The 57141-nt window shown below is 65.0% G+C and carries 57 protein-coding genes and 2 tRNA genes (2 of these 59 running past the window's edge); 17 read left to right on the forward strand and 42 right to left on the reverse strand.

Annotation, left to right across the window (positions count from 1 at the left end):
- Both U1707_RS02160 and U1707_RS02165 read left to right on the forward strand, forming a co-directional pair.
- A protein-coding gene (locus U1707_RS02160) for a citrate synthase (RefSeq protein WP_332798499.1) crosses the window boundary here: on the forward strand, positions 1-594 show its 3' portion. The gene continues 690 nt to the left of window position 1, outside the view; 594 of the gene's 1284 nt are visible here — the last part of the coding sequence; its start codon lies beyond the left edge, outside the window; it ends in the stop codon at positions 592-594.
- On the forward strand, positions 594-797 hold the full coding sequence (locus U1707_RS02165) for a hypothetical protein (protein ID WP_056058354.1): 204 nt from the start codon (positions 594-596) through the stop codon (positions 795-797). The genes U1707_RS02160 and U1707_RS02165 overlap by 1 nt, the downstream gene beginning before the upstream one ends.
- Here U1707_RS02165 and U1707_RS02170 read toward each other — a convergent pair.
- The 4 genes from U1707_RS02170 to U1707_RS02185 all read right to left on the reverse strand — a co-directional run bounded on the left by U1707_RS02170 (position 759) and on the right by U1707_RS02185 (position 4859).
- The gene (locus tag U1707_RS02170) at positions 759-2147 is read right to left on the reverse strand and encodes a sensor histidine kinase (RefSeq protein WP_332798500.1); all 1389 of its coding nucleotides are present in this window, start codon (positions 2145-2147) and stop codon (positions 759-761) included. The genes U1707_RS02165 and U1707_RS02170 overlap by 39 nt on opposite strands.
- The gene (locus U1707_RS02175) at positions 2144-3244 is read right to left on the reverse strand and encodes a DUF2336 domain-containing protein (RefSeq protein WP_332798501.1); all 1101 of its coding nucleotides are present in this window, start codon (positions 3242-3244) and stop codon (positions 2144-2146) included. Before U1707_RS02175 ends, U1707_RS02170 begins: the two co-directional genes overlap by 4 nt.
- Before the next feature lie 35 nt (positions 3245-3279).
- Entirely contained in the window at positions 3280-4407 is a 1128-nt protein-coding gene (locus U1707_RS02180; protein WP_332798502.1) for a hypothetical protein, read from the reverse strand.
- A gap of 158 nt (positions 4408-4565) precedes the next feature.
- Positions 4566-4859 (reverse strand): Hpt domain-containing protein, encoded by a 294-nt coding sequence (locus tag U1707_RS02185; protein WP_332798503.1) that lies wholly within the window; start codon positions 4857-4859, stop codon positions 4566-4568.
- 103 nt (positions 4860-4962) lie between these two features.
- On the opposite strand from U1707_RS02185, the gene U1707_RS02190 reads away from it, so the two are divergent.
- Both U1707_RS02190 and U1707_RS02195 read left to right on the forward strand, forming a co-directional pair.
- The gene (locus U1707_RS02190) at positions 4963-7251 is read left to right on the forward strand and encodes a coiled-coil domain-containing protein (protein ID WP_332798504.1); all 2289 of its coding nucleotides are present in this window, start codon (positions 4963-4965) and stop codon (positions 7249-7251) included.
- A gap of 101 nt (positions 7252-7352) precedes the next feature.
- Complete coding sequence (locus U1707_RS02195; RefSeq protein WP_332798505.1) at positions 7353-8132, forward strand: SDR family oxidoreductase; 780 nt, start codon at positions 7353-7355, stop codon at positions 8130-8132.
- 274 nt (positions 8133-8406) lie between these two features.
- On the opposite strand, the gene U1707_RS02200 is transcribed toward U1707_RS02195, so the two are convergent.
- The 26 genes from U1707_RS02200 to relB all read right to left on the reverse strand — a co-directional run bounded on the left by U1707_RS02200 (position 8407) and on the right by relB (position 32705).
- Positions 8407-8688 carry a DUF1467 family protein gene (locus tag U1707_RS02200; RefSeq protein WP_277983475.1) on the reverse strand — a complete coding sequence of 94 codons (282 nt, stop codon included), beginning with the start codon at positions 8686-8688 and terminating at the stop codon, positions 8407-8409.
- Between the two features lie 4 nt (positions 8689-8692).
- On the reverse strand, positions 8693-10330 hold the full coding sequence (locus U1707_RS02205) for a ribonuclease J (RefSeq protein ID WP_332798506.1): 1638 nt from the start codon (positions 10328-10330) through the stop codon (positions 8693-8695).
- A gap of 63 nt (positions 10331-10393) precedes the next feature.
- Complete coding sequence (locus tag U1707_RS02210; RefSeq protein WP_332798507.1) at positions 10394-11170, reverse strand: type III pantothenate kinase; 777 nt, start codon at positions 11168-11170, stop codon at positions 10394-10396.
- Between the two features lie 10 nt (positions 11171-11180).
- Positions 11181-11912 carry a biotin--[acetyl-CoA-carboxylase] ligase gene (locus U1707_RS02215; protein WP_332799034.1) on the reverse strand — a complete coding sequence of 244 codons (732 nt, stop codon included), beginning with the start codon at positions 11910-11912 and terminating at the stop codon, positions 11181-11183.
- 2 nt (positions 11913-11914) lie between these two features.
- The gene (gene nuoN / locus U1707_RS02220) at positions 11915-13360 is read right to left on the reverse strand and encodes an NADH-quinone oxidoreductase subunit NuoN (protein WP_332798508.1); all 1446 of its coding nucleotides are present in this window, start codon (positions 13358-13360) and stop codon (positions 11915-11917) included.
- On the reverse strand, positions 13360-14919 hold the full coding sequence (locus tag U1707_RS02225) for an NADH-quinone oxidoreductase subunit M (protein ID WP_332798509.1): 1560 nt from the start codon (positions 14917-14919) through the stop codon (positions 13360-13362). Before U1707_RS02225 ends, nuoN begins: the two co-directional genes overlap by 1 nt.
- Complete coding sequence (gene nuoL / locus U1707_RS02230) at positions 14919-17018, reverse strand: NADH-quinone oxidoreductase subunit L (RefSeq protein ID WP_332798510.1); 2100 nt, start codon at positions 17016-17018, stop codon at positions 14919-14921. Before nuoL ends, U1707_RS02225 begins: the two co-directional genes overlap by 1 nt.
- Positions 17019-17023: 5 nt before the next feature.
- A complete protein-coding gene (nuoK, locus tag U1707_RS02235) occupies positions 17024-17332 on the reverse strand; it encodes an NADH-quinone oxidoreductase subunit NuoK (RefSeq protein WP_082441002.1) in 309 nt (102 codons plus the stop codon).
- Positions 17329-17940 carry an NADH-quinone oxidoreductase subunit J gene (locus U1707_RS02240; protein WP_332798511.1) on the reverse strand — a complete coding sequence of 204 codons (612 nt, stop codon included), beginning with the start codon at positions 17938-17940 and terminating at the stop codon, positions 17329-17331. Before U1707_RS02240 ends, nuoK begins: the two co-directional genes overlap by 4 nt.
- 116 nt (positions 17941-18056) lie before the next feature.
- Complete coding sequence (nuoI, locus tag U1707_RS02245) at positions 18057-18542, reverse strand: NADH-quinone oxidoreductase subunit NuoI (protein ID WP_055877898.1); 486 nt, start codon at positions 18540-18542, stop codon at positions 18057-18059.
- Complete coding sequence (gene nuoH, locus U1707_RS02250) at positions 18539-19585, reverse strand: NADH-quinone oxidoreductase subunit NuoH (protein WP_332798512.1); 1047 nt, start codon at positions 19583-19585, stop codon at positions 18539-18541. The genes nuoI and nuoH overlap by 4 nt, the downstream gene beginning before the upstream one ends.
- Entirely contained in the window at positions 19582-21576 is a 1995-nt protein-coding gene (gene nuoG / locus U1707_RS02255; RefSeq protein ID WP_332798513.1) for an NADH-quinone oxidoreductase subunit NuoG, read from the reverse strand. The genes nuoH and nuoG overlap by 4 nt, the downstream gene beginning before the upstream one ends.
- Positions 21576-22877: an NADH-quinone oxidoreductase subunit NuoF gene (nuoF, locus tag U1707_RS02260; RefSeq protein WP_332798514.1), complete on the reverse strand. Its 1302-nt coding sequence runs from the start codon at positions 22875-22877 to the stop codon at positions 21576-21578. Before nuoF ends, nuoG begins: the two co-directional genes overlap by 1 nt.
- On the reverse strand, positions 22877-23545 hold the full coding sequence (locus U1707_RS02265) for a complex I 24 kDa subunit family protein (RefSeq protein ID WP_056048529.1): 669 nt from the start codon (positions 23543-23545) through the stop codon (positions 22877-22879). The genes nuoF and U1707_RS02265 overlap by 1 nt, the downstream gene beginning before the upstream one ends.
- On the reverse strand, positions 23545-24780 hold the full coding sequence (locus U1707_RS02270) for an NADH-quinone oxidoreductase subunit D (RefSeq protein WP_332798515.1): 1236 nt from the start codon (positions 24778-24780) through the stop codon (positions 23545-23547). Before U1707_RS02270 ends, U1707_RS02265 begins: the two co-directional genes overlap by 1 nt.
- The gene (locus tag U1707_RS02275) at positions 24777-25625 is read right to left on the reverse strand and encodes an NADH-quinone oxidoreductase subunit C (RefSeq protein ID WP_332798516.1); all 849 of its coding nucleotides are present in this window, start codon (positions 25623-25625) and stop codon (positions 24777-24779) included. The genes U1707_RS02270 and U1707_RS02275 overlap by 4 nt, the downstream gene beginning before the upstream one ends.
- Positions 25622-26170, reverse strand: coding sequence for a NuoB/complex I 20 kDa subunit family protein (locus U1707_RS02280; RefSeq protein ID WP_056058310.1), 549 nt, complete (start codon positions 26168-26170; stop codon positions 25622-25624). The genes U1707_RS02275 and U1707_RS02280 overlap by 4 nt, the downstream gene beginning before the upstream one ends.
- Positions 26161-26535: an NADH-quinone oxidoreductase subunit A gene (locus tag U1707_RS02285; protein ID WP_056048518.1), complete on the reverse strand. Its 375-nt coding sequence runs from the start codon at positions 26533-26535 to the stop codon at positions 26161-26163. The genes U1707_RS02280 and U1707_RS02285 overlap by 10 nt, the downstream gene beginning before the upstream one ends.
- Before the next feature lie 612 nt (positions 26536-27147).
- Positions 27148-27960: an inositol monophosphatase family protein gene (locus U1707_RS02290; RefSeq protein ID WP_133031328.1), complete on the reverse strand. Its 813-nt coding sequence runs from the start codon at positions 27958-27960 to the stop codon at positions 27148-27150.
- A 163-nt stretch (positions 27961-28123) separates the two neighbouring features.
- Positions 28124-28687 (reverse strand): elongation factor P, encoded by a 564-nt coding sequence (gene efp, locus U1707_RS02295; protein ID WP_056482276.1) that lies wholly within the window; start codon positions 28685-28687, stop codon positions 28124-28126.
- 87 nt (positions 28688-28774) lie between these two features.
- Positions 28775-29371, reverse strand: coding sequence for a M23 family metallopeptidase (locus U1707_RS02300; RefSeq protein ID WP_332798517.1), 597 nt, complete (start codon positions 29369-29371; stop codon positions 28775-28777).
- A gap of 4 nt (positions 29372-29375) precedes the next feature.
- Positions 29376-30386 carry a L,D-transpeptidase family protein gene (locus U1707_RS02305; RefSeq protein ID WP_332798518.1) on the reverse strand — a complete coding sequence of 337 codons (1011 nt, stop codon included), beginning with the start codon at positions 30384-30386 and terminating at the stop codon, positions 29376-29378.
- Positions 30387-30450: 64 nt separating this feature from the next.
- Positions 30451-31140 carry a thiamine phosphate synthase gene (thiE, locus tag U1707_RS02310; protein ID WP_332798519.1) on the reverse strand — a complete coding sequence of 230 codons (690 nt, stop codon included), beginning with the start codon at positions 31138-31140 and terminating at the stop codon, positions 30451-30453.
- A gap of 75 nt (positions 31141-31215) precedes the next feature.
- Complete coding sequence (locus tag U1707_RS02315; protein ID WP_332798520.1) at positions 31216-32136, reverse strand: class I fructose-bisphosphate aldolase; 921 nt, start codon at positions 32134-32136, stop codon at positions 31216-31218.
- A gap of 12 nt (positions 32137-32148) precedes the next feature.
- On the reverse strand, positions 32149-32478 hold the full coding sequence (locus U1707_RS02320) for a type II toxin-antitoxin system PemK/MazF family toxin (RefSeq protein WP_332798521.1): 330 nt from the start codon (positions 32476-32478) through the stop codon (positions 32149-32151).
- A complete protein-coding gene (gene relB / locus U1707_RS02325; protein WP_332798522.1) occupies positions 32475-32705 on the reverse strand; it encodes a type II toxin-antitoxin system RelB family antitoxin in 231 nt (76 codons plus the stop codon). Before relB ends, U1707_RS02320 begins: the two co-directional genes overlap by 4 nt.
- A 131-nt stretch (positions 32706-32836) precedes the next feature.
- Between relB and U1707_RS02330 the strand changes: the two genes are divergently transcribed.
- Positions 32837-33334, forward strand: a complete 498-nt coding sequence (locus tag U1707_RS02330; protein WP_443025637.1) for a TlpA family protein disulfide reductase — start codon at positions 32837-32839, stop codon at positions 33332-33334.
- Here the strand turns inward: U1707_RS02330 and U1707_RS02335 are convergent.
- The 3 genes from U1707_RS02335 to gap all read right to left on the reverse strand — a co-directional run bounded on the left by U1707_RS02335 (position 33331) and on the right by gap (position 36117).
- A complete protein-coding gene (locus tag U1707_RS02335) occupies positions 33331-34521 on the reverse strand; it encodes a phosphoglycerate kinase (RefSeq protein WP_332798523.1) in 1191 nt (396 codons plus the stop codon). The two genes, U1707_RS02330 and U1707_RS02335, sit on opposite strands and share 4 nt — an antisense overlap.
- On the reverse strand, positions 34518-35045 hold the full coding sequence (locus U1707_RS02340) for an MOSC domain-containing protein (RefSeq protein WP_443025638.1): 528 nt from the start codon (positions 35043-35045) through the stop codon (positions 34518-34520). The genes U1707_RS02335 and U1707_RS02340 overlap by 4 nt, the downstream gene beginning before the upstream one ends.
- A 61-nt stretch (positions 35046-35106) precedes the next feature.
- Positions 35107-36117 (reverse strand): type I glyceraldehyde-3-phosphate dehydrogenase, encoded by a 1011-nt coding sequence (gene gap / locus U1707_RS02345; RefSeq protein WP_332798524.1) that lies wholly within the window; start codon positions 36115-36117, stop codon positions 35107-35109.
- 144 nt (positions 36118-36261) lie between these two features.
- On the opposite strand from gap, the gene U1707_RS02350 reads away from it, so the two are divergent.
- From U1707_RS02350 to U1707_RS02365, 4 genes are all read left to right on the forward strand, one after another.
- Positions 36262-36483 (forward strand): hypothetical protein, encoded by a 222-nt coding sequence (locus tag U1707_RS02350; protein ID WP_332798525.1) that lies wholly within the window; start codon positions 36262-36264, stop codon positions 36481-36483.
- Positions 36483-36791 carry a cell division protein ZapA gene (locus U1707_RS02355; protein WP_056482297.1) on the forward strand — a complete coding sequence of 103 codons (309 nt, stop codon included), beginning with the start codon at positions 36483-36485 and terminating at the stop codon, positions 36789-36791. Before U1707_RS02350 ends, U1707_RS02355 begins: the two co-directional genes overlap by 1 nt.
- 195 nt (positions 36792-36986) lie before the next feature.
- Positions 36987-37541, forward strand: coding sequence for a 5-formyltetrahydrofolate cyclo-ligase (locus tag U1707_RS02360; protein WP_332798526.1), 555 nt, complete (start codon positions 36987-36989; stop codon positions 37539-37541).
- Positions 37538-37738, forward strand: a complete 201-nt coding sequence (locus tag U1707_RS02365) for a DUF2842 domain-containing protein (RefSeq protein WP_332798527.1) — start codon at positions 37538-37540, stop codon at positions 37736-37738. The genes U1707_RS02360 and U1707_RS02365 overlap by 4 nt, the downstream gene beginning before the upstream one ends.
- A 246-nt stretch (positions 37739-37984) precedes the next feature.
- Here the strand turns inward: U1707_RS02365 and U1707_RS02370 are convergent.
- The 4 genes from U1707_RS02370 to U1707_RS02385 all read right to left on the reverse strand — a co-directional run bounded on the left by U1707_RS02370 (position 37985) and on the right by U1707_RS02385 (position 41541).
- A tRNA-Asp gene (locus tag U1707_RS02370) sits at positions 37985-38061 on the reverse strand.
- Positions 38062-38160: 99 nt separating this feature from the next.
- Positions 38161-38237 (reverse strand) — tRNA-Asp (locus U1707_RS02375).
- 68 nt (positions 38238-38305) lie between these two features.
- Complete coding sequence (locus tag U1707_RS02380) at positions 38306-39454, reverse strand: AI-2E family transporter (protein WP_332799037.1); 1149 nt, start codon at positions 39452-39454, stop codon at positions 38306-38308.
- Between the two features lie 380 nt (positions 39455-39834).
- Positions 39835-41541, reverse strand: coding sequence for a class I adenylate-forming enzyme family protein (locus tag U1707_RS02385; protein ID WP_332799038.1), 1707 nt, complete (start codon positions 41539-41541; stop codon positions 39835-39837).
- Between the two features lie 193 nt (positions 41542-41734).
- On the opposite strand from U1707_RS02385, the gene U1707_RS02390 reads away from it, so the two are divergent.
- The 6 genes from U1707_RS02390 (at position 41735) to U1707_RS02415 (ending at position 49809) form a co-directional block, all read left to right on the forward strand.
- Positions 41735-42955 carry a serine hydrolase domain-containing protein gene (locus tag U1707_RS02390; RefSeq protein ID WP_332798528.1) on the forward strand — a complete coding sequence of 407 codons (1221 nt, stop codon included), beginning with the start codon at positions 41735-41737 and terminating at the stop codon, positions 42953-42955.
- 115 nt (positions 42956-43070) lie between these two features.
- On the forward strand, positions 43071-45101 hold the full coding sequence (locus tag U1707_RS02395; protein ID WP_332798529.1) for a 3-hydroxyacyl-CoA dehydrogenase NAD-binding domain-containing protein: 2031 nt from the start codon (positions 43071-43073) through the stop codon (positions 45099-45101).
- Positions 45102-45138: 37 nt separating this feature from the next.
- The gene (locus U1707_RS02400; RefSeq protein ID WP_332798530.1) at positions 45139-46443 is read left to right on the forward strand and encodes an amidase family protein; all 1305 of its coding nucleotides are present in this window, start codon (positions 45139-45141) and stop codon (positions 46441-46443) included.
- Between the two features lie 4 nt (positions 46444-46447).
- Complete coding sequence (locus U1707_RS02405; RefSeq protein WP_332798531.1) at positions 46448-47629, forward strand: acyl-CoA dehydrogenase family protein; 1182 nt, start codon at positions 46448-46450, stop codon at positions 47627-47629.
- A 91-nt stretch (positions 47630-47720) separates the two neighbouring features.
- Complete coding sequence (locus tag U1707_RS02410) at positions 47721-48848, forward strand: acyl-CoA dehydrogenase family protein (RefSeq protein WP_332798532.1); 1128 nt, start codon at positions 47721-47723, stop codon at positions 48846-48848.
- 73 nt (positions 48849-48921) lie between these two features.
- Positions 48922-49809 carry an acyl-CoA thioesterase gene (locus U1707_RS02415; RefSeq protein WP_332798533.1) on the forward strand — a complete coding sequence of 296 codons (888 nt, stop codon included), beginning with the start codon at positions 48922-48924 and terminating at the stop codon, positions 49807-49809.
- A 6-nt stretch (positions 49810-49815) separates the two neighbouring features.
- Here the strand turns inward: U1707_RS02415 and U1707_RS02420 are convergent, their stop codons facing one another.
- Complete coding sequence (locus U1707_RS02420; RefSeq protein WP_332798534.1) at positions 49816-51489, reverse strand: amidohydrolase; 1674 nt, start codon at positions 51487-51489, stop codon at positions 49816-49818.
- An 8-nt stretch (positions 51490-51497) separates the two neighbouring features.
- The gene (locus U1707_RS02425) at positions 51498-52352 is read right to left on the reverse strand and encodes an NAD(P)-dependent oxidoreductase (protein ID WP_332798535.1); all 855 of its coding nucleotides are present in this window, start codon (positions 52350-52352) and stop codon (positions 51498-51500) included.
- Between the two features lie 57 nt (positions 52353-52409).
- On the opposite strand from U1707_RS02425, the gene U1707_RS02430 reads away from it, so the two are divergent.
- Entirely contained in the window at positions 52410-53669 is a 1260-nt protein-coding gene (locus U1707_RS02430) for a threonine ammonia-lyase (protein ID WP_332798536.1), read from the forward strand.
- A 128-nt stretch (positions 53670-53797) separates the two neighbouring features.
- Positions 53798-54574: an arginyltransferase gene (locus U1707_RS02435; RefSeq protein ID WP_332798537.1), complete on the forward strand. Its 777-nt coding sequence runs from the start codon at positions 53798-53800 to the stop codon at positions 54572-54574.
- A 232-nt stretch (positions 54575-54806) separates the two neighbouring features.
- Here U1707_RS02435 and U1707_RS02440 read toward each other — a convergent pair whose 3' ends face one another.
- The 3 genes in view from U1707_RS02440 to U1707_RS02450 are tightly spaced (each overlapping or abutting the next) and all read right to left on the reverse strand, a layout consistent with a single transcriptional unit that may run on beyond the window.
- Positions 54807-55616: a transglutaminase family protein gene (locus U1707_RS02440; RefSeq protein ID WP_332798538.1), complete on the reverse strand. Its 810-nt coding sequence runs from the start codon at positions 55614-55616 to the stop codon at positions 54807-54809.
- Positions 55616-56551, reverse strand: a complete 936-nt coding sequence (locus U1707_RS02445; protein WP_332798539.1) for an alpha-E domain-containing protein — start codon at positions 56549-56551, stop codon at positions 55616-55618. Before U1707_RS02445 ends, U1707_RS02440 begins: the two co-directional genes overlap by 1 nt.
- A protein-coding gene (locus U1707_RS02450) for a circularly permuted type 2 ATP-grasp protein (protein WP_332798540.1) crosses the window boundary here: on the reverse strand, positions 56551-57141 show its final stretch. Its footprint extends 930 nt past the window's final position; the window shows 591 of its 1521 coding nt (coding positions 931-1521); its start codon lies off the right edge, out of view; it ends in the stop codon at positions 56551-56553. The genes U1707_RS02445 and U1707_RS02450 overlap by 1 nt, the downstream gene beginning before the upstream one ends.

A 57141-nucleotide genomic window follows, 5' to 3' on the forward strand; every position in this document is an offset into this window, starting at 1 on the left:
CAGAACGCGTCGACTTCGACCGTCCGTCTCGCCGGTTCGTCGGGCGCCAACCCGTTCGCCTGCATCGCGGCCGGCATCGCCTGCCTGTGGGGCCCCGCGCATGGCGGCGCGAACGAAGCCGCGCTCAACATGCTGCGTGAGATCGGCACGGTCGACCGGATCCCCGAGTTCATCGCCCGCGCGAAGGACAAGAACGATCCGTTCCGCCTGATGGGCTTCGGTCACCGCGTCTACAAGAACTACGACCCGCGCGCCGCCGTCATGCAGACGACCGTCAAGGAAGTGCTCGGCGAGCTGGGCGTCACCGACCCCGTGTTCGACGTCGCGATCGAACTCGAGCGTCTCGCACTCAGCGATCCGTACTTCATCGAGAAGAAGCTGTTCCCGAACGTCGATTTCTACTCGGGCGTGATCCTGTCGGCGATCGGCTTCCCGACGTCGATGTTCACCGTCCTCTTCGCGCTCGCCCGCACCGTCGGTTGGGTCGCGCAGTGGAACGAGATGATCACCGATCCCGATCAGAAGATCGGCCGTCCGCGCCAGCTCTACAATGGCCCGGTCGAGCGTGACTATGTCCCCATGGCGTCACGCTGATGAAGACGCTCCGGCCGATCCTGATGGTCGTCGGCGTGCTGTGCGCGCTGATGGGTCTGCTCTGGATCGGCCAGGGGCTCGGATACGTCCATTGGCCGCAGTCAAGCTTCATGCTCGACCAGCGGCCTTGGGCGGATCGCGGCGCCTTCCTTGCTGCGTTCGGACTAGCGCTGATCCTGGTGGCGCGCCGGATCCGCCGGTAACGTCAGGATGAACCGCGCCCCCTCGCCGGGTGCGCTTTCGATCGTCAGGTCGCCCTGCATCGCTCGCGCCAGTCGTCGCGCGATGTACAGGCCGAGCCCATTGCCGCCGGCCTCCGACGGATCGACCCGCTCGAACTTTTCGAAAATTCGCGCCTGATCCTCGGGTGCGACGCCCTTGCCGCGATCGGCAACGGTCAACACCGCATGCGTCTCATCGCGCGTGACGGTAACCGATACATCCGATCCGCGCGGGGAATAGCGAAGCGCGTTGCCGATCAGGTTGACCAGAATTTGCAGCACGCGACGAAAATCGCCGATCGCCGGAACGCGCATGTCGGTCGCGGGACGTGCGATGGTTACGCCGGCATTGGCCGCGCGCACCGTCAACAGCCCCGCCGCACGACGGGCGACGTCCGCCAAGTCGAGCGGCTCCGGTGTAATCGCGAAATCAGGCCGTTCGACCGCTTGCAGATCGACGAGATCGTCGACCAGCGACAACAGGTGCCGCCCCGCGGTCGCGATATCGGCGGCATAGTCGGCATAATCGCCCTGAACCGGCCCGTCCGACTGCGCATTGATGCTGTCGGCATTCGCCACGATCCGCGCCAGCGGCACCCGCAACGCCTTGTCCAGTCCGGTCGTGAACGTTGCGGACAGAGCCGCGGGCTCGGCGGCAGCCGGCGCTTCGTCAGCAACGATCCTGGCCGCGCCGACGAAACCTGCGAAATCACCCGAAACGTCGTAGCGGACGTTGGCAGTCAGGACCACCGACCGCCCGGAACTCCGCAATCGCGCAGGCTGCGCCGTCATCGCCCGCCGCCGGGCCAGCGAATCGAGGATCGGCAATGCCCCGTCCGATCCGGAATCGAGCACGAACATTGCCGTCAATGGCTGTCCCAGCAGCGCGAACGGGTCGAACCCATGCTTTGGCCCGGCATCCAGCGTGACGAACGTGAGACGCAACGCCGCGTCGGTTTCCCAGCGCCAGTCGCTATCGCTGTCCAGAATGGTCTGGCTGTCGGGAGAAGGCCGCACGGGGCGCCACGCGGCGATCTCCCGCCAGCCGCTGACCGTCAGGCGTACATTCTCGCCGTCAGGCTGCGCACGGACCCATAGGTCAACGTCCGCCTCGTCGTCCGCCACCACGATGCCACGCGAGACGACGATGCCGAGACGCCGGGCCAGCCGTGCGATCGTCGCAAGTTGCGGCACTGCCAGCGGGGCCCCACGCATGCCGCCCGCGCGCTGGTTCAACGCGATCAGTGCGGGATCGGCAAACGCCAAAGTACCATCGGCAGCGACGATCGCGTGCGCGATCGGGTTCTCGGTCGTCGGGTCGAACATCGTCATCGACGGTCCGTACGCGCAAGTGCCCGTAACGCCAGGCGGAAATCTCGATTGAGCGCAAGTGGGGCAACCGAAGCCCGGGCGTCTTCCACACCGACCGAGACGATGTCGTCGAGCGCGTCGGCAAAGGCTTCGATATCGCGCCGCGGATCCGCCTCGGACAAAGCCAGCCCGATCTTGGCGATCGTCGGCCGATCCATGTCGATCGCACGCAATGCCAACCACAACCGATCGCCATCGGGGTCGAGCGTGATCGCCCTCGCCTGATCGAACGCGATGCCGAGCGCATGCGCCAACACCGCTATGAACAGCGACAGCCGGCGATCACCGATCGATTCGACCAGCACGGCCGCAAGCTCGTTGGGTCGCGCATCCATCGCGCCTGCCAGCCGCATCGCAACCGCATCCGCGCGCTCGCCTTCGTCATGTGCCGCCAGACTACGCCCGGCGGCATCGGTAATCGCCCGGTCGCTTTCGCGAGTGTTCATCTGCTGTTCGTTGCGAATCGTCGCCGCGATCCACCAAACCAGTCGATGATGAAGCTCGGCGGGTAGCTCGCTGCCTCCGGCCAAACCCTGTTCGATCGCCACACGCCGTCGGCTCTCCGCCGCGAGCAGCGCCGATGCGGCCGACGCCACGACGCGGTCAGGTACGCCTGCCAGCCGGACCAACAGGCTCGCCTCGTCCGGAACGCCGATCTCGACGGGCAACGACGCGGCGATCAGATCGTGGCGGACACGCGCGATCAGTTCGTCCATCAACTCTTCGTCACGCAACAGACCGGCGCGGGTCAGGCGGGCGACGACACCGATGCCCCTGGTCCGCAGCATCGCCTCCCCGGCCTTGGTCAGTCCCTGCCCGGCCAGCAATCGCGCGGCATGGCGCCGGATGTCGGCTTCGATCGCCTCGACGATCGCACCGAGGACCTGCGCCAGCATCAGCCGGGTACGATCGTCCAGCCGCGCGTCGGCATCCAGGAAGAAGTCGGCGATGGTTCCCGTCAGCCGCGTTTCGGCACGCAGACGTCCTTTTTCCGCCCGGGTAACGGGATCGTCATAGGACGGCATAGCGCCTTGCACTGGATCTTGGCCGACAGACATGATCCGGTAGGTAATCCCCTGTCGTTAATGTCCGCCTAAGGATCGCGACGAAGTCGTTCGATCGCATCCGCCAGCGTAGCCGTTGCGTACACCGCTGCAAAACCTAGCCCGAACACCGGAAACCCGACCAGCGCGAATACCGCAACGAACAGGAGATAGGCCGCCGGGCTCCCCCACCAGGGTCGACGATCGCGTTCGAGGATAGCGCGCTCGGCAAGGCCACCGATCGCGATCAACGCGGTCCCGATCGCAAGCGCCGTATCGTCTCCGGCTTGTCCCGCCACCATGAATGCAAAGACGAGGATCGATGCCGCAGCGACGCTGCCGATCGCGAGAACCTGCGACCGAGCGAGAGGCGCCTCGTCGCGAAGGTGGCTCAGGACCGAGCCGAGTGCGAGCGCGATACAGGCGACCATGGCGATGACGAGGCCGGTCGATGCCAGCCCAAAGCCGATCGTCACGAGGCCGGCCACGCCCAGCGCGAGGCCCACCGCGCCGACACTGGCCCCGGCCGCGCCGCGGTCGACCAGCAACGGCAGCGCAAGGCGCGCGATCGGCGCGAGCACGAACCGGTCGAACCAGCCCCGCCGCCCCGAGACGATCGTCATCAATACGGCACGCCCGCGCTCTTCGAGCGTCCGGGCCTCACGCTCTATGCCGTGCCCGCCGCGTACCGCATCGGTCGGCAACAGCACTTGCGTGGCGCGCGACTGGACCGCGAGCCGCAGAAGCGACGATTGCAGGTCGTAATCCTGCGGCAATCCGGCGACTTCGGCGATCCGGCTCGCCCCGAGCCGAGCGACGCCCGCCCATGCCATCTGACCGCCGACCCGTTCGAACCCCGGCCCCGCATCGGCCTCCGGCACGACCAGCAGGCAATCCCCCTCTTCCGCGGCCATCGCCTTGACGATCGCATCGGTCGTGACGAGTCCGTCGCCCAGCATCAGGACGCGGGCCAGCGGATGGAGTTTTTCGACCGCTTCGGTTGCCGACCGCACCGTATCCACGCTGACGCCGCGCCGCCCGATCCGATTGATCGCGCCCAGCAACTCGGGCGTAAGACGCGCGATCACGACAATCACCTGCGACACGCCGGCGGCGATCAGCAGGCGCGCCTGATATTCGATAAGGGTGACACCACTGAATGGAAGCGTCGCTGCCAAACGATCGGGACGATCGTCAGCGTCGTGAATTGCAAATAGGAGGCCGGCAAGCATCGTCGGCTGTTAGGCGGTCCATGCCGTCCTGCAAAGCCCGGGCGCGGCGAGAATGCCCCCGATACGGCCAGCCCGGCCGCCGGACCGGATCGACCACGGCCAAATCAAAGCCGCGCGACCGCACCGCGTAGTCGTTCCAGGCCTTTGGCGTCGCAGGGAGCGCCCTCCGCGACGGCGGTCGCGATCGCCATCAGCCGAACCGCGCCGAAGCTTGCCGCCAGCCCCTTCAGCCGCCACGCCGCGACACGCCAGTCTTCGGCATTGGTCGCTTGGGTCATCGACGTCAGCGCCCGCTCGGCGCTTTCCACGAACGCGATTCGCAATTCGGCGATCAACTGGGGTTCGTCGCCGACCGCAGCCGCCAACGTCGCATCGATTGCTCCGGGATCATACGCCATGTCGCCCTGCTTACCGGACGGATGCTTAAGAGAGCATTGCACTATACGTTTTGTCCGGTGGCGTTTCGTGATACTTCGGCCCCTCATGAACGGGGGTTCGTCAATGATCGGGTTTCGTGCGGCGGCAGGCAATGCCCATCCCATTCGCGCGGATATCGTGATGGAACCGGTATCGGACCCTATGCCCCAGAGCGCGTATGAGGAAACATTCGAAGCATTCGAGATCGACCATCCCGCGCGCGGGCATGGTCGGGCGTTTGCGGGAATTGCCATCGGCATCGTGCTCGCATGGCTGTTCGGCATGCTCTGGCTAGCGCGCGACGCGCTGCCGACCATCGGACCCATCGCGCTTGTACAGTTCGTCGCGGCGCTCTGCGTGGTCCCGGTGCTCGTCGGCATCATGTGGTTGCTCACGATGCGGACAAGCCGGGCCGAGGCGTACCGGTTCGGCGTCACGGCTCAGGCGATGCGGGACGAAGCCGCAAGCCTGGAGCGTACGATCGCCACATTGTCGAACACGATCGAGGCCAACCGCGCGCAGCTTGCGGATCAGGCCGATACATTCATGATGATGGGCAACGGCGCGACCGAACAGCTTGCCGCCATCGGGCGTGGCATGGCCGCGGAGATCGACCAGGCGGCGGCGCATGCCCGCAACCTCGCCACCTCGACTGCCGGCGCGCAGACGAGCCTGGGTGTGCTGATCGCGACGCTCCCGCGCGCGCAGGCGGATATCGACGACATCGCCAAGCGCCTCGAGCGTACCGGATTGTCCGCGAGCGAACATGCAGCGGCACTCGATGCACAGATCGTCGCGCTCGCCGAACGCGGTCGCGAGGCCGACACGATGGCGAGCGGTGCGGCGCAGCGCCTCGCCGCGCATATCGTCCGGATGGAGGCGACCAGCGAGACCGCGGGCGCGCATCTCGAATCGGTAACCGACGGCATGTCCGCGGCAGTCGATGCGCTGCTCAACCGTACGGCCGACGCCGTCGATCTTTCGCGTCGGGGTATCGCCGCGCAAGGCGACGCGATGCTGGCGATGGTCGGCGCCAATCAGGCAGCCCTCGACAGCGCGGCGCGCGACAGCGCCGAAGCGCTTGCCCTCCGCATCGCCGCGGTCGAGGACGCGATCGAACGCGTCGCGATCCGCCTCGACCTGCAACGCAGCGCAGGCGACAGGATCGTCGACGATCTGCACAGCGGCCTCGGCGACGTCGAGGCACGGATCGAACTGCTCCATCGTCACGGCACCGAGCGCACGCAGGGCCTCGCCGCATCGATCAGCGCGCTTGGCGGTTCCGCGGACGCGATGACCGAAGCGTTGCGCGCGGGCGACGACATGGCGCACCGGACGATCACGACCACCGAAACGCTGCTGGTCGCCCTCGACGCGGCCGCGCGCGAGATCGACGAAACGATGCCCGCGGCGCTCGGCCGCCTCGATACGCAGGTGCTCGCCAGCAAGAACATCGTCGTTTCGGCCCGTCCCGAACTGCTGGCACTCGTGACCGCTGCGGAAAGCACGCACGACGCGATCGAGGCGATCGCCGGCGTCATCGGCGAGCAACGCCAGGTGCTCGACACGCTGTCGACCGATCTGCTCAACACGCTCAATACCGGCCGTGCGAAGGCCGATGCGCTCGGGCAGATGGTCGACGAAGCGATCGGCCGGACGCAGCATTTCGCTGAGGATGCAGCGCCACAGTTGATCGAGGCACTCCACCGCGTTCGCGAGACGGCGGCCGTCGCTGCCGACAAGGCCCGCGAGACGCTATCGAAGGTCATCCCCGAAGCCGCAGCCGCGCTCGAGGCTGCCAGCGCCGACGCGATGCGCCGCGCGACCAACGATACGGTGGAACGGCAGGTCAAGGCGCTTACGGACGCGACTCACGCCGCTGTCGACGCGGCGACCGGCGCGACGGAGCGTCTTGCGCGCGAGGTTCAGGCGATCGTCGACCAGACCGCGATCGTCGAAACCCGGATCGAAGACGCCCGCAGCGAGCGCGAAGACGCCGACCAGGACACGTTCGCACGTCGCGTCTCGCTGCTGATCGAATCGCTAAACTCCGCTTCGATCGATATCACCAAGGCGATCGCGCCGGAAATCTCCGACAGCGCCTGGGGTGCGTATCTCAAGGGCGACCGCGGCGTCTTCACGCGCCGCGCCGTTCGAATCCTCGATGCAAGCGAAGTCCGCGAGATCGCCGGTCTCTACGACGACGACGAGACCTTCCGCGAGATGGTCAACCGCTACATCCACGACTTCGAGGCGATGCTGCGGACTATCCTGACACAACGAGACGGCTCGCCGCTTGGCGTGACCTTGTTGTCGTCAGACATGGGCAAGCTATACGTCGCGCTTGCGCAGGCGATCGAACGCCTGCGCTGAATCGAACCTCAAAGGAGCTTTCGAAGTGATCCAGCGCAACCGCTAATGCGGCCCTCGCCAGCGGAGCAACGCGCCGACCGGACTCATATTTCGAGGCTTAAATGCCAAGACTCAACACCAAGATTTGCGTCGTTACCGGCGCCGCGCGGGGCATCGGCCGCGCGATCGCCGAGCGCTTCCATGACGAGGGCGCCATCGTCATACTCACCGACATCGACGAAACCGCCGCCGCCGAAACTGCGGGGGCCATCGGTTGCCGGTTCGAAAAGCTGGACGTCCGCGAAGAGGCGGATTGGCAGCGCCTGACGGAGATCATTCCGGTGGTCGACGTGGTCGTGAACAACGCCGGCGCGACGGGTTTCGAGCACGGCATGGTCGCGCACGATCCGGAACATGCGAGCTTGTCGGACTGGCGCGCAGTTCATGCGGTCAACCTCGACGGCACGTTCCTCGGCTGCCGCTATGCGATCGGGGCGATGAAGGCGGCCGGCACCGGCTCGATCATCAACATTTCGTCGCGCTCGGGCCTCGTCGGCATTCCCCTCGCAGCAGCCTATGCGTCGTCGAAGGCGGCGATCCGCAATCACAGCAAGACGGTGGCGCTCTACTGCGCGCAGCAGGGGTGGAAGATCCGCTGCAACTCGGTGCATCCCGCGGCGATCCTGACGCCGATCTGGGAGCCGATGCTCGGGGATGGGCCGGACCGCGAGGCGCGGATGGCGGCACTGGTGGCGGATACGCCGTTGAAGCGGTTCGGGATGCCTGACGAGGTGGCCGGGGTCGCGGTGATGCTCGCGTCGGACGAGGCGACGTATATTACGGGGACGGAGATCACTATCGATGGCGGTTTGCTGGCGGGGTCCGCCGCAACGCCGGGGTAAAGGCCGTTTTTCGGCTGCATCTCGCGGAAAGCATCCGGGGAAAATTTAGCTGAGGCGGCAAACAGCGTTTACGGCGCAACGTGTCCAAAATCGCTCCGTCACCCCGGACTGGTTCCGGGGTCCACCGTGCCGCATATTGACGACTATCGACCGAGCGGAACCGTGGATGCCGGAACAAGGCTCTTCTGAGCTACGCCGAAGGGCCCAGCATGACGGAGTTTGAGACAAACTACTCGACGGATGCGAACCCGCCCAAGCGCATGCAAGTCGCCCCTCAGCGCGTGACCATATTCCCGCGGTCGAAGAGGTCGACCGTCTGGGGGGTGATCCACCCATAGGCATAGTTCAGCTGGAACAGCACGAACAGCACCGTCGCGACTACCGTCACGCGCCACGCAGTCCGCCCCGAGCGAAACTCGTGCGGCGCGCTCTCAGCCTGGCCGGGGACGTGTTCGCCCCCGACTTCACGCGTCGTCTTCACGCCGAATGGCAGGACCAGGAACACCGAGAACGACCAGAACAGGACGTAGATCGCGAGTGCCGAGGTCCAGCGCATCGGCTCAGCCCTCGATCAGGAGAACGTCGACGATCGGCTGCTTGCCGGTCCAGCGCTTGGCCACCTTGCGCACCGCGAGACGGATCTGCTCGCGCATCTTCTCGCTCTCGCGCTTGCCGCCGCGTACCGTGTCGGCCGCTGCCTGCACCGCGTCGGCAATGAACGCCGCCCGGTCTTCCTCAACCGGCACGCCCTGCACCCGGACCTGCGGCTGGCCGACCATCCGGCCGTCCTTGCCGAGCGCGACACCGACCGAAATCTGGCCGTTGATCGCGAGCTTCCGCCGCTCGCTCAGCGTCGCACCGTCCGCCGGCAGGATCACGTCGCCGTCGAGCACGAGACGCCCAACCGTCGCGTTACCGATCTTCGCCGGGCCCTTGGGCGCCAAACGAATGATGTCGCCATTGCTCTGCACGATCGCGCGCGGAATGCCCTGTTCGAGGCCGAAGCGCGCATGCTCCATCATGTGACGCATCTCGCCGTGCGTCGGCACGAGCACGTCGGGCCGCAGCCAGTCGTACATCTGCGCGAGTTCCGGCTGACCCGGATGGCCCGAGACATGGACGTGCGCCTGGCGCTCGGTGATCATGCGGATGCCCTTGGCCGCCAGCGTGTTCTGGATGCGACCGATCTGGACCTCGTTGCCCGGGATCTGCTTCGACGAGAAGATCACCGTGTCGTCGGCGTCGAGCGTGATCGTGTGGCTGCCATTGGCGACGCGTGCGAGCGCCGCGCGCTCCTCACCCTGCCCGCCGGTGGCGATGATCAGCACCTTGTTCTTGGGCAGGCGCATCGCCTCGTCGGGGCTGATCGTATCGGGGAAATCCTTCAGATAGCCCGTCGCGCGCGCAACCTTGATGATCCGGTCGAGCGACCGCCCGGTCACGCACAGCTTGCGGCCGGTTTCCTTCGCGACCTCGCCGAACGTGTGGAGCCGCGCGGCGTTCGACGCAAAACTGGTGATCATCACCCGGCCCTTGGCCTTGCTAACCTCCTCGAACAGGCCCTTGCGGACCGTGCTCTCGCTGCCCGACGCGGTGGTGTTGAAGATGTTGGTCGAGTCGCAGACCAGCACGTCGACGCCCTTGTCGCCGATCGCCATGAAGCCTTCGGGCTTGGTCGGGTTGCCGATCACCGGGTTCGCATCGAGCTTCCAGTCGCCGGTGTGGAACACGCGACCATAGGGCGTGTCGATCAGCAGCGCATTCGCCTCGGGGATCGAATGCGACATCTCGACGAAGGTGAAGCCGAACGGCCCGAGCTGGAAATTGCCGCCCATCGGGATCATCTTGAGCTTCACGCGATTGGCGATGCCCTCTTCCTCGAGCTTGCCGCGGATCAGGCCCATCGTGAACGGCGTCGCATAGATCGGCACGCCGAGGTCTTCGGCGAGATACGGCAGCGAGCCGATATGATCCTCATGACCGTGCGTGATGACGATGCCGAGCAAATCGTCGATCCGGTCCTCGATGAAGGACAAATCGGGAAGGATCACGTCGACGCCGGGATATTGCGGATCGGCGAAGGTGATGCCGAGATCGACCATCACCCATTTGCCCTGGCAGCCGTACAGGTTGACGTTCATGCCGATTTCGCCGGAGCCGCCAAGGCCACAGAAAAGGAGTTCGTTCTTCGGAGTCATTGATTACTTTCAGGATTATACAGGAATATGGCCCGCAGGCCGGTCGGCGCGAGCCAAATGGCCCTAGATATGGTGACGATCCCACAGCATCGCCAGCCCCTGGATCGTCAGGTCGGCTTCGATGACGTCGAACACGTCGGTCTGTTTCTCGAATAATGTGGCGAGGCCGCCGGTGGCGACGACCTTCACGGGACGGCCGATCTCGCGCTTCATCCGCGCGACCAGCCCCTCGATCATTGCGACATAGCCCCAGTAGATGCCGATATGCATCTGCGAAACGGTGTTGAGCCCGATGACGCTGATATCGGTCGGTGCCTCGATCGCGATGCGCGGCAGTTTCGCGGCCGCGGTCACCAGCGCGTCGAGCGACAGGTTGATCCCCGGCGCGATAATCCCGCCCTTGTAAGCGCCGCTATAGTCGACGACGTCGAACGTGGTCGCGGTGCCGAAATCGATCACGATCAGGTCGCCCGGATGCAGCGCGTGCGCGGCGATCGTGTTGACGGCACGGTCGGCGCCGAGCGAGGCCGGCTCGTCGACGTCGATCGCGATGCCCCATTCGACCGGCGCGTGGCCGGCGATCAGCGCCTCGGTGTGGAAGTATTTCGACGCGAGCACCTGGAGATTGTGCAGCGCGCGGGGAACCACGGTGGCGACAATCACCCCCTCGACCGCAGTGCGATCATGCCCGCCAAGCTGCATCAGCTGGCTCAGCCACACCGCATATTCGTCCGCCGTCCGCCGCGGATCGGTCGCGATCCGCCAACGCGCGACGATCTCGCCGGCTTCGACCAGCGCGAACACGACATTGGTATTGCCGGCATCGATCGCGAGCAGCATCAGCGGGGCCTCAAAGCAGGAAGACGTCGGCAGCGTGAATGACACGCCGCTCGCCAGACGCCAAGCGGAGGATCAGTGCGCCGTCAGTGTCGAGCCCGACGAACAGGCCGTCGATCCCGCTGCCGTCGGGGAGGCGAGCGGTCAGCGCGGTCCCGGCAGGGTGCGCGCAATCGACCCAACGATCACGGACGGGCGCGATGCCTTCGGTCCGCCACCGGCCGAGCCAGCGCGCGAAACTGTCGGCGAGAATATCTAGGAACATCGCGGGTTCCACCACCACGCCGTGCGCGGCCAGGTCGGTCGTCGCACGGTCGGGCAAATCGGGATGATGCGCGATGTTGACGCCGTAGCCGACGATCACCGCATCCTCCGCGCGTTCGAGCAGGATGCCCGACAGCTTGGCATCCGCGAGCAACAGGTCGTTCGGCCATTTCAGGACGAGCGTCTCGCTCGCATCGGTCGTGCCCTGGCAGATCCCAGCGACGAGAAAGGTCGACACGGTCTCCTGCAAAGCGACCGCGGCGACCAGCGCGAGGCTGGCGGCCGGCGGATCGTTCGGCCGCAACCGGACCAGCGTGCTGGCGTAGAGGTTACCCTCGGGCGATGACCATTCGCGCCCGAGCCGCCCCCGCCCCGCCGTCTGCCGGATCGCGCGCAACCATAGACCGTCCTCGGCACCGCCGCGTGCAAGCTCCAGCAGGTCGGCGTTGGTCGATCCTGTCTCCGCAACGGTGCGGATGATGCTCAGAACAACGCCCGTGCGGCCGCCATCGTCCACGCGCCAAGCACGGGGATGAGGAGGTAGCCAGCTGGCGACACGAACACGGCCGCGACAGCGATGAGGCCGCCCTCGACCTTGCTCTCCATCGGCGCGAACGCCGGGGCGGGATCGTCGAAGTACATCGTCTTGACGACGCGCAGATAATAATACGCGCCGATCACCGAAGCGGCGATACCGACCACCGCCAGCGGGAACAGCCCGGCGTCGACCGCTGCGCTGAACACTGCGAACTTCGCGTAGAAGCCGAACAGCGGCGGGATGCCGGCGAGGCTGAACATGAAGATCGCCAGCGCCGCCGCCAGCGCAGGCCGCGTCCGCGACATGCCGGCCAAGCTGTCGATTGTCTCGACCGGTTGACCGTCGTCACCGCGCATCTGCACCACGACCAGGAACGAGCCCAGCGTCATTGCGACGTAGATCGTCAGGTACATCAGCACGCCCGACACGCCTTCCGGCGTTCCGGCTGCAAGACCGATCAGCGCGAAGCCGACGTTGTTGATCGACGAATAGGCAAGCAGGCGCTTGATGTTGGTCTGACCGATCGCCGCGACCGCACCGAGGATGATCGACGCGAGCGCCGCGAAGATTACGATCTGGCGCCACTGGTCGGTCGCCGGGCCCATCGCATCGACCGCCACGCGGACGCTCAGAGCGAGCGCTGCGACCTTGGGGGCGGACGCGAAGAACGCGGTCACCGGGGTCGGTGCGCCTTCGTACACGTCGGGCGTCCACATGTGGAACGGCACGGCGCTGATCTTGAACGCAAGGCCGGCGAACACGAACACCAGACCGAACAGCAGGCCCAGCGACTTGGTGCCTGCATAGGCTTCCGAGATGCCCGAGAACAAAGTCGTGCCGCTGAACCCGTAGACCAGCGAGATGCCGTACAGCAGGATGCCGCTGGCCAGCGCGCCGAGCACGAAATACTTCAGGCCAGCTTCGGCCGAACGCCCGTCGCGCCGCATGAAGCTGGCGAGAACGTATGCTGCAAGGCTCTGGAGCTCGAGACCGACATACAGCGTTAGCATGTCGGTGGCCGAGACCATGATCCCCATGCCGCATGCCGACAGCAGGATCAGCACCGGATATTCCGGACGCAGATCGTCGCCGTGCGAGCGTGCGAAGAAGCTTGGCGCCATGACGATCGCGACCGCCGAGGCGATGTAGATCAGCACCTTGGCGAACGCGCCGAACGCGTCTGCGCGGTACAGGCCGTCGAACGCATAGCCACCCGACGAGGCCGGACCGACCAATGCTATCCCTGCCCCGACCAGCACGAAGACGGCGGCGATCGAGACGGCGCGCGTGGACTTGTCCCCGCCCCAGGCCGAGACGAGCATCAGGGCGATCGCACCCAACGCCAGCACCAGCTCGGGCAGCGTCATTGCGATGTTAGCGGCGTAATCCATCAGTGTGCCTCCCCGTGCGCGGCACTATGGATAGTTGCGGGCTGCCCCGCGTGGACAATTGCGGCGGGCTTCCCCGCAGTTGGGTTGGAATCGCTGGCCGGCTTGGCGCGATCGACGCGAGCGAGAAGCACGCCTACGTCCTTGCGCATCGGTGCCAGGAAGCTCTCGGGATACACGCCCATCCACAGCACGACGGCGGCGATCGGTGCGAGCAGCCACATCTCGCGGCCCGACAGGTCGACCATCGCGCGGACGTCGTCCGACTTGATCTCGCCAAACACGACGCGACGATACAGGAACAGCATGTACGCCGCACCCAGGATGATGCTCGTCGTGCAGAGCAACGCGGTCCAGGTCGAGACCTGATACGTGCCCATCAGCGACAGGAACTCGGCGACGAAGCCGCTGGTGCCCGGCAGGCCGATCGAGGCCATCGTGAAGAACAGGAAGAAGATCGCATACTTCGGCATGTTGATCGCGAGGCCGCCATAGCGCGAGATCTCGCGGGTATGGATCTGGTCGTAGATCACGCCGACGCATAGGAACAACGCGCCCGACACCAGGCCGTGGCTCAGCATCATGATCATCGCGCCCTCGATGCCCTGACGGTTAAACGCGAACAGGCCGATCGTGACGATCGCCATGTGCGCGACCGACGAATAGGCGATCAGCTTCTTCATGTCCGACTGCACGAGCGCGACGAGCGACGTGTAGATCACCGCGACCGCCGACAGGCCGAAGATCAGCCAGGTCAGCTGGCCCGATGCTTCGGGGAACATCGGCAGCAGGAAGCGCAGGAAGCCGTATCCGCCGAGCTTCAGCAACACGCCCGCCAGGATCACCGAGCCTGCGGTCGGCGCCTGAACGTGCGCGTCGGGCAACCAGGTGTGGACCGGCCACATCGGCATCTTGACCGCGAACGACGCGAAGAACGCCAGCCACAGCCAAATCTGTACATGCGCCGGGAAATCGTAGTTCATCAGCGCCGGGATGCTGGTCGTGCCCGCGGTCTTCGCCATGTACAACATCGCGATGAACATCAGCACCGAGCCGAGCAGCGTGTACAGGAAGAACTTGTACGACGCGTAGATCCGGTTCGCGCCGCCCCAGATGCCGATGATCAGGTACATCGGGATCAGGCCGGCTTCGAAGAATACGTAGAACAGGAACAGGTCCTGCGCCGCGAACGTGCCGATCATCAGCACTTCGGTGAACAGGAACGCCGCCATGTACTCGGGCACGCGCGTGGTGATCGAGCGCCAGCTGGCGCCGATGCAGATCGGCATCAGGAACACGCTGAGCATGATCAGCATCAGCGCGAAGCCGTCGATGCCGAGCGACCAGCCGAACGGACCGAAGATGCCGGGGGCATGCTCGACGAACTGCCACTGCGCGCCGCCGATGTCGTAGTTCATCCACAGCATGATGCCGAGGACGAAGTCGATCAGCGTCGCCGCCAGCGCCAGCGTCCGTGCCGTGTTCGCCGAGACGAACAGGCACACGACGGCCGCGATCATCGGGACCGCGATCAGGACGGAGAGGATAGGAAAGCCGGTCATTACAGTCCGATCGCCCAGGTTACGGCTGCGGTCAGCCCGATCAGCATGACGAAGGCATAGGTGTAGAGGTATCCCGTCTGGAAGCGGTTGGCCACGCGGCTGCCGATCTGGACGACCCAGGTCGCGCCGTCTGGCCCGAACCGGTTGATCGTCTTCTCGTCGCCACGGTGCCACAGGAAGCGACCGATCGCGAACGCCGGGCGAACGAAGATCAGGTCGTACAACTCGTCGAAATACCACTTATGCAGCAGGAAGTCGTAGAGCACGCCGAACTGTTCGACGACCTTCGTCGGGAACGTCGGTGCCTTGATATAGGCGTACCAGGCGGTCAGCAGGCCGAGCAGCATCGCGATCGTCGCCGACAGCTTGATCAGCAACGGCACGCCGTGCATCTCGTGCATCAGATGTTCGCGGAACGCGAGTGCGCCCTTCCAGAACTCTTCGCCTGCGGTCGGCTCGATGAAGAAGCCGTGGAACACGAAGCCGGCGAGGACCGCGCCGACCGACAGGACGATCAGCGGGATCAGCATCGGCAGCGGGCTCTCGTGCGGGTGATACCCACCATCGCCTTCGGCCGGCGCGTGCTGCGCGTCGTGATGATCGTGCGGCGCATGACCGGCGTCCTCGGCCTGCGCCGGGTTCGCATGGTGATCGTCGACATGATGCGCGTCGCCGTGGTCATGACCGTGCGCGTCATGGAGCGCATGCTGGATGTGCTCCGATGCGGCCCAGCGCGGCTTGCCCCAGAAGGTCAGGAACATCACGCGCCACGAATAGAAGCTCGTCAGCAACGCGACGAGCACGCCGACGAACCACACGCCCGGCTGACCCGCAGCCCAGCTCGCCTCGATGATCGCATCCTTCGAATGGAAGCCTGCAAAGCCGATCGCGGTGTTGCCGAAGATGCCGGGGATGCCGACACCGGTGATCGCGAGCGTGCCCGCCATCATCGCCCAGAACGTCACCGGGATCTTCTTACGCAGGCCACCGTAATAGCGCATGTCCTGCTCGTGGTGCATCGCATGGATGACCGAGCCGGCGCCGAGGAACAGCAGCGCCTTGAAGAACGCGTGCGTGAAGAGGTGGAACATCGCCGCGCCGTACGCGCCGACACCGGCTGCGAAGAACATGTAGCCGAGCTGTGAACAGGTCGAATACGCGATCACGCGCTTGATGTCGGTCTGGACGAGGCCGCAGGTCGCCGCGAACAAACAGGTCGCGGCACCGACCGAGGTGACCACGGTCAGCGCGACCGGGCTCATCTCGAACATCGGCGACAGGCGGCAGACCATGAACACACCCGCGGTGACCATCGTCGCCGCGTGGATCAGCGCCGACACCGGGGTCGGGCCTTCCATCGCGTCCGGCAACCAGGTGTGCAGGCCGAGCTGCGCCGACTTGCCCATCGCGCCAACGAATAGCAGCAGGCAGAGCACCGTCATCGTGTCGAAACGGTAGCCGAGGAAGCCGAGCGTCGCGCCCGCCATACCGGGTGCCGCAGCGAGGATCTCGGGGATGGAGACCGTACCGAACACCAGGAACGTGCCGAAGATGCCGAGCATGAAGCCGAGATCGCCGACGCGGTTGACGACGAACGCCTTGATCGCCGCTGCGCTGGCGGACGGCTTGCGAAACCAGAACCCGATCAGGAGGTAGGATGCGAGACCCACGCCTTCCCAGCCGAAGAACATCTGGACGAGATTGTTCGCCGTCACGAGCATCAGCATCGCGAAGGTAAACAGCGACAGATACGCAAAAAAGCGCGGCTGATCAGGGTCTTCATCCATATAGCCCCAGCTATACAAATGGACCAACGCAGAAACCGACGTGACGACAACAAGCATCACCGCAGTCAGCGCATCGACGCGCAGCGACCACGCGACGTTCATGTCGCCGGAGTGGATGAAGTCGAGCAGCGGCGCGACAGTCGCCGTGCTGGTACCCGAAAGGAAGCCGATGAAGATCGGCCAGGACAACAGGCACGACGCGAACAGCGCAGCCGTGGTGACGAGTTTCGCCGGCACGTTGCCGATCGCGCGATTGCCGAACCCGGCAACGATCGCGGCCAGTAACGGCAGGAAGACGATAAGCTGGATCAACCGTATTACCCCTTCATCCGGTTGACGTCGTCGACCGCGATGGTGCCGCGACCGCGGAAATAGATCACGAGAATGGCGAGCCCGATCGCGGCTTCACCCGCGGCGACCGTCAGCACGAACATCGCGAACACCTGTCCGACGAGATCGTGGAGGAACGCCGAGAACGCGACGAGATTGATGTTCACGGCCAGTAGGATCAGCTCGATCGCCATCAGGATGACGATGAGGTTCTTGCGGTTGAGGAAGATGCCGAGCACCCCCATCGTGAACAGGATCGCCGCGACGACCAGATAATGGACGAGACCGATCGTCACAGTTCGACTCCCTGCCCGACGACCGGGCTCGTGTTGCGCGTGGCGTCCTGCGGACGGCGCGCGTTCTGGCGGCTGATGTTCTGCGCCTTGACGCCGCCACGCTGGCGGTGGGTCAGTACGATCGCCCCGATCATCGCGACAAGCAGCACCAGGCCGGCACCCTCGAACACGAACAGATAGCGCGTGTAGAGCAGGTTACCGATCGCCTGGATGTTCGGCACGGTGTCGTCGATCGGAGCAGCACGACGCGCGAGCTGGATCGGACCGGTGCTCCACGCGCCGATCGCGATCATCACCTCGGCGGCGAGCGCCACCGCAAGCGCGAGACCGATCCCGAAATACCGGGCGACGTCTGCGCGAAGCTCGGTGAAGTCGATGTCGAGCATCATGACGACGAACAGGAACAGCACCGCGACCGCGCCGACATAGACGATGACGAGCAGCATCGCGATGAACTCGGCGCCGACCAGGATCATCAGTCCGGCCGCGTTGAAGAACGCGAGGATCAGCCACATCACCGAATGGACCGGGTTGCGCGACGCGATCGTCAGCGCGCCCGACAGGACGACGACGAAGGCGAAGAGGTAGAATGCTAAGGCCTGAATCACAGCAGCACCGTCACCCCAGCGAACGCTGGGGTCTTTGTGTTGGCGGGCGCGCCCTTGCGGCACGAGATCCCAGCTTCCGCTGGGATGACGAGTTGGTGGCGGTTCATGCGGCGCGCTTAACGGTACGGCGCATCGGCGGCAAGGTTCGCCGCGATCGCGCTTTCCCAACGGTCGCCATTATCGAGCAGCTTCGACTTGTCGTAGATCAGCTCTTCGCGCGTTTCGGTGGCGAACTCGTAGTTCGGCCCCTCGACGATCGCATCGACCGGGCACGCCTCGGCACACAGACCGCAGTAGATGCACTTGGTCATGTCGATGTCGTAGCGCGTCGTGCGGCGCGAACCGTCGTCACGCGGCTCGGCTTCGATCGTGATCGCCTGCGCGGGGCACACGGCCTCGCACAGCTTGCACGCGATGCACCGCTCTTCGCCGTTCGGATAGCGACGCAACGCATGCTCGCCCCGGAACCGCGGCGATACCGGATTGCGCTCGTACGGATAATTGATCGTCGCCTTTTCCTTGAAGAAATAGCGAAGCGTCAGCGCGTGCGCCTTCACGAATTCCCACAGGGTAAACGACTTGATGATCTGAGCGACGCTCATGAACCCACTCCAACGCGCGTCAGCATGAGATAGCCCGACACGAGGAAAACCCAGAACAGCGAGACGGGGAGGAAGACCTTCCAGCCGAGCCGCATCAACTGATCGTAGCGATAGCGCGGCACGGTCGCCTTCACCCAACTGAACAGGAAGAAGAAGAACAGGATCTTGGCGAACAGCCAGATGATCCCCGGAACGTAATAGAGCGGCGCCCAGTCGACCGGTGGCAACCAGCCGCCCCAGAACAGCGTCGCGTTGAGCGCGCACATCAGCAACACGTTGGCGTACTCACCGAGCCAGAACAACGCGAACGACATCGACGAATATTCGGTCTGGTACCCGGCGACGAGCTCGCTCTCCGCCTCGGTCAGATCGAACGGCGCACGCTGCGTCTCGGCCAACGACGAGATGAAGAACATAACCGCCATCGGGAACATCAGCGGGTTGACGATGTACCCGTTGAAGAACCAGACGTGCGACTTCTGCGCCATCACGATCGCAGACAGGTTGAAGCTGCCGGTCCACAGCACGACAGAAATCAGGATGAAGCCGATCGCGACCTCATACGACACCATCTGCGCGGCCGCACGAAGCGCCGAGTAGAACGGGTATTTCGAGTTCGACGCCCAGCCCGACAGGATGATCCCGTACACGCCGAGCGACGAGGCCGCGAGCACGTAAAGCAGGCCGACGTTGATGTCCGCGAGCACGACGCCGACCCCGAACGGCACCACCGCCCAGACGATCAGCGCGACCGTGAAGGTGATGATCGGTGCCAGCAGGAACAGCGTGCGGTTGGCGGCTGCGGGGACGATCGTCTCCTGCAGGAACACCTTCAGGCCGTCGGCAAAGCTCTGGAGCAGACCGAACGGACCGACGACGTTGGGACCACGGCGCAACGCCATCGCCGCCCAGATCTTACGGTCGGCATAGATGATCATCGCCACCGCCAGCATCAGCGGCAGCGCGATCACGAGGATGTCGATGATCGTCGCGAGGAAGAACGCCCAGTCGTAACCGAGCGAGGATTCGAACCAGGAGATCATTCGGCTGCCTCCGCGTAGTCTTCCCCGTGGAGAAGTTCGGCCGAGCAGCGCTGCATCGTCGGCGACGCACGGCAGATCGCGTTGGTCAGATAGAAGTCCTTGATCGGATAGCCGGCGAGGACACCCTCACCTGCACCGTTGAGCGAGGGCGGGTTCCACTCGAACGTCGCGAGCGCCTGATGACGCAACGCAGGCACGTCCGCGCACATTTCCTCGCGCAGACCCTCAAAGCTGTCGAACGGCAGCGTGTGGCCGAGCGTGTCGGACAGCGCGCGGAAGATCGACCAGTCGTCACGCGCGTCACCGGGTGCGAACACCGCACGCTCGCCGCGCTGGACACGTCCCTCAAGATTGACCCACGTCCCCGACTTCTCGGCGTAAGTGACACCCGGCAGGATGACGTCGGCAGCCGCCGCACCCTTGTCGCCGTGATGGCCGACGAACACCTTGAAGCCTGCAAACTTCGAATAATCGACCTCGTCCGCGCCAAGGAAGAAGCCGAGCTTCGCCCCCATCACGTCGGCGATGCCGCCCTTCTGCGCATAGCCGAGCATCAGCCCGCCCATCCGCGACGCCGCCATGTGAACGACGTTGAAGCCGTTCCAGTCCGCCTTCACGAGACCCAGCGTATCGACGAGCTTCAGCGCAGCCGCATGGCCACCCTTCAGCGCGCCGCCACCGACGATCACCATCGGACGCTCAGCCTTGCCGAACGCCTCGGTCACCGCCTCGGGCAGAGCGCCAAGCAGCGCGAGATCGTCGCTGAGCCACTCGACCTTGTACGTCAGGTCCGTCTCCGGCCCGATCGCGAAGACCTTCGCGCCCTTCTTGATCGCTTTCCGCACCCGCGTGTTCACCAGTGGCGCTTCCCAGCGTAGGTTGGTGCCCACCAGCAGGATCGCATCGGCACGCTCGGTGCCGGCGATCGTCGTATTGAAATTGACCGCGGCGATGCTCGTCGCATCGTAATCCATGCCGGTCTGACGGCCTTCGAGCAGGCTCGAACCCATCTTAGCGAGCAGCGCCTTGGCGGCGTACATCGTCTCGCAATCGACCAGATCGCCAGCAACCGCAGCCACGCTCGACCCGGCGTTCACAGCCTTGATCGCTGCGAAAGCCTCGTCCCATGTCGCGGGAACCAGCTTGCCGTTCACACGGACATACGGCTTGTCGAGACGACGACGCACAAGACCGTCGATCGCGTGGCGCGTCTTGTCGGTCGCCCACTCCTCGTTCACGTCCTCGTTGATCCGCGGCACGCAACGCAGCACCTGACGACCACGGCTGTCGAGCCGAATGTTGGTGCCGACCGCGTCCATCACGTCGATCGTCAGCGTCTTGCGCAATTCCCAAGGACGCGCCTCGAACGCATACGGCTTCGACGTCAGCGCGCCCACAGGGCACAGATCGACGACGTTGCCGCTCAGCTCGCTCTTGACCGCGTTCTCGAGATACGAGGTGATCTGCATGTCCTCGCCGCGGAAGATCGCACCGATCTCCTCGACGCCGGACACTTCCTCGGCGAACCGGATGCAGCGCGTGCACTGGATGCAGCGGGTCATGACCGTCTTGACGATCGGACCCATATACTTCTCGGTGACCGCGCGCTTGTTCTCGTCGTAGCGCGAATGGCCGCGACCATAGGCGACCGACTGGTCCTGAAGATCGCACTCGCCGCCCTGATCGCAGATCGGGCAATCGAGCGGATGGTTGATCAGCAGGAATTCCATGATGCCCTCGCGGGCATTCTTCACCATCGGCGAGTTGGTGAAGATCTCCTGCTTGTCCGCCGCCGGCAGCGCGCACGACGCCTGCGGCTTGGGCGGACCAGGCTTCACCTCGACCAGGCACATCCGGCAATTGCCGGCGATGCTCAGGCGCTCATGATAACAGAAACGCGGGATCTCCTTGCCGGCAAGCTCGCACGCCTGCAGCACGGTGGCACCCTGCGGCACCTCGATCTCTACGCCATCGACTTTGACTAAGGGCATTACTCTGCGGCTTCCATCATCGGCGCGGTGTCGCCACCACGTTCGCGGATACGGCGTTCCATCTCTGGGCGGAAATGCTTGATCAAGCCCTGGATCGGCCATGCGGCTGCGTCACCGAGTGCGCAAATCGAGTGACCCTCGACCTGCTTGGTGACCTGCTGGAGCATGTCGATTTCAGACAGGTCGGCGTCGCCGGTGCGCATCCGCTCCATCACGCGCCACATCCAGCCGGTACCCTCGCGGCACGGGGTGCATTGGCCGCAGCTCTCATGCTTGTAGAAGTACGAGATGCGGCTGATCGCGCGGACGATGTCGGTCGACTTGTCCATAACAATGATCGCCGCGGTGCCGAGGCCCGAGCCGACCGCCTTGAGGCCGTCGAAGTCCATCGCGCAGTCCATGATCTGCGCAGCGGGTACCAACGGCACCGACGAGCCACCCGGGATCACCGCGAGGAGATTGTCCCAGCCGCCACGGATACCACCGCAATGCGTCTCGATCAGCTCGCGGAACGAGATGCTCATCTCTTCCTCGACGACGCACGGCTTGTTCACATGACCAGAGATCTGGAACAGCTTGGTGCCGCGGTTGTTCTCCGCGCCGAAGCTGGAGAACCACGCCGCGCCACGCCGCAGGATCGTCGGCGCAACCGCGATCGATTCTACGTTGTTGACCGTCGTCGGGCAGCCATAAAGGCCAGCCCCTGCCGGGAAAGGTGGCTTCAGCCGCGGCTGGCCCTTCTTCCCCTCGAGGCTCTCCAACATCGCGGTCTCTTCGCCGCAGATGTACGCGCCAGCACCCCGGTGCACGAACACGTCGAAATCATAGCCCGACCCGCATGCGTTCTTGCCGATGAAGCCGCGGTCGTACGCCTCGGCGACGGCTGCGAACAGCGTCTCGGCCTCGCGGATATACTCGCCGCGGATGTATATGTACGCGGCGCGCGCGCGCATCGCGAACCCGGCGATCAGCGCGCCCTCGATCAGCCTGTGCGGATCGTGGCGGATGATCTCGCGATCCTTGCAGCTGCCCGGCTCGGATTCATCGGCGTTGATGACGAGGAAGTTCGGCCGGTCCGGCTTCGGCTCCTTCGGCATGAACGACCATTTCGTGCCGGTCGGAAAACCCGCACCGCCACGGCCACGCAGCCCCGACGCCTTCATCACGTCGATGATCGCGTCCTGGCCAAGCGCCATCAGGTCCTTGGTATTGTCCCAATCGCCGCGCATGATCGCCGCGTCGATGTTCCACGGCTGGAAACCGTAGACGTTGGTAAAGATGCGGTCCTTATCGGCGAGCATCAGGCCCACTCCCCCCGGTAATCGTGGTTCGCGTCGACCATCGCCTTCAGCGAGGTCGGGCCGCCTTCGGGGCAGCTCGCACGACGACCGAATTGCGGACCCGGCGTCGGGTGCCCGCCATTGGCCAGCGCCTCGAGGATCTCGGTCGTCTTGTCGTAGTCGAGGTCTTCGAAGTTATCGTCGTTGATCTGCACCATCGGCGCATTCGCGCACGTTCCCAGGCACTCGACCTCGGTCAGCGTGAACATGCCGTCCGGCGTCGTGCCGCCCTTGACCAGACCGCGGTTCTTGCAGGCGGCTAGGACGTCGTCCGACCCGCGCAGCATGCACGGCGTCGTGCCGCAGACCTGGACGTGGAAGCGACCGACCGGCGCGAGATTGAACATCGTGTAGAAGGTGACGACCTCGTACACGCGCATGTACGGCACGCTGATCTGACGCGCGACGAACTCGATCACCGGCACCGGCAACCAGCCCTGCGTCTGCGTTTCCGCACCGACCTGGCGCTGCGCCAGATCGAGCAGAGGGATCGACGCGGACTGCTCGCGACCCTTGGGATAGCGCCCGAGGATCTCGTTCGCCTTCACCTGGTTCTCGTCCGTCCACGCGAACGAACCCCAGCGTGCGCGGGTCTCGGCCTCGTCGGGAATTTTCGGAGCTTCAGCCATTAGCGGTCACATTCACCAAAAACGATATCCATCGCGCCGAGGATCGCGGTCGTATCCGCAAGCATGTGGCCCTTCGCCATGAAGTCCATGGCTTGCAGATGCGAGAACGCGGTCGGGCGGATCTTGCAGCGATACGGCTTGTTCGAGCCGTCGGCGACCAGATACACGCCGAACTCGCCCTTGGGGCTTTCGGTCGCGACATAGACGTCGCCCGCGGGGACGTGGAAACCCTCGGTGTAGAGCTTGAAGTGATGGATCAGCGCTTCCATCGACTGCTTCATCTCGGCGCGCTTGGGCGGCACGACCTTGCGATCGAGCGACCCGATCGGTCCCTCGGGCATCTCGGCCAGACACTGCTTCATGATCCGCGCGGATTGACGCACTTCCTCGACGCGCACCATGAACCGGTCGTAGCAATCGCCACGCGTGCCGACCGGAACGTCGAAGTCCATCTTGGCATACACGTCGTAGGGCTGCGACTTGCGCAGATCCCAGGCGATACCCGAGCCGCGGATCATCGGGCCCGAAAAGCCCCATTTGATCGCGTCGTCGCGGCTGACCACGGCGATGTCGACGTTGCGCTGTTTGAAGATGCGGTTGTCCGCGACGAGCGAGATCGCGTCCTCGAACAACCGCGGCAGGCGCGTATCAAGCCAGTCGCCGATGTCGGCCAGCAGCTTCAACGGTGCATCCTGGTGCACCCCGCCCGGACGGAAATAGTTCGAGTGCATCCTCGCGCCCGAGACGCGCTCGAAAAAGTTCATGCAGTCTTCGCGGATCTCGAACAGCCACAGGTTCGGAGTCATCGCCCCGACGTCCATGACGTGGCTACCGAGGTTGAGCATGTGGTTCGAGATGCGAGTCAGTTCGGCGAAAAACACCCGCAGATACTGCGCGCGCTCCGGCACCTCCAGGTCGAGCAGCTTCTCGACTGCCAGCACCCAGCTATGCTCCATACACAGCGGCGAGCAATAATCGAGACGATCAAAATACGGCAGCGCCTGCGTGTACGTCTTGTACTCGATCAGCTTCTCGGTGCCGCGGTGCAGCAGGCCGATATGCGGATCGACACGCTCGACGATCTCGCCGTCGAGTTCCATGACGAGGCGCAACACGCCGTGCGCCGCGGGATGCTGGGGACCGAAGTTAATCGTGTAGTTCTGGATCGTGACGTCGCCGGTCGTGGGATCGGACGCGTCGGCTTCACCGAGAAGCTCTTCGACATACAGACTCACTGGTTCTGTCCTCCACCCTTGGACGGAACGACGTCGGATTCGACGGGCTTGTCCTGCTTCTGGTTGCCGGCGTCGGCATTGCCCGACCCGGTCTGCCCGGTATTCTGCGCATCCTTTTTGGCATAGGATTCGCTGGGCGCTTCGGGCGCCTTGGTCGCACTCTGCGCCGCGTCGGCCTTTACGATCGTATCGGCCTTGAGCGGCGTCGGTGCACCCTTGGCCTCGGGCAATGCGCCCTTCTCGTCGCCGGGGAGCACGTAGTTCGCGCCTTCCCACGGACTCATAAAATCGAACGTCCGGAAGTCCTGCGCAAGCTGCACGGGCTCGTACACGACGCGCTTCGACTCTTCCGAATAGCGCAGCTCGACATACCCGGTAAGCGGGAAGTCCTTGCGCTGCGGATGACCGCGGAAACCGTAATCGGTCAGGATACGACGCAGGTCCGGGTTGCCGCTGAACAGCACGCCGTACATGTCATACACTTCGCGCTCGAGCCAGCCGGCGACGGGCCAGATGTCCGTCACCGACGGCACCGGCTTGTCCTCGTCCGTCGCGACATGCACACGCAGGCGATGGTTCCGCGTCAGCGACAGCATGCAATAGACGACTTCGAAACGCTCGGCCCGATCCGGATAGTCAACACCGGCGATCTCCATGAGCTGTTGGTACGCAAGCCCCGGCGTGTCGCGCAGCGCGATCATCGCGTCGTACAGGTCTTCACGACGAACGTGCAGCGCGACTTCGCCGACATGGTCGACCGCGTCCAGCAGCATGCCGCCGAGAGCCGCGCGAGCACTGTCGATCACACCGTCGTTCGACGCGTAAGCTGGTGCGGGAGCCCTCAACGCTCGATGCTCCCGGACCGCCGGATCTTCCGCTGCAACTGCATGATGCCGTACAGCAATGCCTCAGCCGTCGGCGGACACCCGGGGACATAGATGTCGACGGGCACGATCCGATCGCAACCACGCACGACACTGTAGCTGTAATGATAATAGCCGCCACCGTTCGCGCACGATCCCATCGAGATCACGTACTTAGGCTCCGACATCTGGTCGTAGACCTTGCGCAGCGCAGGCGCCATTTTGTTGCAGAGCGTGCCGGCAACGATCATCACGTCCGACTGACGCGGCGACGCGCGCGGTGCGGCGCCGAAGCGCTCCAGATCGTAGCGCGGCATGTTGACGTGGATCATCTCGACCGCACAGCAGGCGAGCCCGAACGTCATCCACCACAGCGAGCCGGTGCGAGCCCACTGGAACAGCTCCTCGGTCGACGTGACAAGGAAACCCTTGTCCGTCAGCTCACCGTTCAAACCGTCGAAAAAGCCCTGGTCGGGTGGCACCAGCGAACTGGGCGAACCGGGTGCGGGCTGAAGCTCTACTCCCAATCGAGTGCTCCCTTCTTCCATGCGTAGACGAGGCCAAGGGCCAATTCGCCGATAAAGATCATCATCGAAATCCACGCGGTCCAGCCGAGCGTGAAGACCGAGACGGCCCAGGGATACAGGAACGCGGCCTCGAGATCGAAGATGATGAAGAGGATGGCGATCAGGTAGAAGCGTACGTCGAACTGGCTCCGCGGATCCTCGAATGCGGGAAAGCCGCACTCGTATTCGCTGAGCTTCTCGGGCGTAGGCTTGTGTGACCCCGTGAGGCGCGAGACGGCCATCGGCAGGAACACGAACGTGCTCGACAATGCGATGGCGATCCCGAGGAACAGGAGGATCGGAAGATAGTGCGACAGGTCGACCAAATTGCTTCTCGCAAGTGCGAACGGAACGGGGCCGCTTTAGGCCGATGGGGGGTGATGGGCAAGGCGTGGAGGGTGTGAGAATCACTCGCAAGTGGAGGGGCCGGGGTGGCGGGAAACATGCGTTACTCGGCGGGCTGATGACTGTGGCCGCGACTTCCACTGAGTGTCGGAAACGCCACCGAACCGTACCCGTCACCCCGGACTGGTTCCGGGGTCCACGGTTCCGCAAACCAGCGGCGGCGAGAATGCGGAACAGTGGATGCCGGAACAAGCCCGGCATGACGGATTATAGGGGAGTCTGCGCCGTTTACGCCACTCTGAACCCAACGCTCCCACAACCGTCACCCCAGCGAAAGCTGGGGTATTATGGTTGGCGAGCGCGTCGGCTATCACGGGGATACCCCAGCTTTCGCTGGGGTAACGGTTGTGGGAGCCCCACCTTCACCAGCGCGAAAGGATTGCTCTCCGACCCCACGATCCTCCCCCGCCAGGGGGAGGTGTCGCCGAAGGTGACGGAGGGGGAGGACACGGAACAGAGGTTTCCCTTTCCTCCCCCTCCGTCAGGCAAACGCCGGCCACCTCCCCCTTGCGGAGAAGCATCGTTCGCAAGGCTTAACGCAAAGCGCCGGCCACCAGCTTATGCAGACGCGAGTGCAACGCATCGTTCGCCGCAAGGAACTCGTTACGCTCCATCGCGCGATCGCCACCACGGAAGTCGGTGACGAAACCGCCGGCTTCCTTCACCAGCAGCATCCCCGCCGCAACGTCCCAAGGCTTCAGGTTCGATTCCCAGAACCCGTCGAAACGCCCGGCCGCAAGCCAAGCCAGATCCAACGCCGCAGCACCCAAACGACGGATCCCCGCAACCTCAGGCGCAACCGCGCCGAAAATCCGGCTCCACTGCGCGAAGTCGCCATGCCCCAGGAACGGAATCCCCGTAGCGATCAGCGATTCGGACAGATCACGCCGCGACGACACGCGCAGGCGCTGGTCGGTGAGCCATGCCCCCCGGCCCTTCTCCGCCCAGAAGCTCTCGTCGGTCAGCGGCTGATACACCAATGCGGTAGTGACCTCGCGCTTGCCGTTCGGCATCGGCTCCTCGACCGCGATTGAGATGCAGAAATGCGGGATGCCGTGGAGGAAGTTCGACGTCCCATCCAACGGATCGACGATGAACCGCGGCTTGTTCGGGTCACCCTCGACCTCGCCGCGCTCTTCCATCAGCATGCCCCAGTCGGGACGGGCGTGGCTGAGCTCTTCGAAGATCGTCTGCTCGGCACGCTGGTCGGCCTGGCTGACGAAGTCGGCCGGACCCTTGCGGCTCACCTGGAGCTGCTGGACCTCGTTGAAGTCGCGGCGCAGGCGGGGCGCGGCCTTGCGGGCGGCGCGCTCGATGACGGTCATGATGCCGGAATGGGATGCCATGGTCTTCTAACTCCCCCCTCCCGCAAGCGGGAGGGGTCGGGGGTGGGCTCGCGCTATCAACGTCATGCAACGTCGACGTAGTTCGCGCTAAATACGTTACGCTATGTGGAGGGCGGGCGCCCACCCCCCGGCCCCCTCCCGCTTGCGGGAGGGGGAGCAAAGTTTAGTCCGCACGCCTTACATAGGTCTGCTCGTAGACGTCGACGACGATACGCGTGCCCGCACCGATATGCGGCGGGACCATCACGCGGACGCCGTTCTCGAGCACCGCAGGCTTATACGACGATGAGGCGGTCTGCCCCTTCACGACGGCATCCGCCTCGACGATCAGCGCCTCGATCGTGTCGGGAAGCTGGACCGAGATCGGCCGCTCTTCCCAGAGCTCCATCACCACGTCCATACCGTCCTGCAGGAACGCCGCGGCGTCGCCCAGGATGTCGGCATCGAGCGAGATCTGCTCGTAATTGATCTTGTCCATGAAAGTGAGCATGTCGCCTTCGCGGAACAGGAACTGGAAGTCGACGGTCTCGAGCCGCACCTTCTCGACGCTCTCGGCGGAGCGGAAGCGGGTGTTGTTCTTGCGGCCGTCGATGAGGTTCTTCATCTCGACCTGCATATAGGCACCGCCCTTGCCGGGCTGGGTGTGCTGAATCTTGACGGCGCGCCAGATGCCGCCCTCATATTCAAGAATGTTGCCGGGACGAATCTCGACCGCGTTGATCTTCATGACCGATTCCTGCTGGAAAGAGCTAGGGGCCGTCCGCGAAGCATGGCCATCAAGGCCTGGCTCTGCGGAAACCCGAAGCGGCGGGCTTTAGCGAGCGCGCTCGCGTCCGGCAAGCAGCGGGTACGGGTTCACGTTCTCGCCCTGCCACCAGCGCTCACCCGGCTGCATCCTGGTCAGCCCAAAATGGAGGTGGTAATTGCCCGCCCCCGCGTCGCCGGTATCGCCGACGTAGCCCAGCGTGTCGCCCACCTTGACCGCCATCCCCTCGCGGATGCCAGCCGCGTACCCCGCAAGATGCGCGTAATAATAGGTCCAGCGGCGGTCGGGCGAGCGGACGTAAAGCGTGATACCGCCCAGCCCGCTTTGGAACAACTTCTCGATCCGCCCGGGCGCAGCCGCGACGACAGGTGTGCCACCTAGTGCCATGATGTCGGTGCCATGATGGCCACGCGTACCGCCGCCTCGCGCATTCTCCCAGCTGTCCGTGATCGCCGTCCGCGGAACCCCTGCCACGGGAACGGCCAGTGCCCCGGGCGTCACGGAAAAGCTGGCGATCTCGACAGGTGGTGCAGGCTTGCGCCATGGCACGCGCGGCGCACCACCACTGCCGAACGATAGCATCGACGCAAATCCGCCGATGACGACGACGATCAGCGCAAGAATGATCCAGAACGTCCGCGTCATCGTCTCAAGCCTGGAATACGGCCTTGGTCCCAGGCTTGATCATCATCGACAGTCGCGCTGCATCCCAGTTGGTCAGACGAATGCAGCCGTGGCTTTCCGCACGCCCGATCGTTTCAGGGTTCGGCGTGCCGTGGATGCCATAATGGTCCTTCGACAGGTCCATCCAGACGACCCCTACCGGACCGTTCGGCCCGGGCGGCAGCATTTCCTTTTGCTGTCCCTTCTTCGCATCCCAGAACAGCGCCGGATTGAAGTGGAACTTAGGGTTGTAGTCGGATCCCTTGATCGTCCACGTACCGAGCGGCAACGGATCGTGGCTAGACCCCATCGTCGCGGAGAACTGTGCGATCAGCTTGTCGCTAGCGTCGAGCACACGAAGCACACCATCGGACTTGTCGACGACGACGTGATCCGCCTTAGGCTGCGTCGCGTCGACGTTCAGCATGGTGAGCGTCGCGATCCAGTCCGGCTTCAGCTTCGGATCATACGCCCGCGACGACGGCAGCGCGTTCGGGAACACAACCTTGGTCCCCGGCGCCAGCTTCGTCGTCGGCGAGTTCAGCGCCACGATCACCGCCGGCGTCGTGTGGAACATCTCGCCGAGCTTCTCCATGACGGTCTTGTAGCCCAGCGACGCGAGTTCGGCCTGTTTGGCGGGATCCTTCGGGAACGGATTGATGAACGGGCCGGCCAGCATCTCGGGCGTGAGAGCGACCGTAACGGTCGGCCGCGCGGCGCGATACGGGTACAACGCCTGCAACGTCCGCGCATCGGCCTTGCCGGTGATCGGCAAGCCCTTCGCCTCCTGGAACCCCTTCAACGCCGCGACCAACGACTGGCCACCGCGCCCGTCGAGTACGCCCGGCCCGAAGCCGAGATGGTCGAGGATCACCTGAACATGAAGGACATTGCGGTCGATCGGTACTGGCTTGGCAGGGGTCGACTGCGCCGTTGCAGGCGACGCCGCCCCGAACAGACACGCCGCAAGAACCGAAGTCTTCACAAATGCCGTCATGCCCATCATCCCAAACCGTTACGCTCGTGCATCAACAATCTGAACGACGGTTGTTTCCAACGACTCAGCGCTTCGCGAGCACCGCGCCGAACGCCTTGATCGCCGCGACCTCGTCGCCACCCCAGACGGCGTTCGAGACCGCGATGAAGTCGGCACCGGCTGCGATCAGCGGCGCGGCATTCTCGGGCGTGATGCCGCCGATCGCGACGCAGGGCATCTCGAACAGCGTCGACCACCAGGACAGGATCACCGGCTCAGCGGTTTGTTCGACCGTCTTGGTCGGGCTAGGGTAGAAGGCGCCGAACGCGACATAGTCGGCCCCCGCTTCGCCCGCCTCCATCGCAAGATGGCGGCTGCCGTGACACGTTACGCCGATCTGCGCATTGGGCCCGAGCTGCGCCCGCGCCTCACGGGGATCGCCATCGTCCTGCCCGAGATGCACGCCGTCCGCGTCCAGGCGCTTGGCCAGTCCGATATCGTCGTTGACGATGAAAGCGACATCGCGCTCGGCGCAAATCTTCCGCAGCGGCTCACCCAGCGCGGCGGCGGCGTGCTGGTCGATGTCCTTCACGCGGAACTGAAAGGCCGCGACCGGCCCGGCGTCGAGTGCGCGCGCCAAACGCTCGGGGAAGTCGCCACCGACGTCCAGCGGCGAGACCAGATACAGCTGGCAAGGCGGCCGACGCATGTCGCGACGGAAATTCTCGGCGAAATTGGGATCGAGCGGGCCCAGCGGATCTTCGAATTCGGTCATGTCCGCCCCCTAGCGGCTCATGTCGCGCTCGTCACCCCGGCGCGTGGCAGGGGTGACGAGCGCGCAGACCGCGGCTTATTCCTCGTTCTTGTAGATGCGGATGATGCGGTCTAGCATCGCCAGTGCTTCGTCGCGCGGGCGCTGGAAGGTGTTGCGGCCGATGATCGAGCCGTTGCCGCCGCCGTCGCGGATGTCGCGTGCGTCCTGGAACACCGCGTCCTCGCCCTTCGACGCGCCGCCCGAGAAGACGTTGATGCGACGCCCGGCGAAGCTCGACTGAACGACGTGCTTCACGCGGTCCGACTGCTTCGACCAGTCGGTGTTCGCGTAGAGGGGCTTGGCTTCCTTCTGTTCGATATGCGCGGTCGGCAGCTTGGTCTTGATGATGTGCGCGCCGAGCAGCGCCGCCATGTGCGCAGCATAGGCACCGACGTCCAAAGCGAGTTCGCCGTCCTTCGTCAGCTCGCCACCGCGCGGATACGACCAGATCACCGTCGCGATGCCAACCGACTTGGCCTCTTCGCTGAGCTCGCGGATTTCCTCGACGAGATCGAAGAACTGGTCCGCACCCGGATAGATCGTAAAGCCGATCGCCGCGGACCCCAGCCGCACGGCGTCCGACACGGTCGCGGTCACCGCTTGGTCGATCGAGGTCGCCCAGCTGTTCGAGCTGTTGCACTTCAGGATCGTCGGGATCTGCCCAGCAAACGTGTCCGCACCGGCTTCGAGCATCCCGAGCGGTGCTGCATAAGCGCTGAGGCCGGCGTCGATCGCGAGCTGGTAATGGTAATGCGGGTCGTAGGCCGCCGGGTTGACCGAAAAGCTGCGCGCGGGGCCATGCTCGAAGCCTTGGTCGACGGGCAGGATCACCAGCTTGCCGGTGCCGCCGAGCTTACCCTGCATCAGGATGCGAGCGAGGTTGGCCTTCACCGCCGAACTGGTCGCTTCATACTTGTCGAGAATGTCTTTTACGGCGGGCGTGATCGTCGAGGTCATGGCAAATCCTGTCTAGAGTTGGAGCCAACGGCGCAGCGCGTCGTCGACCCGGGTCATGGTGGTGATGGGTATCGTACCTATGATTGCGACAATCTCGTTGCGCTGGAGCATATCAAGCTTGTCGACCTGAATCTCGCTGTCACGAACAAGGCCGGTCTCGGGAGACGCATCGAGCGGCACGCGAAATAGATTTATACCGCTGATGACACTTGTCAAAGGGCACAGGGAAATCGTTGCATGATCGGCAAATAGGTCAGACTGAACGACAAGAAACGGGCGGGGTTTTCGGGAGAAATCGCCCTTCCCCGCCCCGACTACGATCATACCACGTAAGAATTTCATGCAGGGCGCACTGCGAGCAGGGCATCCCAGTCTTCATCCCGGACCTGACTGTCCTGCAGCGCGGCAGCGAGGGACTGCCGCTTCGCCTCAGCCAAAAACGCTTCGTCATGCCGCTCGACATAGCGACGCACGGCTTCACGCGCGATGTCGCTCTTGCTACGCCCCTGGGTGCGCGCAACTGCTGCAAGTCGATCTTCGAGTTCGCTATCGAGCCTGACGCCGAGCACCGGAACCTCCGTTTAACATGTTAAACATAGGCCGGTGCGGCGCTTCGATCAACCCCGCCCGGTACTCACGCCATCGCGATTGACGCACGATCAACGAGTGCGGAACGCCCTGGAAACAGGGGGACGCAATAATGAAGCCGACCATTCGCTGTATGATTGCGGGTGCGCTGTTGATGACGGCATCCATGGCGATGGCCGGGATCAAGGTTGGAGAGAAAGCGCCGGCCTTCGAACTCACCTTGATCGATGGCAGCAAGGTTCGCAGCGCGGACCTTCGCGGTCAGGTCGTCGTTCTGAATTTTTGGGCGACATGGTGCGGGCCATGCAAGGCGGAACTGCCGTTGCTCGACACCTACTACCGTCTCCGTAAGGCCAACGGACTGCGCGTGTTCGCGGTCGCGACGGAGGACTCACTCCCAGCGTATAAGCTGAAGCCCCTGTTCGCCGCGATGGCGATACCGTCAGCGCGGCGGATCAAGGGGGCGTTCGGCGTAATGGGCGGGCTGCCGACCAACTACGTCATCGATCGCGCCGGCGTCGTCCGCTATGCGAAGGGGGGCGCGTTCGACCTCGACGATTTGAACAGCGTGCTGGTGCCGATGCTGCGAGAACCGGCACCCGCTTTTTAACGGGTCAGCGCCGCGACGCCCGGAAGGTCCTTGCCTTCCATCCATTCGAGGAACGCGCCACCTGCGGTCGAGACGAAGGTGAACGCGTCGGCGACGCCGGCGTGGTTGAGCGCCGCGACCGTATCACCGCCGCCTGCGACCGAGACGAGCGAACCGCCCTCGGTCAGTGCGGCCGCGGTCTTGGCCAGTGCAACGGTGGCGGTGTCGAACGGCGGGGTCTCGAACGCGCCGAGCGGACCGTTCCAAACCAGCGTGCGGCAATTCTTGAGCACGTCGCCGAGCGACTCGACCGCGGCAGGGCCGACATCGAGAATCATCTCGTCTGCGGCGACTTCGTGGACGTTGACGGTGCGCGTGGCGGGGTTCGGCTTGAACTCCCTCGCGACCACCACGTCGTATGGCAGGTGGACGGTGCAGTTGGCCTTGTCGGCGGCTTCCATAATCTGTTCGCAAACGCTTGCAAGCTCATGCTCGCACAGGCTTTTGCCCACGTCGACGCCGCGTGCCGCGAGGAATGTGTTGGCCATGCCGCCGCCGATGATCAGATGATCCACGCGGGTGACAAGATGCCGCAGCACGTCGAGCTTGGACGACACCTTGGCGCCGCCGACCACAGCGGCAACCGGATGCTCGGATGCGCCGAGCGCCTTCTGGAGCGCATCGAGTTCGGCCTCCATCGCGCGGCCGGCAAAGGCTGGTAGGACGTGCGCCAGCCCCTCGGTCGACGCGTGCGCCCGGTGCGCGGCGGAGAAGGCATCGTTGACGTAGAGATCGCCCAGGCTGGCAAAGCGCTGGACCACAGCCGGATCGTTGGTCTCTTCACCGCCAAAGAACCGGGTGTTCTCCAGCACCGCGATATCGCCGGGTCGCAGCATCGCGACAGCGGCATCCGCACCCTCCCAGTCCACATAGCGGACTTCGCGGCCGAGCACGTCGCTGTACGGCTTGACGACCTGCGAGAGCGAGAACTCCGGGCTCGGCACGCCCTTGGGGCGGCCGAAATGCGCAAGGACGAGGACGATCGCGCCCTTGTCGGCCAGTTCGCCGACGGTCGCGACGGTCGCGCGAAGGCGGGTATCGTCGGTCACGTGCCCCTCGGCCATCGGCACGTTCAGGTCTTCGCGGACGAGCACGCGCTTGCCCTGAACATCACCCATATCGTCGAGCGTCTTGAATGGCTTGGTCATGGTTCTTCGATCCTGATCTCATCACCGACGGCGATGCTGCCGCCCATCAAAACTCGGGTACAGGCCCCGCCCCGCCAATCCGGCGTCAGCGCGGCAAACAGTCCCGGCGCCAACGCGTCCATGCGGTCGCACGGATCGGTGTGGCGCGTAACCTCCAGCACGACGTCAGCGCCGATGCGCAGCCGCGTGCCAGGTATCTGGGGAAGGTCGAAGCTGTCGACCAGCAGATTGGCGCGGCGTTCGTACCAAGGAATATCGCGGCCGACCTCGGCCATCGCCGCGTCCCAGTCGCCGCGTTCGAGTAACGTGACCTGCCGACGCCCCTTGCCGCCGGGCTTCACATAGCCGCGGAAATCGCCGTGCAGCCCGCCTTCGATGGTGATCCCGACATGGTCGATGACCTCCATCGGCGCCTTGGCGCGGGAATGGCGGGCAATCCCGGCGATCCTGCCTACCATCCTGAAGGCCTGAGCCACCGCCCCCTCCCCGTTCGTGTCGAGCGCAGTCGAGACACCATCTGTCACGCGACACGACTTCTCGACGGAGCTCGAAGCGGACGGAAGAGGGGGTGCATAGATCGCAGGCTTAGATGAACTTCGCCATCGCGGTCGCGGTATCGACCATGCGGTTCGAAAAGCCCCACTCGTTGTCGTACCAGCTGACGACACGGACCAGCTTGCCGTCGATCACAGCCGTCTCCAGGCTGTCGATCGTCGACGATGCCGGGGTATGCTGGAGATCGATCGAGACGAGCGGTTCGTCCGACCAATCAAGCACGCCGACCAGCGGCCCGCTCTCGGACGCCGCCTTCAGCACTGCGTTTACCTCTTCGCGCGTCGTGTCACGCGACGGGGTGAAGGTCAGGTCGATCAGCGAAACGTCCGGCACCGGCACGCGGATCGCCGAACCATCGAGCTTGCCCTTGAGCTCCGGCAGCACTTCGGCGACCGCACGAGCGGCACCCGTGGTGGTCGGGATCATCGACATCGCCGCAGCACGCGCGCGACGCAGGTCGGGGTGGATCTGGTCGAGGATCTTCTGGTCGTTGGTATACGCGTGGATCGTCGTCATCAGGCCGCGCTCGATACCGATCGCATCGTTCAGCACCTTCGCGACCGGCGCGAGGCAGTTGGTGGTGCACGACGCGTTCGAGACGATCGTGTGCTCGGCGGTCAGCTTGTCGTGGTTGACACCGTAGACGACGGTCAGGTCGACATTCTTGCCCGGCGCCGAAATCAGCACCTTCTTGGCACCCGCATCGAGATGCTTCTGGCAGCTTGACTTGTCGGTGAAGAATCCGGTGCATTCGAGCACGATATCAACGCCCAGCTCGGCGTGCGGCAGGTTGGCCGGGTCACGCTCGGCGGTGACGCGGATGCGCTTGCCGTCGACGACCAGCTCGTTGCCCTCGGCCGAGACCTCGCCCGGATACTTGCCGTGGACGCTATCGCGCTTGAACAGCCAGGCGTTCGACTTCGCATCGCCGAGATCGTTGATCGCGACGAGTTCGAGTGCGCCGTTCGACTGTTCGAGTACCGCGCGGGCGACGAGACGGCCGATGCGCCCGAAACCGTTGATCGCAACCTTGACCGTCATTGCTGTTTCTCCGCTACGCCCGCGAGTCCGTTCCGGGCGCGCAGCCTTTGCGGGGCGGTGGGGCGCCCTGTCAACACCGTGGATCGCCGATCGCGGCGGCGAAACCGGCTTGTCGCGTCCCCCGGCCATGCTATCTCGTTAAGTATGTCAGACACAATTACCGACGCGCCTATTTCCGTCGATGGGCCGGATGCGCCCTCGGCCGTCGATCGGATCGATGCCGCCATCGCACGGATCGAATCCGCCATTGCCGCCCGCACCGAAGCCGGCGACGCACTTGCCAAGCGCCATGCAGCCCTCAAGGCGCGGATGGCCGAGGCCGTCGCCGCGCTCGACGACGTCATTACGCGCGGGAGCCCCAACTGATGGCACAGGTCATGCTCGATATCGGCGGCCGTCCACATGCGGTGGCGTGCCGCGATGGGGAGGAATCCCGAGTTCGCCTGCTGGGTGCGATGGTCGCCGAGCGCTGGGCGACCGCGGATCGTGCCGCAGGCGGCCTCAGTGCCGAACGTGCGATGCTGTTCGTCGCGCTAATGCTTGCCGACGACCTCGACGAAGCCGCGCACCGCCCGCCCGAAGGCTCGGCGGTCAGCGAGATCGCACTCACCCGGATCGCCGATCGTCTCGAAGGGCTTGCGGAAGCCCTTGAGCTTAGCCCCCCGAACGCCTAGATTGGGCGTGGCGGGTTCTGCCCGGTACGAGCCTTTATTATCCCTGAGGCTATTCATCATCCATAGGGGGCTGTCCCTGTTAGGATCCTGGTCCGAAGCATATGGCCCCCACCTGACGTACCGTGCGTCAGTGGATAACCCGGCACACGGCCATGGTGGGCCCGCCACACCACCATCCTGTGAGAGTGCGCGCGCATGACCGACACGAGCGCGCGCGTAAATGATAAAAGCGCGCTGAGGGCCGCCCTTCGCGCCGCCCGAGAAACCTGCGCCCCCGTCGAGATCGCCGTCCCTTCCGCGTTTCATGAACGCCTGAAACCGGGATTGACGGTCGCCTCCTACGTCCCTTTCGGCGGAGAGGCGGATCCATCCCCGTTCGCGCGCGCTGCCGTCGACGCAGGGTGCGTGATCGCCCTGCCCCATGTGGTACGGCGTTCGCTCCCAATGCGGTTTCTCGCCTGGGCGACCGAAGCCGCGTTGATCGCCGGACCGTTCGGGTTGCATCAGCCCGCCGAAGATGCGGCCGAGCGGGAACCCGACATCATCCTGACCCCGCTCGTCGGCTTCGATCGCAGCGGCAACCGGATCGGCCAGGGCGCGGGTTATTACGACCGTGCATTCCTTGCGCACCCGAACGCCTGGCGCGTCGGGGTTGCGTTGTCGGTGCAGGAGGTCGAGACATTGACCCCAGACCCGTGGGACGTCCCACTCCACGCCATCGCCACCGAACTCGAATGGATCACGCCATGACACCGACCTGGCGCAAACCCGTCGGAATGCTCGGCATCCTTCTCCTGATCCTGGTATGGTGCGTGGCGATCGTGAGCCTTTCGAACATCGTCGGCAGCTGGCACTGGCTGGGGCAGCTGGTGTTCTACCTGTTCACCGGCCTGATCTGGATCGCGCCGCTGAAGCCAATGCTGCGCTGGATGGAGGTTGGGCGGTAAAAATCCTCTCCCGTTCGTCCTGAGTAGCCGTCGAGTAGTCGTCGCAGGCGGTGTATCGAGACGGCGTATCGAAGGACAGGTTGGCGCGCGGAACTCATGCTTCGATACGAGCCCTCGATACGCTTCTTACGAAGCTACTCGGTCTCGACTCAGCACCAACGGTAAGAGTTGGATGATCCTGACCTCGGAGGCAGGACGAAGTGCTTGCAGCACCTATTTTTGAAGGATCTCGGCCACCCCATAGGGTGGCGCGAGTGACGGGACTCGAACCCGCGACCTCCGGCGTGACAGGCCGGCGCTCTAACCAACTGAGCTACACCCGCATTCCCAATGACGAACACCCGTGCCGCGAAGGACACATCGGAAGGCTCGTCAAAACCTTAAACACTATCTCGAACCATCTACCCGGTAAGGGCAAACGATGGCGCGAGTGACGGGACTCGAACCCGCGACCTCCGGCGTGACAGGCCGGCGCTCTAACCAACTGAGCTACACCCGCTGAAACAGCGTGGAGGCGGCAACTAGGCGAGGGTTCGAATACCGTCAACCCCCATTCAGCCGCCCGTTTCAGCCCCCCGTTTCGCGTTGCGTCTCGGGCGGGTCGCCGGGGCGACTATTTCGCCCGGCCTTGGGCTGGACCAGGGTGCCGTGCTCGAACAGGAAGCCGGCGATATCGGGCTTGCCAGCGGCCTTGACGATCGTCTGGATGATGATCAGCAGCGGGACCGCGAGCAACGCTCCTGACGTGCCCCACACCCATCCCCAGAAGCTCAGCGAGATGAGGATCAGCAACGGGCTGATCGTGAGCCGGTGCCCGACGACGAACGGCGTGATCGCATTCGCCTCGACCAAGTGCAGTCCGTACATCAGCGCAGGCGGCAGCATCGCCATCCAGATGTCCGAGAACGTCATCAGCCCGCCCAGCCCAAGCAGGAACGCGCCGATCACCGGCCCGAAATACGGGATGTAATTGAGCAACGCGACGATCCCGCCCCACATCGCTGGATACGGCATGCCGATGAACCACAGTGCGACCCCGGTGACGATCCCCAGCACGATGTTGATCAGCGTGATCGTGCCGAGATACGCGGAGACATCGTCGACGATGTCCTGGATTACGCGCGCCGTCGCCATCGCGCCGTCGAAGCTCGTCCGCCCGGTGATCGTCTGGCGCCGCATCCGCGTCCAGCCCGACAGGAAGAAGAACACGATCAGCACGCCGAACAGGAATTGGACGATGACGGCAGGCGCCGAAGTCGCGGCGAGTTCGAGGATCGATCCCGGTGCGGCAACGCCCGCGGTCGCCGGCTGCTTGATCGGCGTCGACGCGACCTGCCGCAGCGTCTTGTTCACGTATTTCTCTAGGCTCGAATACAGGTCGAGCAGTGGCGCGAGGTTGCTCTGGATCCGGTCCAACCGCGTCGGCAACAACCGGAAGAAATCGGTCGCGGGCACGAGGATCGCGGCGATCGCGATGTTCGCTGCGATCAGGAACACGAGTATGCAGAGAATCGCGGCAAGCGGCGACGGTACGTGACGCCGCTCGAGCCACTCCAGTACGGGCACGAGCGCGACCGAGATCACGAGCGCGATGGTGAGCGGCAAGAAGAACTCGGCCCCCGATTTCAGCGCGAACGGGGTGGCGAGGATCAGCCCGACAGCGGCCGTCAGCGTCAAGGCCGCCAGCAATCGATCGCGACGCTGCGCGATCCGCATCGCATCCTCGACCCCGACCGCGATCGGCAATCCAAATGCACTTTCAGGCGGCGGGCCTTCCGCAACGATGCCATCCCCGCCCCCCGGCTGGCGCGTTTCCTGGCGAAGACCCTCGTCCGTCATGGCATTTTCCTTTGCCACCCCCATCCCGTAATCGCGGTCGGCATTCAAGCCGGGCGGGGGCGGCACGCGCAATCTATTTCGTAGAAAATCGCGTTGACGCTGAGCAGTCGCGAAGACGAAGGCGCGGTCGGATGGACTGGTACGCACCCAAACCCTTCATCCTGACGAAAGTCAGAATCAAAAGCCGCAAAGGACGCACTAGGGTACCCTGGATCCTGACTTTCGTCAGGATGACGCAGAGTTGCAGACGATCGAACCTAAACCGTCACTCCGACCCGATCCTCGAACAGCACCTGCAGATCCTTCTTCAGGATCTTCCCGTTCGCGTTACGCGGCAACGTCTCATGCACGAAGCGCACCGCGACCGGCGTCTTGAACGCCGCCAGATGCTGCCGGACCCAGCCCTGCAACTCCGCCTCGGTCGTCACCGCACCCGGCGCCAGATGCACCACCGCCGCCGGCTCCTCGCCGAGAATCCGGTGCGGGATGCCGATCAACGCCGCGTCGGTCACCGCCGGGTGCGCGTAGAGGACGTTCTCGACCTCGCTCGAATAGATGTTCTCGCCGCCGCGGATGATCATGTCCTTGGCCCGGTCGACGATGTAGCAGAATCCCTCGTCGTCCAGCCTGGCCAGGTCACCGGTCCGCACCCAGCCATCGACGAACGTCGCGGCGGTCGCGTCGGGCTTGTTCCAGTATCCCTTCACGATCATCGGCCCGCGCGCCCAGAGTTCCCCGACCTCGCCCGTCGGCAGCTCGGTCACGCCATCGTCCGCGACGATCTTCAGATCGGCGGCGGCGACCGGCGGGCCAGCGCTGTCGGGCCGGTTGAGATAATCCTCGGCCCCGTGATGCGTCACGGTCGCCATCGTCTCCGTCATGCCCCAGCCATTGCCGGGCATCGCCCCGAACTCGGCGTAAATGCGCTTCACCAGCTCGGGTGCCGCTGGCGCGCCGCCATAGGCGATCGATTCGAGCGACGAGAGATCGTATTTCTCGCGGTCGGGATGCTCGAGCAGCTGCCATGCGATCGTTGGCACGCCGCCGGTGACGTTCACCTTCTCGCGCTCGATGATCTCCATCGCGCGGATCGTGTCCCATTTCCGCATGAATATCATCGTGCTGCCAGTCGCGATCACGCCCATCATCCCCGCCGAGCAGGCGGTGACGTGGAACAGCGGAATCACGGTCAACGTCACGCGCGGCGTCGGTTCCGGCGGTGCCTCGCCACGCCGCAGGAAGGAGCGCGCCGACGAATAGCCGCCGGACATGATGTTCGACATCATGTTGCGGTGCGTGCCGAGTGCCCCCTTGGGCGCGCCGGTGGTGCCGCTGGTGTAGAAGATCGTCGCATCGTCGTCGGGTGCGATCGTCGCTTCGGGGAGGCCTACATCGGGTAGCGCAGCCCAGTCGTGCGGGGTGCCGATCACGTCCTCCAGCCGCGTCACGATCCCCGTCAGCGGCTCCGCGGCGCGCGCGACGAACACGTGCTCCAGCGCCGGCAGCGTCGCATAGGCCGCCTCCAGTCGGTGATGCCGCTCGTCGTCGGTGATCAGCACGCGCGCCCCCGAATCGGCTAAGCCGTATTCCATCTCCGCGCCGGTCCACCACGCATTGAGCGGCACCATGATCGCGCCGATGCTCGCACCCGCAAAGAACGCAACCGGCCATTCGGGCAGGTTGCGCATTGCCAGCGCGACGCGGTCGCCGGGGCCGATCCCCATCTCGCGCAACCGGTGCGCCAGCACCGCGATCGCACGAAAGTTCGCCTCGTAGGTGACGCGCTCGTCCTCATACGCCGTGAAGACCCTGTCGCCATGCGCGCGCGACGCCTCGGCCAGCCAGCGCAACGACGGCGGCGCGTTCTTCCAGATGCGCGTCTCGATGCCGTCGATCGTCAGCATCTCCATCTCGAACTTCGCGCCGGGCGCGGTCAGCATTCGCTCGGCATCGGCGAGCGACATCGCCGGCCAGGAGGGATCGAGTGCGATGATCGGTTCGCTTGCCAAGACCGGTTGACTCCAGAGTTGAATTTCGGGTTTGGCTTATCGCCTGTTCGAAGACAGGTTATAGTTGATTCCCGCCGCACTCAAGGCAATAGAGGCACCAAGTTCGAACTAGGGGTATGGAGCGGGTCATGACACGGACGGTCGAATCGTGAAAATCGCTGAACCTGCCGCGCACGGCTTCGAGGCGAACCGGTTGGCGGCGATCGATACGCTGCTCCGGACGCGCTACATCGATTCGGGCAAGCTGCCGAACGCGCAATTGCTGATCGCGCGTGACGGCGAGATCGTCCATTTCTCGAACGCGGGCGCGGCGCGCGAAGGCGGCAAGGCGATAGACGAGGGATCGCTGTTCCGGATCGCGTCGATGACCAAGCCGATCACCTCGGTCGCGTTCATGATGCTGGTCGAGCAGGGCCTCGTCGCGGTCGATACGCCAGTCCACCACGTGCTGCCCGAGTTCAAGGATATCGGCGTCTATGACGGCGGCGGTGGCGGCGTGCCGTTCGTGACCAAGCCGACGGCCGAGCCGATGCGGATGGTCGACCTGCTCCGGCATACCTCGGGGCTGACGTATAGCTTCCAGAACCGGTCGAACGTCGATGCCGCCTACCGCGAGGGTAAGATCGAGGGCTGGCATGGCGGATATGATCTCGACGGGTTCATCGGCGCGCTGGCGAAGATCCCGCTCGAATTCTCGCCCGGCACCGCGTGGAATTACTCGGTCGCGACCGACGTGCTCGGCGCGGTCGTGCAGCGCGTGTCGGGCCTGCCGCTCGACCAGTTCTTCCGGGAGCGCATCTTCGCGCCGCTCAAGATGGACGACACCTTCTTCCAGGTTCCCGCCGACAAGCTCGACCGGTTGACCGACTGCTACACGCTGGCGCCGGGCAAGGGCCGCGTGATGTACGATCGTGGGGCCGAGAGCGCATGGAGCCGGCAGCCGAAGCTCGTTTCCGGCGGCGGCGGGCTCGTCTCGACCGCGCTCGATTACCACCGATTCAACACGATGCTGCTGAACGGTGGCGAACTGGACGGCGCACGTATCCTAGGCCGCAAGACGCTCGATCTGATGACGCAGAACCACCTGCCCGGAAAATCCGATCTCGCGGCGATGTCGAAGTCGCTGTTCAGCGAGGCATCGAACGCCGGTACCGGCTTCGGGCTCGGGTTCGCGATCACCGACGACGTCGCGAAGACGATGGTGCCGGGGTCGAAGGGCGAATTCTACTGGGGCGGGATGTTCTCGACAGCGTTCTTCGTCGACCCCGTCGAGCGCCTGTCGATGGTGTTCATGACGCAGCTTTCGCCGAGCAGTTTCTATCCCATCCGCCGCGAACTGAAGACGATGATCTACGCGGCGATGACCTGATCCCCCAACGGCCGTCATCCCGGCGGACGCCGGGACCCAGGGCCGCACGCACACCGAATTTGGCTCTGGGTCCCGGCGTTCGCCGGGATGACGGGGCCGGCACCAGGAGACTAGAATGACCAGCCCGATCCGCACCGAACGCCATGACGACGTGCTCGTCATCATCTCGAACAATCCCCCCGTCAACGCGCTCGGCGCCGCGGTCCGCCAAGGCCTCGAAGCGGCGATCAAGGACGGCGTGAACGACGATAGCATCACGGCGATGGTGATCCGCTGCGACGGGCGCACGTTCTTCGCGGGCGCCGACATCACCGAGTTCGGCAAGGAGATGGTCGAGCCCGGCCTGCCGACCGTCGTCGACATGATCGAAGCCTCGTCGAAGCCCGTCGTCGCGGCGATCCACGGCACCGCGCTCGGCGGCGGCTGCGAAGTGACGCTCGGCTGTCATTACCGCATTGCTGTTCCTTCGGCGAAGATCGGTACGCCCGAGGTGAAGCTCGGTCTGCTGCCCGGCGCCGGCGGCACGCAGCGTATTCCGCGGATCGCCGGCGTGAAGCTCGCGGTGGAGATGACCGCTAAGGGCGATCCGATCTCGGCGAAGAAGGCGCTCGACGCTGGCCTGATCGACAAGATCGTCGGTGAAGACAGCCTTGAGGCCGATGCCGTCGCCTTCGCGCGAGAGATCGCGACGAAGCGCCCCCTCCCCCGTGCGTCCGAAAAGACGGCGCAGGCCGATCCGGATGCCGTGGCTGCGTTCAAGAAGGAGAACGCCCGTCGTTTCCGTAACTTCGACGCGCCGGCCGCGAACATCGCCTGCGTCGAGAAGGCCGCCGACGGTTCGAGCTTCGAAGAGGGCATCGCGTTCGAACGCCAGGCATTCATGAAGCTCATGACCGGCGTGCAGTCGGCAGCCCAGCGCCACATCTTCTTCGCCGAGCGCCAGGCGGCCAAGATCGACGACGTCCCCGCCGACACTAAGCTCCGCGAGATCAAGCGCGTCGGGGTGATCGGCGCGGGCACGATGGGCGGCGGCATCTCGATGAACTTCCTGTCCGCAGGCATCCCCGTGACGATCGTCGAGATGCAGCAGGACGCGCTCGACCGCGGCACCGGCGTCGTGCGCAAGAATTACGAGGCGACCGCCGCGAAGGGTCGGATGAAGCCCGAGCAGGTCGAGCAGGCGATGGGCGCGCTGAAGCCGACTCTGGACTTCGCCGATCTGGCGGAATGCGACCTGATCATCGAGGCGGTGTACGAGACGATGGAGGTGAAGAAGGAGATCTTCACCAAGCTCGACGCGATCGCCAAGCCGGGCGCGATCCTGGCGTCGAACACCTCGTATCTGGATATCGACGCGATCGCGGCGTGCACCAAGCGGCCCCAGGACGTGGTCGGGATGCACTTCTTCTCGCCCGCCAACGTGATGAAATTGCTCGAGGTCGTACGCGGCGACAAGACCGCGGACGACGTGCTGGCGACCGTCATGGCGCTCGCTAAGAAGATCAAGAAGGTCGCCGTGGTGGCGGGCGTCACCTACGGGTTCATCGGTAACCGCATGCTGATGCCGCGGCAGGTCGAGGCGACCAAGCTGCTGCTGGAAGGTGCGAGCCCGGAGCAGATCGACAAGGTCCATGTCGCGTTCGGGATGCCGATGGGGCCGTTCCAGATGAGCGATCTGGCAGGCGTCGACATCGGCTGGCACCGCGACCCGAGCCGGATCGAGAACATCCGCGATGCGCTGGCGGCGGAGAATCGCTGGGGCCAGAAGACCAAGGCGGGCTTTTATGATTACGACGAGAAGCGGACGCCGTCGAACTCGGCACGGGTAACGGAGATCATCGACGACTTCCGCAAGAAGTCGGGCGTGACGCCGCGCGAGATCAGCGACGAGGAGATCGTCGTGCGGACGCTCTACACTATGGTCAACGAAGGCGCGCTGATCCTCGAAGAGGGCAAGGCACAGCGCGCGTCGGACGTCGATGTGGTGTGGATCTATGGGTATGGCTGGCCGGTGTATCGTGGCGGACCGATGTTCTGGGCGCAGTCCGAGGGGTTGCCGAAGGTCGTCGCGGGGCTGGAGAAATACGGGTTCCCGGTGGCGAAGTCGCTGAAGGACGCGGCGGCATCGGGCGGTCGGCTGAAGTGATCGATCGCGGTCGTTTCTTGCCGGTAGTCGATCGCTGATGGAGCGGTCTGCGCTTCAGACGGCGGCGGCGATCCGTGCGGGCGAGACGACCGCGCTCGCCGAGTGCGAGGCGGCGATCGCGCGGATCGAGGCGCGCGACGGTGCGATAAACGCCGTCGTCGTGCGGGATTTCGTGCGGGCGCGTGAGGCGGCGCGGGCGCTCGATGCGGAGGGTGCGGACGATCGCCCGCTGTTCGGCGTGCCGATGACGGTGAAGGAGTCGTTCGACGTCGCCGGCCTGCCGACCAGCTGGGGCGTCGGCGTCCACCGTGACAACATCGTCGACCGCGATGCCGTGGCCGTGACCCGGCTGAAGGCGGCGGGCGCGGTGATCCTCGGCAAGACCAACGTACCGGTGCGGTTGAGCGACTGGCAGGCGGAGAACCCGATCCATGGCCGGACGAATCATCCCATCGATCCGACGCTGACGCCCGGCGGATCGTCGGGCGGCGCCGCGGCGGCGCTCGCGTCGGGCATGGTACCGCTCGAGCTCGGCTCCGATATCGGCGGCTCGATCCGCGTGCCGGCCGCGTTCTGTGGCGTCTGGGGGCACAAGCCGACCTATGGCGCCTTGTCCGATCTCGGCCACCGCGTGCCCGGCACCGATGGGGCGAGCGCGGTTCTCGGCGTGATCGGACCGCTCGCGCGCAATCCCGAGGATCTGGCCGTTGCGCTCGACATCCTCGCCGACATCCCCTTGCCGCGCGCGACCGTCGACTTAGCCCAACCACGCGTCCTGCTGCTCACCGCGCATCCCTCGGCACGCGTCGATTCGTCGATCGTCGGCGCGATCGGGCGCGTCGGTGAAGCCCTCGCCGCGGCCGGCGCCATCATTTCAAGCGTACCCCCGCCGATCGACCTCGCCGCGCAGCATGCCGACTATATGCGGATGCTCGGCATCGCGATGACCCGCGGCGGACCCGCGCGCGACGGCAAGGTCGCGACGCTGTCGCACTGGTTCGACCTGCTCGACTCGCAGGCGCGGATGCAACGCGCATGGGGCGCGCTGTTCGAGCGGTTCGACGCGGTGATCGCGCCGGCGAGCGGCGTGAACGCCTTCCCGCACATCGCCGAGCGCAACGTCGCGCGCCGCACGCTGTCGATCGACGGCGAGGATACCCCGTTCGGCGTCCAGTTCGCCTGGGCCGGTCTCGCCACCTTCCCCAATCTGCCCGCGACCAGCGTGCCCGTCGGGATCGACCCGCGCGGCCTGCCGATCGGCGTGCAGGTCATCACCAACCGTTACCGCGACCACGACGCGATCGCCGTCGCCGCGCGGTGCAATCGACTAAGCAGGAGCTGATCCGATGTCCGACCTCGATACTTTCCGGTCCGAAACGCGTGCGTGGCTCGCGGAGAACTGCCCGCCCGAGATGCGCAAGCCGGTGCGCTCGGAGGACGACGTCTGCTGGGGTGGACGCGAGTTCAAGCCTTCGAGTCCTGCGCAGAAGGAGTGGCTCGACAAGATGGCGGCCAAGGGCTGGACCGTGCCCGACTGGCCCAAGGCCTATGGCGGCGGTGGCCTGTCGCCTGCGGAGACGAAGATCCTGCGTGAAGAGATGGCGGCAATAAAGGCGCGCAACCCGCTCAATTCGTTCGGGATATCGATGCTCGGACCGGCATTGCTCAAATACGGCACCGAGGAGCAGAAGCTCGATCACCTGACCAAGATCGCACGCGGGGAGATCCGCTGGTGCCAGGGGTATTCGGAGCCGAATGCGGGGTCCGACCTTGCCGGGCTCGCGACCTCGGCGGAGGACAAGGGCGACCATTATCTCGTCAACGGGCAGAAGGTGTGGACCTCCTATGCCGACAAGGCCGACTGGATTTTCTGCCTCGTCCGCACCGACAAGACATCGAAGCAGGGCGGGATCAGCTTCGTGCTGTTCGACATGGCCTCGCCCGGCGTGTCGACCAAGCCGATCCTGCTGATCAGCGGCAATTCGCCATTTTGCGAGACGTTCTTCGACAATGTCGAGGTGCCCAAGGTCAACCGCGTCTACGAGGAGAACAAGGGCTGGGACGTCGCGAAATATCTGCTCGGACATGAGCGCGAGATGATCTCGGGGATGGGGTTGGCGTCGAGCGACGGCAACCCGCTGATCGACGGGGCGATCGCGACCGTCGGGCTTGGGCATGACGGACGGCTGGCGGATCCGTTGCTGCGTGCGTCGATCGCGCTGTTCGAGGTGCGGGCGAAGGCGTTCGGGGCGATGTCCGAGCGGTTCATCGACGAGTTGAAGGCGGGCAAGGCGCACCCTGCCCAGCCGAGCATGATGAAATATTACGGGACCGAGCTGAACAAGGGTCGGTACGAATTGATGATGGCGGCGGGCGGGTCGGATGCGCTCGAATGGGACAGCGATCGGTCGCGCGGCGGTGCGATCCCGCGGTCGTGGCTGCGCACCAAGGCGAACTCGATCGAGGGCGGGACGAGCGAGATCCAGCTCAACATCATCGCCAAGCGGATCTTGGAATTGCCTGCCTGACCTTTGACCGTTCTCCCGCAAAAGCGGGAGCCCAGAATCATGAACGCTGCGCGAGGGGCTCCTGGGCCCCCGCCTCCGCGGGGGAACCACAATGCCACTGTATCTAGACGACGACCAGACCGTCCTTCAGGACACCATTCGCGATTTCGTCGCGGAGCACGCGCCGGTCAGCCACATGCGAGCCTTGCGCGATGCCGACGATGCGACCGGCTTCTCGCGCGACCTGTGGAAGCAGTTCGCGGAGATGGGCTTTACCGGCATCCTGATCGGCGAGGACCAGGGCGGGCTGGGGCTCGGCCATGTCGAGGCGGGCGTGGTGCTGGAGGAAATCGGGCGCAACCTGTCCCCCTCCCCGTTCCTCTCCACCGCGGTGGCGGCGGTCGAGGCGCTCAAAGGCACGGGACAGGCCGAGCGCTGGTTTCCCGGCATCATCGCCGGCGAGACCGTGGCCGCGCTCGCGATCGACGAGGGAGCCAAGCACCGAGACACCGTGGCGATGAAGGCTGAACGCTCGTGCAACGGGTTCAAGCTGACCGGCGCCAAGCGGTTCGTCACGCATGGCCACACCGCCGACCTGATCATCGTCGCGGCGCGCACCGCGGGGTCGGACAACGACACGGACGGTGTCACGCTGTTCGTGGTGTCGAAGGGTGCCGCAGGCCTGACCGCGAACGCCGAACGGCTCGCCGACGCTAGCCTTGCTGCTCGGCTAGAGTTCGATGGCGTCGAGGTCGATGCGGACGCGGTGATCGGTGAGGTCGACGCGGGACGTTCACCGCTCGATCGCCTCCTTCGCGCAGGCCGGACTGGGGCATCAGCCGAATTGCTAGGTGTCGGGGCCGGTGCGATGGATATGACGATCGGCTACATGAAGGAGCGCAAGCAGTTCGGGACGCTTATCGGCAGCTTTCAGGCGCTCCAGCACCGCGCTGCGCATCTGTATTCGGAGATGGAGGTGGCGCGCGCCGCTGTCCTCAAGGCACAGCAGTTGCTCGACCAAGGCAGCGACCGCGCGGACGAGGCGGTCTCGGTGGCCAAGGCGATGACCGCGCTGGCGACGACGCTCAGCGTACAGGAGAGCGTGCAGATGCATGGCGGCATCGGCATGACCGACGAATACGACATCGGCTTCTACATGAAGCGCGCGCGGGTGCTGGCGGAGATGTTCGGGGACGCGAACTTCCACGCAGATCGGCTGGCGGTAGCGGCGGGGTATTGACCCGAACCTGTCCCCCCGCGAAGGCGGGGGCCCAGTCTGGGCTCCCGCCTTCGCGGGAGAACAAGGAAGTTAGATGACCGCGGAAACTGCCGACACGTCGCCCGACGCACTCGCCCAGGGCCTCGTCGACCTGCTCGAAATCGAGGAGGTCGATACCGATCTCTATGTCGGCAAGCGCCAGCCTGGCGGTGTTGGTCGCGTGTTCGGCGGCCAGGTAATCGCGCAGGCGCTGCAGGCCGCGCAACGCTCGACCGAGGGCCCCAAGGCCGCGCATTCATTGCACGCCTATTTCATGCGGCCCGGCAACGAGGACTACCCGATCGTCTTTCGCGTCGTCCGCGATTTCGAAGGTCGCAGCTTTGCGACGCGGCGCGTGATCGCGATGCAGAAGGGGCAGCCGATCCTCAACATGGCGGCGTCGTTCCAGACGCCCGAAGAGGGGCTGCATCATCAGCACGCGATGCCCGACGTCCCGCCGCCCGAAGACCTTCGCACCGACCGCGACCTGCGACTTGAGAACATCGACGGCATCCCCGAGAAATTTCGCGCGCACATGCTGCGGTGGCGGCCGATCGAGGTGCGCCCGGTCAACCCGCGTAGCTGGATCGATCCGGCGCCGCAGGAACCGCACTACGCCAACTGGTTCCGCCTCGTCGCCCCGATCGGCGACGACCCGGCGATGCACCGGGCGATCCTGGCCTATGCCTCGGACATGGCGCTGCTCGGCACCGCGTTGCTGCCGCACGGCATGAACTGGATCACGCCCGGCATGCAGACCGCCAGCCTCGACCATTCATTATGGCTGCACGAAGATTTCCGCGCCGACGATTGGCTTCTCTATGCCTGCGATAGCCCATGGTCGGGCCACGCGCGCGGCTTCAACCGCGGCAAGATCTACGCGAGGGATGGCCGCCTGGTTGCCAGCGTCGCGCAGGAGGGCTTGATCCGGATGCGCCAGTAGTTTCGGTTACTTGCGCGCCCAGACCTTCTCGCCGCCGATCCACGTCTCGCTGACCTTGGTCGCGCGCAGGTCGGTCGGCGAGGCGAGCGTAGGGTCCTTGTCGACGACGATGAAGTCCGCGCGCTGGCCCGGCGCCAAAGCACCGAATTGCTTCTCGGCGAACCCGGCATAGGCCGCCGCACCGGTCATCGCCCACCACGCCTGTTCGCGCGTGACGAGTTCCTGCGGTTGCCAGCCACCCTGTGGTTGCCCGTCGGTATCCTCACGCGTGAACGCGGCCGCCCAGGTCGCGAACGGATCGGGCTTCTCGACCGGGAAGTCCGTCCCGAACGCAAGCTTGGCACCGTTCGTCAGCATCGATTTCCACGCATAGGCGCCGACGAGCCGGTTAGGCCCAAGCCGTGCCTCCGCCATCTTCCAGTCGCTGGTCGCGTGCGTCGGCTGCATCGACGCGATCGTGCCGTATCTGCCGAAGCGCGGCAGATCGGTCGGATCGACGATCTGCGCATGCTCGATCCGCCAGCGGCGATCACCGGTGTAGGTATCGCTCTCGACCTGGATCGCATCGAGCACTTCCTGGTTGGCCTTGTCGCCGATCGCGTGGACCGCGACCTGATAGCCATCCATCGCCGCACGGCTCATCTGGTTCTGAAGCTGCGCATCGGTCAGGAAGCCGAGGCCCGATTGCCCCGGTGCGTCCGAATACGGCTTCAGCAGCCACGCGCCGCGCGATCCAAGCGCGCCGTCCGCGTACAGCTTCACACCGCCCATCCGCAGGCGATCGTTATACAACCATGGCGTCGGCCCCTTGCCGCCGATCCGGCTCGCCGTATCGATCCCGAGCGCGTAGCTCATGATGCGAACACGAAGCCCGCCGATATCAGCCATCCGTCGATAGGTCAGCCAGTCGTCGAGCGTGGTGCCCATGTCGGCGACAGCGGTGACGCCGTAGCCGAGCAGGATGCCCTGTGCGGTCAGGAACGCGGCGTCGCGTTCCTTGGGCAGCGGTTGCGGCACGACCTTCTCGATCAACGCCTGCGCGCCATCGACGAACACACCGGCTGGTGCGCCGCCCGTCTTCTCGATCCGTCCGCCCGGTGGAGAGACGGTCGCATTCGTGACGCCGGCTTCGCGCATCGCCTCGCGGTTCGCCCAGCCGGCATGGCCGTCGGCACGCGACAGCCAGATCGGGTGTCCGCCCGATACGGATTCGAGATCGGCGGCGGTCGGGAAGCGACCCAGCCCCCAGACCTCCTGGTTCCAGCCGCGCCCGAGGATCCATTTGCGATCGGGATTGCCCGCGATGTACGCCGCGATCCGAGCTTTCGCTTCGTCGAGCGACTTGGTCATCGACAGATCGAGCGACAGCGCGCCGAAACCGAGTTCGAGGACGTGACCGTGGGCATCGACGAAGCCGGGCAGCACCGTCTTACCGCGCATGTCGACGCGCCAGTCGTAGAGCGGCTTGCCGGCGTTCTTCTTCAATTCCTTGCGGCTCAGCTTGGGCGCTTCCTCGCCGGGCGGCACGAGCCGCGCGACGCGACCGTCCTTGTCGACCAGGATCGCCTTGAAGTGGATCACGCGACCGCCATCGGCGACGGTGATGCCGTTGACGTTATCGACGATACCATCGGCGAGGGCGGGGGTGGACAGCAGCGTGATCGCGGCCGCGGAAACCATCAGACGCATCACTTCGGCAATCTCCGTACCAGCGCGCTCGTATCCTGCCGAGCGCCACCCATTTTTTGCACGTCGGCGTAGAACTGGTCGACCAGCGCGGCGACCGGCAGCACCGCACCGTTGCGCCGCGCCTCGTCGAGCGCGAGGCCGAGATCCTTGCGCATCCAGTCGACCGCGAAGCCGAAGTCGAACTCCTCCTTCGCCATCGTCGGCCAGCGATTGACCATCTGCCAGCTTTGCGCCGCGCCGCCCGAGATCGCCTCGAACACCTTGTCCAGATCGAGTCCCGCATTCTGCGCGAACCGAAGCGACTCGGCGACACCCTGGATCACGCCGGCGATCGCGATCTGGTTGCACATCTTGGTCGTCTGACCCGCGCCCGCGTCGCCGACATGGACCACACGCAAAGCATAGGCCTGCATGAACGGTTCGGCCTTCGTCATCGCCTCGGCCGAGCCGCCGCACATGATCGAGAGCTTGCCGTTCTCCGCGCCAGCCTGTCCGCCCGATACCGGCGCGTCGACTACCAGCGTACGCTCGCCCGCGAGGCGTCGCGCGATCAGGGCCGAGACGGTGGTGTGATCGACGAACACCGCGTCGTCGCGCATCGCCGCGAACGCGCCGTCTTCGCCTAGCGTAACCAAGGCGAGATCGTCGTCGTTGCCGACGCAGGCGAACACCGCGTCCGCATCCTTTGCCGCCGCGGCAGGTGTATTCGCCACCGCCCCACCATGTTTATCGGCCCATGCCAGTGCCTTGGCCTGGGTGCGATTATAGACGGTGACGTCGTGCCCTGCCGTGACGAGGTGCCCCGCCATAGGCGCGCCCATGACGCCGGTTCCGATGAATGCCAGTTTTGCCATAGCATCCGCGCATAAGCGGTGTTTCCCATGCGCGCCAGATGGTCTAGCGGGTCGGACATGGCTACCCACGCTGCCGTAGCGGCACCCACCCTCCCCGTCTCGATCGACGACGTCCGCGTCGCGCATGACCGGATCCGCGACTCGATCGTCCGTACGCCCACGCTGATCAGCAAGACGCTGAGCAATATGACCGGCGCGACGGTGTATCTGAAGTTCGAGAACCTTCAGTTCACCGCAGCCTACAAGGAGCGTGGCGCGCTCAACACGCTGTTGCAGTTGTCGCCGGAAGCGCGCGCGAAGGGTGTGATCGCGGCGTCTGCGGGCAATCACGCGCAGGGCCTTGCCTATCACGCCAACCGGCTCGGCATCCCGACGACGATCGTCATGCCGACCAACACACCGACCGTGAAGGTCATGCAGACCGAGGGCCACGGCGCCAATGTCGTCCTGCACGGCGAGACGTTCGACGCCGCATACGCCCATGCCCGCATTCTCGAAGGCGAGTGCGGCTTCACCTTCGTCCACCCGTTCGACGATCCCCGCGTCATTGCCGGGCAAGGCACCGTCGCGGTCGAGATGCTGGAGGACGTGCCGCAGATCGACACGCTGGTCATCCCGATTGGCGGCGGCGGTCTGATCTCGGGCATGTCGACGGTTGCGCGCGCGACAAGCGAGGCACCGGGCGGCCACCCGATCGAGATCGTCGGTGTGCAAGCCGAGCTGTTCCCGTCAATGTTCAACCGCATCAACGGCACCGACATGCCGTGCGCGGGCGATACGCTGGCCGAGGGCATCGCGGTCAAGGAGCCGGGTGCGATCACATCGAAGATCGTTGCCGAACTGGTCGACGATATCGTGCTGGTCAGCGAGCGTAGCCTCGAGGAATCGGTCAGCCTTTTGCTGCAGATCGAGAAGACCGTGGTCGAGGGCGCAGGCGCCGCCGGGCTCGCGGCTTTGCTGTCGCATCCCGAGCGGTTCGCAGGAAAGACCGTCGGCATCGTCCTTTGCGGCGGCAACATCGATACGCGCTTGCTGGCCAATGTCTTGTTGCGCGATCTGGCCCGTTCTGGCCGCCTCGCGCGGTTGCGGATCCGGTTGCAGGACAAGCCGGGCGCGCTGTTCCACGTCGCGCGCATCTTCGACCAAGAGCGCGTCAACATCATCGAGATCTATCACCAGCGCGTCTTTACGACGTTGCCGGCGAAGGGTCTCATCACCGACATCGAATGCGAGCTGCGCGACCGCGCGCATCTCGATCGACTGGTCGGGGCGTTGCGTGCCGGCGGGTATGAGACATCTACCGTCGAGCTCGCCTGATTTATCGCGTCGGCGTCGTTATTTACGGCGCCGACACACAATCATGGTAAACCTGCTTTTCTGTAGCGTGGGTTACGACCATATGTCGAAAACGCGGCTTCCCCGCCTGCCTGAAGGACATTGGTTCGGTGACTGCGCCTTTTCGTTTTCCGCGCTTCTTCGTCACGAGCCCGTCCCCCTGCCCTTACCTTCCGGGCCGGCAGGAGCGGAAGGTGTTCACCGAGCTGACGGGACCGCATGCCGGTGAATTGAACGACGCGCTTGGCCGGATCGGGTTTCGCCGCAGCCAGGGCGTCGCCTATCGGCCTTCCTGCGCCGGATGCACCGCATGTGTCTCGGTTCGGATCGTCTCAAGCGAGTTCATCCCCAACGCCACGCAACGCAAATTGTTGAAGCGTCATGGCGATATCGAAGTAACTGCGTGCAAGGCCTGGGCGACCGACGAGCAGTTCCAGTTGCTCCGCCGTTATCTGGGGGCACGACACCCCGGCGGCGGCATGGCCGGTATGGACGAGGACGATTATGCCGACATGATCGAGCATTCACCGGTCAATTCGGTGATCGTCGAATACCGCGAACCCAGCATCGACGGCATGCGAGGCGCCCTGCTCGGCGCCTGCCTGACCGATCGCCAGGCGGACGGGCTGTCGATGGTCTACAGCTTCTTCGCAGCCGACGACACGGCACGACCGGGGCTCGGCAACTTCATCATCATGGACCACATCCTCCGCGCGCGCGATGCCGGGCTGCCGTACGTGTATCTGGGCTATTGGGTGAAAGGGTCGCCGCGGATGGAATATAAGACGCGGTATCGGCCGCTGGAGGTGCTGGGGCCGGCGGGGTGGCGGCGGCTGGACGATGCTGATGTGGCGACGACGCCGGCTCGGGTTGCGGCGCTGGTCTGAGTTGTGGCTGAGGTGATTGCCTAGCCTGTTGCCCAACTTAAGCCCCCCCCGGCGAAGGCCGGGGTCCAATTGGGAAACGCTGCTAGTTGAGCGCAGCGCTTCGTTACGACCACCTTACCAATTGGGCCCCGGCCTTCGCCGGGGTGAGGAATCAGCGGAAAATTCGTCACCTCTTGTTCTCCCGCGAATGCAAGAGCCAGGTCTGGGTCCTCCCCTTCAAGAGGAAGTACTCTCAGTCTTCCCGCTGCACCACGACGTCGACGTCGAGTTCCTCGCTACCCTCACCCAATCGCGAGCCTGCCACCGGCGCAGCTCCTGCCGCATCGAGCGCCATAGCAACGCGGACGTAATGCTCCTCAGGCGACATGCCCGTGCACGGATCGAAACCGACCCAGCCCAGCCCGTCGACAAACGCCTCGGCCCAGCCATGCGGCGTCGGCAGATGCACGACCTCGTGATCGTTGTGATGATAGCCCGACACGTACCGTGCCGGCGCGCCGAGCGACCGTGCGGCGACCGCGAACATCTGGGCCATGTCGCGTGGGGTGGCGCTTTCCATGCGGAATGCGGCGGCCGCCGTCCGACCCGGTTCGGGACGCCCGGCATCGAACGCGAACCGCTTGTGGAATGCCCGGTTCAGCCGATGCAATGCGCCGATCCGGTCGCGTGCGCCGTCGGCCGCATTGACCGCGAACTTGGCGATCGCCGTGTCGTGGGCGGTCGCCTCGGTGGACCGGAGGAACAGCGCAGGCGGAAGCGTTTCGTGCACCCCGTGCAGGACGCCGTCCGAATGGCTGGTCAGCACCTCGCCCTTGACGGCGATCTCGATTCCGTCGACCGGACCTTCGGCGTAGAGCATGGTCACTGCGTTGCCGAAGCCGTCGCGACGGGGCCTGAGCCGGGCGTCGCAATCGACGTCGATCCGCCACGACGCTACCGTCTGGTCGTGCGTGTTCTCGGGCGTCAGCCGGAGCATCTGCACCAAGCGCCCCTGCGGCTGCGCGAAGCGGTAGATCGTGTGGTGGTCGATCGACAGCCGCATCAGAGGAACTTGAACTGACGGCCGATCGCGCCGTGCAGCAGCGCGTTCTCGGCGATGAACGCCTGCAGATACTGGTGCAGCCCGGAGGCGATGACCTCGCCCGATCGCGTCTTCGCCATTCGCGACGCACGCATCCGCGCCATCCGATCGGCCTCGCCGTGGTTCCCCGTCCGCTTGGCGAGCAGGTTGAGCACGTCGACCGTTTCTTCCACCGACGCCGCCAGGCTGCGCGGGAGTTCCGCACGCGCGAGCAGCAGGTCGATCACGTCAGCAGGGCGCAGCCCGTCATTGTAGAGCCAACGATAGGCGGTCACCGCGGACACGGTCTGGAGGATCGTCGTCCACTGGTCGCGATCGATCGCGCCGCCGAGCCGTTCGCCCTCGGGCAACAGGATATGATATTTGACGTCGAGCAGCCGCGCGGTGTTGTCCGCGCGCTCGACCGCCTGGCCGAGCCTGATGAACCACGTGGTCTGGTTGCGGAGCATGCGGTGGACGGCCCCTTCGAACCCGCGCGTCTCGTTCTTGACCGCCTCGACAAGGTTCAACTGCGAGGTCGTGCTGCCCGGCGTGGCGCGGTTTTCGAACAGCAGCCATGCGCGGTTGATCGCAGTCCACGCCTCGCGGGTCAGCGCAGTGCGGACCGCCTTGGCGTTGTTGCGCGCCATGTCGAGGCAGCGGACGATCGACCCCGGATGGCTCGAATCAAGCGTCAGGAACCGCACGACGTCGCGCTGCCCGATCTCCACGCCCGTCGCCGCGAAGGCCTCATCGGTTTCAGTGACGGCCAGCGCGGACGCCCAGGCGGCGTCGCCGGAGGGCTGCGACGAGAGCACGTCGAGGCGGACGGTGGCTTCGACCAGCCGGGCAATGAAGTCGGCGCGCTCGAAATAGCGGCCGAGCCAGTAGAGCGAGGATGCGGTGCGCGACAGCATTACGAATTTCCGCCGGACGTCTGGGCACCGAGTGTCTGCGTCATGCCGCCCATCGTCTGGGTCATGCCCCCGGCGTTCATCCGCTGCGACTGGTCAGCCATGAGCACGAAACTGTCCTTGGTGCCGCCGCCCTGGCTGGAATTGACCACGAGCGACCCTTCCTTGAGCGCGACGCGGGTCAAGCCGCCCGGCACGACTTGGACGCCCTTCGAGCCGCTCAGCACGAACGGACGGAAGTCGACGTGGCGTGGGCTGAGTCCGCCCTGCGCCATCGTCGGAACCGTCGACAGCGCGAGCGTGGGCTGCGCGATGTAGCGATGCGGTTCGGCGGTCAGCGCGGCGCGGAAATCCTCGATCTCCTGTTTCGACGCGGTGGGGCCAACGAGCATGCCGTAGCCGCCCGAGCCGTCGACCAGTTTGACGACGACGTCTTCGAGGTTGTCGAGGACGAACTTGAGCGCCTGTGGTTCTCGGCACCGCCACGTCTCGACATTGCGCAGCTTGCACTCGCCGCCGGAGTAGAATTTCACGATGTCGGGCATGTAGCTGTAGATCGCTTTGTCGTCGGCGATGCCGTTGCCCGGCGCGTT

Source organism: Sphingomonas sandaracina, assembly GCF_036663695.1.
In the GTDB taxonomy this organism is placed as follows: domain Bacteria; phylum Pseudomonadota; class Alphaproteobacteria; order Sphingomonadales; family Sphingomonadaceae; genus Sphingomonas.

Excerpts from the sequence above, each read along its gene's own strand:
- gap (WP_332798524.1), bottom strand. The coding sequence starts at position 36,117 with ATGACGGTCAAGGTTGCGATCAACGGTTTCGGGCGCATCGGCCGTCTC.
- U1707_RS02170 (WP_332798500.1), bottom strand. The coding sequence starts at position 2,147 with ATGACGATGTTCGACCCGACGACCGAGAACCCGATCGCGCACGCGATC.
- thiE (WP_332798519.1), bottom strand. The coding sequence starts at position 31,140 with ATGACCGAATTCGAAGATCCGCTGGGCCCGCTCGATCCCAATTTCGCC.
- U1707_RS02265 (WP_056048529.1), bottom strand. The coding sequence starts at position 23,545 with ATGGCTGAAGCTCCGAAAATTCCCGACGAGGCCGAGACCCGCGCACGC.
- U1707_RS02205 (WP_332798506.1), bottom strand. The coding sequence starts at position 10,330 with ATGACTCCGAAGAACGAACTCCTTTTCTGTGGCCTTGGCGGCTCCGGC.
- U1707_RS02400 (WP_332798530.1), top strand. The coding sequence starts at position 45,139 with ATGGAGCGGTCTGCGCTTCAGACGGCGGCGGCGATCCGTGCGGGCGAG.
- U1707_RS02195 (WP_332798505.1), top strand. The coding sequence starts at position 7,353 with ATGCCAAGACTCAACACCAAGATTTGCGTCGTTACCGGCGCCGCGCGG.
- nuoN (WP_332798508.1), bottom strand. The coding sequence starts at position 13,360 with ATGGATTACGCCGCTAACATCGCAATGACGCTGCCCGAGCTGGTGCTG.
- U1707_RS02315 (WP_332798520.1), bottom strand. The coding sequence starts at position 32,136 with ATGACCTCGACGATCACGCCCGCCGTAAAAGACATTCTCGACAAGTAT.
- U1707_RS02380 (WP_332799037.1), bottom strand. The coding sequence starts at position 39,454 with ATGCGGATCGCGCAGCGTCGCGATCGATTGCTGGCGGCCTTGACGCTG.
- U1707_RS02335 (WP_332798523.1), bottom strand. The coding sequence starts at position 34,521 with ATGACCAAGCCATTCAAGACGCTCGACGATATGGGTGATGTTCAGGGC.
- nuoI (WP_055877898.1), bottom strand. The coding sequence starts at position 18,542 with ATGAGCGTCGCTCAGATCATCAAGTCGTTTACCCTGTGGGAATTCGTG.
- U1707_RS02175 (WP_332798501.1), bottom strand. The coding sequence starts at position 3,244 with ATGTCTGTCGGCCAAGATCCAGTGCAAGGCGCTATGCCGTCCTATGAC.
- nuoF (WP_332798514.1), bottom strand. The coding sequence starts at position 22,877 with ATGCTCGCCGATAAGGACCGCATCTTTACCAACGTCTACGGTTTCCAG.
- U1707_RS02350 (WP_332798525.1), top strand. The coding sequence starts at position 36,262 with ATGTCAGACACAATTACCGACGCGCCTATTTCCGTCGATGGGCCGGAT.
- U1707_RS02445 (WP_332798539.1), bottom strand. The coding sequence starts at position 56,551 with ATGCTGTCGCGCACCGCATCCTCGCTCTACTGGCTCGGCCGCTATTTC.
- U1707_RS02200 (WP_277983475.1), bottom strand. The coding sequence starts at position 8,688 with ATGCGCTGGACCTCGGCACTCGCGATCTACGTCCTGTTCTGGTCGTTC.
- U1707_RS02320 (WP_332798521.1), bottom strand. The coding sequence starts at position 32,478 with ATGAAATTCTTACGTGGTATGATCGTAGTCGGGGCGGGGAAGGGCGAT.
- U1707_RS02385 (WP_332799038.1), bottom strand. The coding sequence starts at position 41,541 with ATGTCGCTCGCCGATGCCGAGCGAATGCTGACCGCGCCCGGCGCGAAG.
- U1707_RS02440 (WP_332798538.1), bottom strand. The coding sequence starts at position 55,616 with ATGCGGCTGTCGATCGACCACCACACGATCTACCGCTTCGCGCAGCCG.
- U1707_RS02290 (WP_133031328.1), bottom strand. The coding sequence starts at position 27,960 with ATGGCATCCCATTCCGGCATCATGACCGTCATCGAGCGCGCCGCCCGC.
- efp (WP_056482276.1), bottom strand. The coding sequence starts at position 28,687 with ATGAAGATCAACGCGGTCGAGATTCGTCCCGGCAACATTCTTGAATAT.
- U1707_RS02225 (WP_332798509.1), bottom strand. The coding sequence starts at position 14,919 with ATGACCGGCTTTCCTATCCTCTCCGTCCTGATCGCGGTCCCGATGATC.
- U1707_RS02210 (WP_332798507.1), bottom strand. The coding sequence starts at position 11,170 with ATGCTGCTCGCGATCGATGCCGGCAATACCAATGTCGTGTTCGCGCTG.
- U1707_RS02185 (WP_332798503.1), bottom strand. The coding sequence starts at position 4,859 with ATGGCGTATGATCCCGGAGCAATCGATGCGACGTTGGCGGCTGCGGTC.
- U1707_RS02355 (WP_056482297.1), top strand. The coding sequence starts at position 36,483 with ATGGCACAGGTCATGCTCGATATCGGCGGCCGTCCACATGCGGTGGCG.
- U1707_RS02410 (WP_332798532.1), top strand. The coding sequence starts at position 47,721 with ATGCCACTGTATCTAGACGACGACCAGACCGTCCTTCAGGACACCATT.
- U1707_RS02395 (WP_332798529.1), top strand. The coding sequence starts at position 43,071 with ATGACCAGCCCGATCCGCACCGAACGCCATGACGACGTGCTCGTCATC.
- U1707_RS02305 (WP_332798518.1), bottom strand. The coding sequence starts at position 30,386 with ATGACGGCATTTGTGAAGACTTCGGTTCTTGCGGCGTGTCTGTTCGGG.
- U1707_RS02420 (WP_332798534.1), bottom strand. The coding sequence starts at position 51,489 with ATGGTTTCCGCGGCCGCGATCACGCTGCTGTCCACCCCCGCCCTCGCC.
- U1707_RS02405 (WP_332798531.1), top strand. The coding sequence starts at position 46,448 with ATGTCCGACCTCGATACTTTCCGGTCCGAAACGCGTGCGTGGCTCGCG.
- U1707_RS02190 (WP_332798504.1), top strand. The coding sequence starts at position 4,963 with ATGATCGGGTTTCGTGCGGCGGCAGGCAATGCCCATCCCATTCGCGCG.
- U1707_RS02330 (WP_443025637.1), top strand. The coding sequence starts at position 32,837 with ATGAAGCCGACCATTCGCTGTATGATTGCGGGTGCGCTGTTGATGACG.
- U1707_RS02360 (WP_332798526.1), top strand. The coding sequence starts at position 36,987 with ATGACCGACACGAGCGCGCGCGTAAATGATAAAAGCGCGCTGAGGGCC.
- nuoG (WP_332798513.1), bottom strand. The coding sequence starts at position 21,576 with ATGCCCTTAGTCAAAGTCGATGGCGTAGAGATCGAGGTGCCGCAGGGT.
- U1707_RS02430 (WP_332798536.1), top strand. The coding sequence starts at position 52,410 with ATGGCTACCCACGCTGCCGTAGCGGCACCCACCCTCCCCGTCTCGATC.
- U1707_RS02365 (WP_332798527.1), top strand. The coding sequence starts at position 37,538 with ATGACACCGACCTGGCGCAAACCCGTCGGAATGCTCGGCATCCTTCTC.
- U1707_RS02165 (WP_056058354.1), top strand. The coding sequence starts at position 594 with ATGAAGACGCTCCGGCCGATCCTGATGGTCGTCGGCGTGCTGTGCGCG.
- U1707_RS02415 (WP_332798533.1), top strand. The coding sequence starts at position 48,922 with ATGACCGCGGAAACTGCCGACACGTCGCCCGACGCACTCGCCCAGGGC.
- nuoH (WP_332798512.1), bottom strand. The coding sequence starts at position 19,585 with ATGATCTCCTGGTTCGAATCCTCGCTCGGTTACGACTGGGCGTTCTTC.
- U1707_RS02300 (WP_332798517.1), bottom strand. The coding sequence starts at position 29,371 with ATGACGCGGACGTTCTGGATCATTCTTGCGCTGATCGTCGTCGTCATC.
- U1707_RS02425 (WP_332798535.1), bottom strand. The coding sequence starts at position 52,352 with ATGGCAAAACTGGCATTCATCGGAACCGGCGTCATGGGCGCGCCTATG.